The 57,671-nt window shown below is 43.8% G+C and carries 56 protein-coding genes, 1 other RNA gene, 1 riboswitch and 1 other annotated feature; of the genes, 51 read left to right on the forward strand and 6 right to left on the reverse strand.

Going from position 1 to position 57,671, the window contains the following annotated elements; all coding sequences use genetic code 11:
- Nucleotides 1-42: 42 nt before the first annotated feature.
- Entirely contained in the window at nucleotides 43-735 is a 693-nt protein-coding gene (locus PG418_RS12890; RefSeq protein WP_022220218.1) for an RluA family pseudouridine synthase, read from the reverse strand.
- A gap of 118 nt (nucleotides 736-853) precedes the next feature.
- Nucleotides 854-1,055: a binding site (T-box leader), on the forward strand.
- Between the two features lie 155 nt (nucleotides 1,056-1,210).
- On the opposite strand from PG418_RS12890, the gene proS reads away from it, so the two are divergent.
- From proS to PG418_RS12955, 13 genes are all read left to right on the forward strand, one after another.
- A complete protein-coding gene (proS, locus tag PG418_RS12895; protein WP_008370004.1) occupies nucleotides 1,211-2,656 on the forward strand; it encodes a proline--tRNA ligase in 1,446 nt (481 codons plus the stop codon).
- A 12-nt stretch (nucleotides 2,657-2,668) separates the two neighbouring features.
- Nucleotides 2,669-3,997, forward strand: coding sequence for a CCA tRNA nucleotidyltransferase (locus PG418_RS12900; RefSeq protein ID WP_055156192.1), 1,329 nt, complete (start codon nucleotides 2,669-2,671; stop codon nucleotides 3,995-3,997).
- A gap of 77 nt (nucleotides 3,998-4,074) precedes the next feature.
- Entirely contained in the window at nucleotides 4,075-5,070 is a 996-nt protein-coding gene (locus PG418_RS12905) for a CotS family spore coat protein (RefSeq protein WP_022220221.1), read from the forward strand.
- Between the two features lie 172 nt (nucleotides 5,071-5,242).
- Nucleotides 5,243-5,518 carry a non-specific DNA-binding protein Hbs gene (locus PG418_RS12910; protein ID WP_117557536.1) on the forward strand — a complete coding sequence of 92 codons (276 nt, stop codon included), beginning with the start codon at nucleotides 5,243-5,245 and terminating at the stop codon, nucleotides 5,516-5,518.
- Between the two features lie 78 nt (nucleotides 5,519-5,596).
- Nucleotides 5,597-5,836 carry an RNA-binding S4 domain-containing protein gene (locus PG418_RS12915; protein ID WP_022220222.1) on the forward strand — a complete coding sequence of 80 codons (240 nt, stop codon included), beginning with the start codon at nucleotides 5,597-5,599 and terminating at the stop codon, nucleotides 5,834-5,836.
- 121 nt (nucleotides 5,837-5,957) lie between these two features.
- Nucleotides 5,958-6,248 (forward strand): sporulation protein YabP, encoded by a 291-nt coding sequence (yabP, locus tag PG418_RS12920; RefSeq protein ID WP_008370015.1) that lies wholly within the window; start codon nucleotides 5,958-5,960, stop codon nucleotides 6,246-6,248.
- 11 nt (nucleotides 6,249-6,259) lie between these two features.
- Entirely contained in the window at nucleotides 6,260-6,604 is a 345-nt protein-coding gene (yabQ, locus tag PG418_RS12925) for a spore cortex biosynthesis protein YabQ (protein WP_008370017.1), read from the forward strand.
- Between the two features lie 84 nt (nucleotides 6,605-6,688).
- Nucleotides 6,689-7,012 (forward strand): FtsB family cell division protein, encoded by a 324-nt coding sequence (locus tag PG418_RS12930; RefSeq protein ID WP_008370019.1) that lies wholly within the window; start codon nucleotides 6,689-6,691, stop codon nucleotides 7,010-7,012.
- A 72-nt stretch (nucleotides 7,013-7,084) separates the two neighbouring features.
- A complete protein-coding gene (locus PG418_RS12935) occupies nucleotides 7,085-8,503 on the forward strand; it encodes a SpoIIE family protein phosphatase (RefSeq protein WP_195488875.1) in 1,419 nt (472 codons plus the stop codon).
- 19 nt (nucleotides 8,504-8,522) lie between these two features.
- A complete protein-coding gene (tilS, locus tag PG418_RS12940) occupies nucleotides 8,523-9,965 on the forward strand; it encodes a tRNA lysidine(34) synthetase TilS (RefSeq protein ID WP_347005485.1) in 1,443 nt (480 codons plus the stop codon).
- The gene (gene hpt, locus PG418_RS12945) at nucleotides 9,916-10,437 is read left to right on the forward strand and encodes a hypoxanthine phosphoribosyltransferase (RefSeq protein WP_044998745.1); all 522 of its coding nucleotides are present in this window, start codon (nucleotides 9,916-9,918) and stop codon (nucleotides 10,435-10,437) included. The genes tilS and hpt overlap by 50 nt, the downstream gene beginning before the upstream one ends.
- A gap of 19 nt (nucleotides 10,438-10,456) precedes the next feature.
- Nucleotides 10,457-12,274, forward strand: a complete 1,818-nt coding sequence (gene ftsH, locus PG418_RS12950) for an ATP-dependent zinc metalloprotease FtsH (RefSeq protein ID WP_022220226.1) — start codon at nucleotides 10,457-10,459, stop codon at nucleotides 12,272-12,274.
- A gap of 10 nt (nucleotides 12,275-12,284) precedes the next feature.
- Nucleotides 12,285-14,327, forward strand: a complete 2,043-nt coding sequence (locus tag PG418_RS12955; protein ID WP_055249031.1) for a glycoside hydrolase family 13 protein — start codon at nucleotides 12,285-12,287, stop codon at nucleotides 14,325-14,327.
- Between the two features lie 152 nt (nucleotides 14,328-14,479).
- On the opposite strand, the gene PG418_RS12960 is transcribed toward PG418_RS12955, so the two are convergent.
- Nucleotides 14,480-15,730, reverse strand: coding sequence for an ammonium transporter (locus PG418_RS12960; protein WP_498837488.1), 1,251 nt, complete (start codon nucleotides 15,728-15,730; stop codon nucleotides 14,480-14,482).
- A gap of 123 nt (nucleotides 15,731-15,853) precedes the next feature.
- On the reverse strand, nucleotides 15,854-16,192 hold the full coding sequence (locus tag PG418_RS12965; RefSeq protein ID WP_055249032.1) for a P-II family nitrogen regulator: 339 nt from the start codon (nucleotides 16,190-16,192) through the stop codon (nucleotides 15,854-15,856).
- Nucleotides 16,193-16,493: 301 nt separating this feature from the next.
- Here PG418_RS12965 and PG418_RS12970 point away from each other — a divergent pair, with 301 nt between their 5' ends.
- The 3 genes from PG418_RS12970 (at nucleotide 16,494) to tadA (ending at nucleotide 19,263) form a co-directional block, all read left to right on the forward strand.
- Nucleotides 16,494-17,630 carry a hypothetical protein gene (locus PG418_RS12970; protein ID WP_008370037.1) on the forward strand — a complete coding sequence of 379 codons (1,137 nt, stop codon included), beginning with the start codon at nucleotides 16,494-16,496 and terminating at the stop codon, nucleotides 17,628-17,630.
- A 120-nt stretch (nucleotides 17,631-17,750) separates the two neighbouring features.
- The gene (locus PG418_RS12975; protein ID WP_195488757.1) at nucleotides 17,751-18,818 is read left to right on the forward strand and encodes a hypothetical protein; all 1,068 of its coding nucleotides are present in this window, start codon (nucleotides 17,751-17,753) and stop codon (nucleotides 18,816-18,818) included.
- Nucleotides 18,742-19,263, forward strand: a complete 522-nt coding sequence (tadA, locus tag PG418_RS12980) for a tRNA adenosine(34) deaminase TadA (protein ID WP_172676465.1) — start codon at nucleotides 18,742-18,744, stop codon at nucleotides 19,261-19,263. Before PG418_RS12975 ends, tadA begins: the two co-directional genes overlap by 77 nt.
- An 82-nt stretch (nucleotides 19,264-19,345) precedes the next feature.
- On the opposite strand, the gene ffs is transcribed toward tadA, so the two are convergent.
- Nucleotides 19,346-19,609, reverse strand: an RNA gene (gene ffs, locus PG418_RS12985) — signal recognition particle sRNA large type.
- A gap of 136 nt (nucleotides 19,610-19,745) precedes the next feature.
- Here ffs and PG418_RS12990 point away from each other — a divergent pair.
- From PG418_RS12990 to PG418_RS13065, 16 genes are all read left to right on the forward strand, one after another.
- Nucleotides 19,746-21,506, forward strand: a complete 1,761-nt coding sequence (locus tag PG418_RS12990) for a B12-binding domain-containing radical SAM protein (protein WP_055249087.1) — start codon at nucleotides 19,746-19,748, stop codon at nucleotides 21,504-21,506.
- Between the two features lie 203 nt (nucleotides 21,507-21,709).
- The gene (locus tag PG418_RS12995) at nucleotides 21,710-23,218 is read left to right on the forward strand and encodes a VanW family protein (RefSeq protein WP_195488758.1); all 1,509 of its coding nucleotides are present in this window, start codon (nucleotides 21,710-21,712) and stop codon (nucleotides 23,216-23,218) included.
- Between the two features lie 26 nt (nucleotides 23,219-23,244).
- Nucleotides 23,245-24,282 carry an AIR synthase-related protein gene (locus PG418_RS13000; RefSeq protein ID WP_022220231.1) on the forward strand — a complete coding sequence of 346 codons (1,038 nt, stop codon included), beginning with the start codon at nucleotides 23,245-23,247 and terminating at the stop codon, nucleotides 24,280-24,282.
- The gene (locus tag PG418_RS13005) at nucleotides 24,275-24,772 is read left to right on the forward strand and encodes a tRNA (cytidine(34)-2'-O)-methyltransferase (RefSeq protein ID WP_117557510.1); all 498 of its coding nucleotides are present in this window, start codon (nucleotides 24,275-24,277) and stop codon (nucleotides 24,770-24,772) included. The genes PG418_RS13000 and PG418_RS13005 overlap by 8 nt, the downstream gene beginning before the upstream one ends.
- 231 nt (nucleotides 24,773-25,003) lie before the next feature.
- A complete protein-coding gene (locus PG418_RS13010; protein WP_022220232.1) occupies nucleotides 25,004-25,234 on the forward strand; it encodes an AtpZ/AtpI family protein in 231 nt (76 codons plus the stop codon).
- 20 nt (nucleotides 25,235-25,254) lie between these two features.
- Nucleotides 25,255-25,650, forward strand: coding sequence for an ATP synthase subunit I (locus PG418_RS13015; protein ID WP_008370058.1), 396 nt, complete (start codon nucleotides 25,255-25,257; stop codon nucleotides 25,648-25,650).
- 14 nt (nucleotides 25,651-25,664) lie between these two features.
- On the forward strand, nucleotides 25,665-26,384 hold the full coding sequence (gene atpB, locus PG418_RS13020; protein WP_022220233.1) for a F0F1 ATP synthase subunit A: 720 nt from the start codon (nucleotides 25,665-25,667) through the stop codon (nucleotides 26,382-26,384).
- Nucleotides 26,385-26,448: 64 nt separating this feature from the next.
- On the forward strand, nucleotides 26,449-26,715 hold the full coding sequence (atpE, locus tag PG418_RS13025; protein WP_008370061.1) for an ATP synthase F0 subunit C: 267 nt from the start codon (nucleotides 26,449-26,451) through the stop codon (nucleotides 26,713-26,715).
- Between the two features lie 41 nt (nucleotides 26,716-26,756).
- A complete protein-coding gene (gene atpF / locus PG418_RS13030; protein ID WP_008370063.1) occupies nucleotides 26,757-27,272 on the forward strand; it encodes a F0F1 ATP synthase subunit B in 516 nt (171 codons plus the stop codon).
- On the forward strand, nucleotides 27,260-27,805 hold the full coding sequence (gene atpH, locus PG418_RS13035; protein WP_498837489.1) for an ATP synthase F1 subunit delta: 546 nt from the start codon (nucleotides 27,260-27,262) through the stop codon (nucleotides 27,803-27,805). The genes atpF and atpH overlap by 13 nt, the downstream gene beginning before the upstream one ends.
- Before the next feature lie 36 nt (nucleotides 27,806-27,841).
- Nucleotides 27,842-29,353: a F0F1 ATP synthase subunit alpha gene (gene atpA, locus PG418_RS13040; RefSeq protein ID WP_270203713.1), complete on the forward strand. Its 1,512-nt coding sequence runs from the start codon at nucleotides 27,842-27,844 to the stop codon at nucleotides 29,351-29,353.
- A 10-nt stretch (nucleotides 29,354-29,363) separates the two neighbouring features.
- A complete protein-coding gene (gene atpG / locus PG418_RS13045) occupies nucleotides 29,364-30,230 on the forward strand; it encodes an ATP synthase F1 subunit gamma (protein ID WP_173687943.1) in 867 nt (288 codons plus the stop codon).
- Nucleotides 30,231-30,260: 30 nt separating this feature from the next.
- On the forward strand, nucleotides 30,261-31,652 hold the full coding sequence (atpD, locus tag PG418_RS13050; RefSeq protein ID WP_008370073.1) for a F0F1 ATP synthase subunit beta: 1,392 nt from the start codon (nucleotides 30,261-30,263) through the stop codon (nucleotides 31,650-31,652).
- 12 nt (nucleotides 31,653-31,664) lie between these two features.
- Complete coding sequence (atpC, locus tag PG418_RS13055) at nucleotides 31,665-32,066, forward strand: ATP synthase F1 subunit epsilon (protein ID WP_008370075.1); 402 nt, start codon at nucleotides 31,665-31,667, stop codon at nucleotides 32,064-32,066.
- 368 nt (nucleotides 32,067-32,434) lie between these two features.
- On the forward strand, nucleotides 32,435-34,390 hold the full coding sequence (locus tag PG418_RS13060) for a diguanylate cyclase (protein WP_055249044.1): 1,956 nt from the start codon (nucleotides 32,435-32,437) through the stop codon (nucleotides 34,388-34,390).
- A gap of 20 nt (nucleotides 34,391-34,410) precedes the next feature.
- On the forward strand, nucleotides 34,411-36,612 hold the full coding sequence (locus PG418_RS13065) for a DNA topoisomerase III (protein WP_498837490.1): 2,202 nt from the start codon (nucleotides 34,411-34,413) through the stop codon (nucleotides 36,610-36,612).
- Between the two features lie 167 nt (nucleotides 36,613-36,779).
- On the opposite strand, the gene PG418_RS13070 is transcribed toward PG418_RS13065, so the two are convergent.
- Entirely contained in the window at nucleotides 36,780-37,439 is a 660-nt protein-coding gene (locus PG418_RS13070) for a DUF2185 domain-containing protein (RefSeq protein WP_175305416.1), read from the reverse strand.
- A gap of 18 nt (nucleotides 37,440-37,457) precedes the next feature.
- Nucleotides 37,458-37,919, reverse strand: a complete 462-nt coding sequence (locus tag PG418_RS13075; protein ID WP_195255787.1) for a GNAT family N-acetyltransferase — start codon at nucleotides 37,917-37,919, stop codon at nucleotides 37,458-37,460.
- A gap of 556 nt (nucleotides 37,920-38,475) precedes the next feature.
- On the opposite strand from PG418_RS13075, the gene PG418_RS13080 reads away from it, so the two are divergent.
- The 19 genes from PG418_RS13080 to PG418_RS13170 all read left to right on the forward strand — a co-directional run bounded on the left by PG418_RS13080 (nucleotide 38,476) and on the right by PG418_RS13170 (nucleotide 57,491).
- Entirely contained in the window at nucleotides 38,476-38,871 is a 396-nt protein-coding gene (locus PG418_RS13080) for a hypothetical protein (RefSeq protein WP_270203718.1), read from the forward strand.
- Between the two features lie 66 nt (nucleotides 38,872-38,937).
- On the forward strand, nucleotides 38,938-39,438 hold the full coding sequence (locus PG418_RS13085; RefSeq protein WP_008370092.1) for a shikimate kinase: 501 nt from the start codon (nucleotides 38,938-38,940) through the stop codon (nucleotides 39,436-39,438).
- A gap of 267 nt (nucleotides 39,439-39,705) precedes the next feature.
- Nucleotides 39,706-40,998 (forward strand): UDP-N-acetylglucosamine 1-carboxyvinyltransferase, encoded by a 1,293-nt coding sequence (gene murA, locus PG418_RS13090; RefSeq protein WP_008370094.1) that lies wholly within the window; start codon nucleotides 39,706-39,708, stop codon nucleotides 40,996-40,998.
- A gap of 102 nt (nucleotides 40,999-41,100) precedes the next feature.
- A riboswitch (SAM riboswitch) is annotated at nucleotides 41,101-41,200 on the forward strand.
- A 139-nt stretch (nucleotides 41,201-41,339) separates the two neighbouring features.
- Nucleotides 41,340-42,527 carry a methionine adenosyltransferase gene (gene metK / locus PG418_RS13095; RefSeq protein ID WP_008370096.1) on the forward strand — a complete coding sequence of 396 codons (1,188 nt, stop codon included), beginning with the start codon at nucleotides 41,340-41,342 and terminating at the stop codon, nucleotides 42,525-42,527.
- A gap of 169 nt (nucleotides 42,528-42,696) precedes the next feature.
- A complete protein-coding gene (locus PG418_RS13100; RefSeq protein ID WP_055249057.1) occupies nucleotides 42,697-43,854 on the forward strand; it encodes a sensor histidine kinase in 1,158 nt (385 codons plus the stop codon).
- Nucleotides 43,847-44,536, forward strand: coding sequence for a response regulator transcription factor (locus PG418_RS13105; protein WP_008370100.1), 690 nt, complete (start codon nucleotides 43,847-43,849; stop codon nucleotides 44,534-44,536). The genes PG418_RS13100 and PG418_RS13105 overlap by 8 nt, the downstream gene beginning before the upstream one ends.
- A gap of 31 nt (nucleotides 44,537-44,567) precedes the next feature.
- Nucleotides 44,568-45,359, forward strand: coding sequence for a TrmH family RNA methyltransferase (locus PG418_RS13110; protein ID WP_215685718.1), 792 nt, complete (start codon nucleotides 44,568-44,570; stop codon nucleotides 45,357-45,359).
- Nucleotides 45,360-45,398: 39 nt separating this feature from the next.
- Nucleotides 45,399-47,447 carry an ornithine carbamoyltransferase gene (gene argF / locus PG418_RS13115; protein WP_173690241.1) on the forward strand — a complete coding sequence of 683 codons (2,049 nt, stop codon included), beginning with the start codon at nucleotides 45,399-45,401 and terminating at the stop codon, nucleotides 47,445-47,447.
- A gap of 5 nt (nucleotides 47,448-47,452) precedes the next feature.
- Nucleotides 47,453-48,433, forward strand: coding sequence for a biotin--[acetyl-CoA-carboxylase] ligase (locus tag PG418_RS13120; protein ID WP_498837491.1), 981 nt, complete (start codon nucleotides 47,453-47,455; stop codon nucleotides 48,431-48,433).
- An 11-nt stretch (nucleotides 48,434-48,444) separates the two neighbouring features.
- Nucleotides 48,445-48,783, forward strand: a complete 339-nt coding sequence (locus PG418_RS13125) for a DUF6145 family protein (protein ID WP_008370111.1) — start codon at nucleotides 48,445-48,447, stop codon at nucleotides 48,781-48,783.
- Nucleotides 48,780-49,748, forward strand: a complete 969-nt coding sequence (dusB, locus tag PG418_RS13130) for a tRNA dihydrouridine synthase DusB (protein WP_173686186.1) — start codon at nucleotides 48,780-48,782, stop codon at nucleotides 49,746-49,748. The genes PG418_RS13125 and dusB overlap by 4 nt, the downstream gene beginning before the upstream one ends.
- A gap of 186 nt (nucleotides 49,749-49,934) precedes the next feature.
- A complete protein-coding gene (gene greA, locus PG418_RS13135; protein ID WP_008370118.1) occupies nucleotides 49,935-50,417 on the forward strand; it encodes a transcription elongation factor GreA in 483 nt (160 codons plus the stop codon).
- 33 nt (nucleotides 50,418-50,450) lie between these two features.
- Complete coding sequence (gene lysS, locus PG418_RS13140; protein ID WP_271834744.1) at nucleotides 50,451-52,394, forward strand: lysine--tRNA ligase; 1,944 nt, start codon at nucleotides 50,451-50,453, stop codon at nucleotides 52,392-52,394.
- A 263-nt stretch (nucleotides 52,395-52,657) separates the two neighbouring features.
- Nucleotides 52,658-53,542: a MerR family transcriptional regulator gene (locus tag PG418_RS13145; protein WP_117714600.1), complete on the forward strand. Its 885-nt coding sequence runs from the start codon at nucleotides 52,658-52,660 to the stop codon at nucleotides 53,540-53,542.
- Nucleotides 53,543-53,675: 133 nt separating this feature from the next.
- Nucleotides 53,676-55,061 carry a zinc-ribbon domain-containing protein gene (locus PG418_RS13150; protein WP_498837492.1) on the forward strand — a complete coding sequence of 462 codons (1,386 nt, stop codon included), beginning with the start codon at nucleotides 53,676-53,678 and terminating at the stop codon, nucleotides 55,059-55,061.
- Nucleotides 55,058-55,237: a hypothetical protein gene (locus PG418_RS13155; RefSeq protein WP_002594660.1), complete on the forward strand. Its 180-nt coding sequence runs from the start codon at nucleotides 55,058-55,060 to the stop codon at nucleotides 55,235-55,237. The genes PG418_RS13150 and PG418_RS13155 overlap by 4 nt, the downstream gene beginning before the upstream one ends.
- Nucleotides 55,238-55,473: 236 nt before the next feature.
- Complete coding sequence (locus tag PG418_RS13160; protein WP_255601781.1) at nucleotides 55,474-55,602, forward strand: hypothetical protein; 129 nt, start codon at nucleotides 55,474-55,476, stop codon at nucleotides 55,600-55,602.
- 169 nt (nucleotides 55,603-55,771) lie between these two features.
- A complete protein-coding gene (locus PG418_RS13165) occupies nucleotides 55,772-56,596 on the forward strand; it encodes a ParA family protein (protein WP_066517816.1) in 825 nt (274 codons plus the stop codon).
- Nucleotides 56,553-57,491: a ParB/RepB/Spo0J family partition protein gene (locus tag PG418_RS13170; protein ID WP_008789316.1), complete on the forward strand. Its 939-nt coding sequence runs from the start codon at nucleotides 56,553-56,555 to the stop codon at nucleotides 57,489-57,491. Before PG418_RS13165 ends, PG418_RS13170 begins: the two co-directional genes overlap by 44 nt.
- The last annotated feature ends 180 nt before the right edge of the window (nucleotides 57,492-57,671 follow it).

Genomic DNA, 57,671 nt, shown 5'->3' on the forward strand with positions numbered 1-57,671 from the left:
TTTCAATGTTCTTAAATTTAGCCTTGACTTTTTATTTGCAGGCTAATCTGCTTTTGTTTCCAACTGTTCCCAGTTACATGGGACTTCAAATTCCATGCGTTTTCCGGTGGTCGGATGGCAGAAAGAAAGCCGGAAAGCCCGCAGTGCAATCGGGAAATATCCTCTTTTATTTACAAATTCCGGGTTATATTTGTTGTCACCCCAGAGTGGTGCGCCTGCACCTGCCATCTGGACACGGATCTGGTGATGGCGTCCGGTTCCGAGATGGATCTGAACAACGGATAAGCCAGTCACTTCGGAAGTTTCCAGTATTTCATACGAAAGGACAGCTTTTTTGGCACCGGGTGTATTTTTACTGCAGATGCGGGAGGTATTGGTGCGACCGTCCTTTACCAGATAATCGGTCAGAGTGCCGGAGTCCGGAAGGGATCCACATACTACAGCCTGGTAGTATTTTTCAAATTGATCGTTCTGTAACTGCTGGTTCAGATTTTTCGCGGCCGCAGGTGTGCGGGCAAAAACCAGGATGCCGGAAACCGGTTGATCCAGTCTGTGGATCACGGCAAGATAAGGTGGCTTATGTCCGGCATGATGTGAAGAATGGATGAACAGATAATTTTTCAGAATGCTCTCCATGTCCTGTGTGCCGATCTTTTTTGTCTGCACGGGAACACCGGCAGGTTTGTGGCAGACCAGAATCTGGTCGTCTTCATATAGAATTTCAGGTGTTTGCAAAATAATTCCTCCCCATATGCGAAAATTTTGTTTCTTTGATTAAAGCATAACGGAAAGGGCTTGTCAATTGGGTTGACAAATCCGAAAATCTCAATTAAACTCTATAGTAAATCGAAGAGATTTGACGATGAAGAGGACTAGTATATGATGAAAGTGGCACAGAGAGGCTTCTGGCTGGTGGGAGGAAGCTACATGGAAATTATAGAACCGACCTTGGAGTTCCGCATGAAAAGTGTGGCGTATGCCTGGCGTTAACGGGTAATGAAGTGAATCGTAATACGATTAATTAGGGTGGTACCGCCGAATTTTCGGTCCCTTGTCAGGGGCATGAAGATTTGGTGTTTTTTATTTTACGGGCAAAGCATGTCTGATCTGAATCCCCTGCATCCGGCAGAGGCTGCAGAGAGCAGCATCTTCTGGTTTTATGATAACCTTATTTATAAAATCAAAAATGAAGAGAAGGAGAACTTTATCAATGGCTAAGGAAAAGAAATTTGTACAGGCGATTACCTCTCGTGATGAAGATTTCGCACAGTGGTATACCGACGTTGTAAGAGAAGCAAAGCTTTGTGATTATTCAAGTGTAAAAGGATGTCTTAATTATCTTCCAAATGGATATGCAATCTGGGAGAAGATCCAGGCAGACCTTGACAAGAGATTTAAAGAGACAGGTGTTGAAAACGTATATCTGCCAATGCTGATCCCGGAGAACCTTCTCCAGAAGGAAAGTGATCATATCGAAGGATTTGCACCGGAAGTTGCATGGGTAACAAAAGGTGGTCTTGAGACTCTTCAGGAGCCAATGTGCATCCGTCCGACATCGGAGACTCTGTTCTGCGACCTGTGGGCAAGAACCGTACAGTCTTACCGTGACCTTCCGAAAGTATGGAATCAGTGGTGTTCGGTACTTCGCTGGGAGAAGACAACCAGACCGTTCCTTCGTTCCAGAGAATTCTTATGGCAGGAAGGACACACCATTCATGCAACTTATGAAGAAGCAGAACAGAGAACACTGACCATGCTTCGTGTATATCAGGAACTGATCCGTGATTCCCTTGCAATCCCGTTCGTATCAGGTCCGAAGACAGAGAGCGAGAAGTTCGCAGGTGCACAGGACACTTACACCGTAGAAGCTCTGATGCATGACGGAAAAGCACTTCAGTCTGCAACCAGCCATTTCTTCGGAAATGCGTTCCCGGATGCATTTGACATCAAATATCTGGATAAGAACAATGAACTTCACAGCGTATATGAGACTTCATGGGGACTGTCTACACGTATCATCGGAGCCCTGATCATGGTTCACGGTGATGACAGCGGACTTGTTCTTCCACCGAGAATCGCACCGGTTCAAACAAGAGTCATTCCGATCGCACAGCACAAAGAAGGCGTTCTTGAAAAAGCAAATGAACTGACAGAGAGACTGAAAAAAGCTGGCTACAGCGTGAAGATCGACGATTCTGAGAAGAGCCCTGGATGGAAATTCAGTGAGCAGGAAATGCTTGGTATCCCGACACGTATCGAGATCGGACCAAAGGATATCGAACAGAACCAGGTTGTTGTTGTACGTCGTGATACAAGAGAAAAGATCGTTGTTTCTTTAGATGAGATCGAGACAAAACTTGGCGAGATCCTTGAAACAATCCAGAAGGATATGTATGACCGTGCAAAAGCATTCCTTGACAGCCATATTGATTTTGCTGAAACCATGGATGAAATGAATGAAAAATTCAACACCAAACGTGGATTCATCAAAGCAAAATGGTGTGGAAGCGCAGAATGTGAAGATGAGATCAAGGCAGCAACAGGTGGAGCAACCACCCGCTGTATCTGCAAAGAGGATCAGGTAAAAGACGGAGATACCTGTATTTTCTGTGGCAAACAGGCTAAACATGTTGTTTATTTTGGAAAAGCATACTAGGAGCGAATGTATATGAAAATTCAGTTACCTGAAAAGGTGAATCGAATTATAACTACATTACAAAAACATGGCTTTGAGGCATATGCAGTCGGCGGCTGCGTCCGGGATTCTTTTCTCGGACGTGTGCCGGGTGACTGGGATATCACAACATCGGCAGCGCCGGAAGAGACAAAGTCATTATTTGCCAGAACTTTTGACACCGGAATCGAGCATGGAACGATTACGGTGCTTTTAAATGGAGAAGGATTTGAAGTGACGACATACCGGATTGACGGGAAATACGAAGACAACCGGCATCCGAGTAAAGTGCAGTTTACCAGAAGTCTATCAGAGGATCTGCTGCGCAGGGATTTTACGATCAATGCGATGGCGTACAATGAACAGGACGGACTGGTGGATCTGTTTCATGGGATGGAGGATCTGAAAAAAGGTGTGATCCGCTGTGTGGGAAATGCTGAGGCACGTTTTTCGGAGGATGCCCTGCGGATTTTGAGGGCGATCCGTTTTTCGGCACAGCTTGGATTTGAGATTGAGAAAGAGACCAGACAGGCAATCCGAAAACTTGCACCAAATCTTTCCTATATCAGTGCAGAACGTATCCAGACAGAGCTTGTAAAGCTTCTGGTCTCCGATCATCCGGAAAAGATCCAGGATGCATATGAGCTTGGGATCACAAAGGTGATCCTCCCGGAATTCGATGCAATGATGGAAACAACGCAGGAAACTTTGCATCACTGTTATAATGTAGGTGAGCATACGATCCATGCGCTGATGAATATTCCGGCAGATAAAGTGCTGCGTCTTACAATGCTGTTTCACGATACGGGGAAACCGGCACGAAAGACGGTCGATCCGGATGGGACGGCACATTTTAAAGGGCATGCATACGTCAGCGAAGAACTCACAAAGTCGATCATGCATCGCTTGAAATTCGATAATGATACGCTGCGTAAGGTGTCAAAGCTGGTGCTGTATCATGATGACCGGATGCCTGCAACGATGAAGCATGTACGCCGCGCAATGAACCGGATCAGTGCGGAACTGTTCCCGTATTATATGAAGGTACGGATGGCTGATACGTTGGCACAGAGTGATTATCAGCGTGATAAGAAGCTGGAAAATCTGGCTGGTATCGAGAAGTGCTACCAGGAGATTCTGGAGAAAAAGCAATGTGTTTCTTTAAAAGAACTGAAAGTAAACGGTCAGGATCTGATCGCGGCAGGTATTGAAAAAGGACCGAAAATTGGTCAGACACTCCAGACACTTTTACAGGAAGTGATCGAGGAACCGGAGAAAAATACACGGGAATATTTACTTGCCAGAATAAAAGAACTGGAATAATCAAAAATCATGCATGACTTAAGTCTCCCCCTGCATACATTAGAAAGACCGGTAAAACAAAGCGGCAGGGGGAAGCCATGAAAGATTATGGAATCAGTGTATTGACACAATATCAGATGGAAGTATTCGGCACCCATAAAGTAAGGGGTGCTATTTTATGCGATACAGATAAGGGGCTGCTCCTCTTGAAGGAGACGCGCATGGAGGAGAGCCGGATCTGCGCGCTTGCAAAAATATATGAGCAGTTAAATGCGAATGGATTTGAATGGGTAGATACGCCTCTGCTTAATAAAGAGGATGCTTATGTCAGTAAAGCCGAGGATGGAACAGGCTATATCTTAAAGAAATGGTTTCAGGGACGTGAGTGTGATGTCAGACGTGAAAATGAACTGATCGCCGGTGCGGAAAATCTTGCCCGGATCCATCTATGCATGCGTCTGGCTGGGGAAGAAAACGGATTTGCAGGAAGAGAAGAAAATCCGGTGATCAAGGAGTATGCAAGGCATAACAGAGAACTCAGAAAGGTTCGGGAATTTGTCTGCAGAAGAAGTGTGAAAAGCCCGTTTGAGATCGCATTTTTAAAGGGATATGACCAGATGTATTTTTGGGCAGACAGAGTGCTGAAAATACTGGAAAATATGGATCTGGACAGTGTTTTTAAAGAAGCGGAGGCAGAAAATCATATGGTCCACGGAGACTATAATTATCATAATCTTCTGGTCTGTCAGGAGGGCATGGCGGTGACTGGATTTGAACATGCACACCGGGATGTTCAGATGGAAGATCTGTATTATTTCCTGCGCAAATGTATGGAAAAGCATCATTATGATGAACGGCTTGGATATCGGATGATGAGAGCGTATGATTCGGTGAATAATCTTGGGAAAAAAGAACGGGATTACCTTGCAATCCGTCTTGCTTATCCGGAAAAATTCTGGAAGATCACCAATTCGTATTACCACTCAGGAAAGGCATGGATTCCTGCAAAAAATGTCGAAAAACTTTCACTTTCTGTCGCACAGACAGAAGAAAAAAAGCGGTTTTTGCGGAATCTGTTTGCGTTTCAGATATAGCGTTCGGTTTTCTTAGATTTTAAGGGTTTAGACTTGACAAAGAAGGTAAAAACCTATATAACATATGTAGGGTAAGGGGCGTGTCAGAACGCATGGATACGCAGAATAAACCTAGCAAAAAGACAAAATGCCGGGGTGTTCCGGGAGTATATTTTAAAGGAGGACGTAAGTCATGAATAAGACAGAATTAGTAGCTGCAGTTGCAGAACAGGCAGATATTTCAAAGAAAGATGCAGAAAAAGCATTAAAAGCATTTGTTGATGTTGTTACAGAAGAAATGAAAAAAGGTGAAAAAGTTCAGTTAGTAGGATTCGGAACTTTCGAAGTAAGCGAAAGAGCTGCAAGAGAAGGAAGAAATCCACAGACTGGAAAAACTATGAAGATCGAAGCTTGCAAGGCTCCGAAATTCAAAGCAGGAAAAGCTTTAAAAGATGCTGTTAATGCATAATTTGTAGAACATTTTTGAAAAATGGCGCAGTCTGAAAAGGGCTGCGCTTTATTCATATTACGGGAAGGGAAAATCAAAATGAGACTTGATAAATTTTTAAAGGTGTCCCGCCTGATCAAACGGCGTACCGTTGCAAATGAAGCCTGTGATGCAGGAAGAGTCCTGATCAATGGGGCGGTGGCGAAGGCTTCCACGAAAGTAAAAAAAGGTGATATCATTGAGATCCAGTTTGGAACCAAGACTGTAAAGGCAGAGGTTCTGGATCTGCGAGATACGACTAAAAAAGAAGAGGCGGCAGATTTATTCCGTTATCTTTAAAGTTCCGGAACATCTGAAAAGATGTGGTTTGAGATTGTTCCGGCAGCGGATCCGAGGCATATTTACCAGATATTATTCATACAATAACTAGAAAGACAGTATAGGAAAGGTTGGGATTTGTATGGAAGAGAGACAGCTGGTAAAACCTCAGAATCACAGGCTGGTTATCAATAACCGGAAGACAGGTACAGTAACGGGAGTGCTGGACGTTCTTTCTTTTGATTTAAATGAAATCCTGCTTGAGACAGAGCAGGGAATGCTGATGGTAAAAGGTACGGACATGCATGTAAACCGGCTGAATCTTGAAAAAGGGGAGGTCGACCTGGCAGGCAATATTGACAATATTTCTTATTCGGATATCCATTCGGGAGCAAAAGCCGGAGAAAATCTGTTGTCAAAATTGTTTCGGTAGGAGGAGAAAAAATGTCTGGTATCGGAACTGAGATCAGGGTTTTCTGCTATGCAATCCTGACCGGTGTCCTGATTGTGGCAGTCTATCTGTGGATCAGGGTTTTGCGCAGACTGGTTGCTCACAGACTGTGGCTGATCAATCTGGAGGATGCCTGTTACTGGGCAGGAATTTCCGTTTATACTTTTGTGCAGATCTATCATACGAGTGATGGTGTTCTGCGGTGGTATATCGGACTGGGGATTGCGCTCGGATCAATCGGGATGGCGCTGCTTTCAGCTGTCTTTGTAAGAGCTTACAAAAAGATTTCTACACGAATTTGTGAAAAAAGAGTAAAAAGAGTTGATAAATCTGATTAAAAACGGTACACTGTAGAAGACTAAATGGGTTTGGTAGTAAGAAGCTATACAAGATCAACTGATAGCGAAAGGTGAATAGATTAGATGGGAAGCTTAAAGAAGAACCGGAAAAAGCGTCCGGGGAGCGGGCTTCAGAAGCACAAAAGAAGTATTGTTGCGATTACCGCAGTTATTATATTATTATGCGGCATGGTTATTGTACATGGGATGGCGCTCAAAAAGAGCAATGATGCATATAAGGTGCAGGAAGAAGAACTGCAGACACAGATCGATGCGGAAAAAGAACGCTCAGAAGAAATTAATAAACTGAAAAAATATGTAGGAACAGATGAATACATCGAGGAAGTCGCCAGAGAGAAGCTGGGACTTGTAAAGGAGAATGAGATTCTGTTCCGCGCACAGCAGTAACGTAAGAAAAGCTTTGGGAAGAAAATATCCCGAAGCTTTTTTCATTCATAGAAATTTAGAGGGTGGTGGCAAATGGAGGTTAAATACAGAGAGGAGCAAGTGATCACAAGTCCATATGTAACGCAGGCAGATAAAATGGCAGTGTCGCTTCGGCATCTGGCAGACAGGTTTCTGAAAATGGAGCCGAAAAAGCAATGTTTTACACCCGAAGAAATGACAGAAATGTATGATCGGATTACGGAGAAGGTGTGCAGAGGATGCAGCAGGAAATCAGAGTGCCTGGAGAGAAAGAAGGCAGAACACTGGCAGCTTTTTTATGATCTTTTATGTACGATTGAAGGATATGGTGCAGAACTGAATAAAGAGATGAAACAGCATCTTCAGAGGGAGTGTATTCAGGCACCACGGTTTTTACGAGAATCACTGGAAACTTTCCAGGAGGCAAAAAGGATTCTGGTGTGGAATAATAAGATGGTACAGAGCCGTGAGGGATGTGCAGCACAGCTGGATTCTTTTGCGGACATGCTCTGCCATGTGACGAGAGATCTGGATGCGAGTATTTTTACGGATCCGCCGCTTGCAAAAAAGGTTGCGCAGCATTTCAAAAAGGCAGGGATCCGGATGCTGAGTTCCGTTTTTTTTGTGGATGAGCATGGCAGATATGAAATTCATGTAACGGTAAAAAGTGAGAAGGGAAACTGTATCCCAACCAGAAAAGCGGCAGAGCTTTTATCAGTATGTACTAAGAGAAGGATGTGCCCGGCTCAGAACGAGAGGCAGGTTCTGGGACAGGAGTATGAAACTATTGTATGTGTGGAAGGACCGGGATATTATGTGCTGCAGGGTGTGGCAAAAATGGGAAAAAACGGACAAAAGGTATCTGGTGACAGTTTTCTTATGAAGACACTTCCGGGTGGAAAAGAGGCGGCAATTTTGTCAGACGGAATGGGATCTGGTGAGAGAGCGCTACAGGAAAGCGGGATGCTGGTAGAAATGCTGGAAGAGCTTCTTGGAGCAGGATTTCCTGTGGAAACTGCACTTTCCATGATCAATACGGCTCTTGTTATGGGACGGGAAGAGGTTCGCTTTTCTACGGTTGATATGAGCATTTTTGATCTCTATAATGGAAAATGTGAGTTTGTAAAAGCAGGAGCGGCAGTGACATTTCTGCGGACTAAAGACGGGGTGGAGCATATCCGTTCGGAAAGTCTTCCGCTGGGGGTAATCCAGAGACAGCAAAGTGAAAAGGAAACCAGACAGTTGGAATCCGGAGATGTGGTGGTCATGGTATCGGACGGGATCCTGGATGCGCTTCCGGCAGGAGAGCAGGAGCATTTACTGGATCTGATGATTGGGGGAAGTCCGCTGGAGAATCCGGAGGAACTGGCGAATTATATTCTGGATAAGGTGCTGGAGCTGGCGGCCGGAAAAGCAGGAGATGATATGACAGTCCTTGTGGCGGGAATCTGGAAGATGTGTTACAGTAGATAAAAGACGAGAGGAATTTACCATGTTAGAAAAAGTAGAGAACTATATCAGGCAGTGGAAGATGCTTGAAAAAGGAGATAAAGTTGTCGTTGGTCTTTCCGGAGGGGCAGATTCTGTATGCCTTTTTCTGATACTGGAAGAGCTGCGAAAAAAGATCGGATTTGAGATCCTTGCGGTACACGTGAATCACGGGATCCGTGGGGAAGAGGCAAAAGCTGATGAAGAATTTGTAAAGACACTGTGTGAGAAAAAAGAAATCCCATGCAGGAGTGTTTCGGTGGATATTCCGAAAATGGCAGTGGAATGCAGGATGTCAGAAGAAGAGGCGGGAAGGACTGCACGAAGGGAAATATTTGAGCAGGCAGCGGAAGAATGGGGAGGAACAAGGATCGCACTGGCACATCACCAGGATGACAATGCAGAGACATTTTTCCTGCATCTGGCCCGCGGCAGCGGACTTCGGGGACTCGGCGGTATATATCCGGTAAATGGGATGTATATACGGCCGCTTCTTTGCGTGGGGAGAAAAGAGATCGAGGATTATCTGAAAGGACGGGAGATGCCTTACTGCATTGATGCGACAAATATGGAAGATGCATATATGCGAAACCGCATCCGTAACCATGTGATTCCGTATTTTAAAGAAAATATCAATGAAAAAACCGTGGAGCATATGAATCGGTCTATGGATCAGCTTAGGGAGATCTGGGATTATATGGAACGGCAGACAGAAAGTGCATATCAGATCTGTACTGACCAAAATGGAGAAAAAATCTGCATCCATGCAGATGCATATCACCGACAGGAACGGCTGATCCGGAAAATGATTCTCCGGAAAGCATTGGCATTGGTGGCAGAACATGAAAAAGATCTGGAGCAGGTTCATGTAGAAAAGCTGGAGGGACTGTTTGAAAAGCAGGTTGGAAAAAGACTGGATCTTCCTTATGGGGTCTGTGCATGCAGAACCTATGAAGGAATTGAACTGAAGCGGAAAAAGAAGGACACGGAATTGGCAGAAGAAGAGAAAAATCTGGATCTGAAGCAGGTTTCGGGAAAGATATCTTACGGGAAATGGGAAATTTCCTACCGTATTTTTGAAAAAGAAGAATGCAGATGCCAGATCCCGAAAAAAACGTACACGAAATGGTTTGATTATGGTATAATAAAACAGAGTGTCGCTGTACGCACCAGAAGGGCTGGCGATTTTATTGTAATTGATGAAAGCGGAGGAAGGCAGAAGCTGAAATCCTATTTTATCAATAAAAAAATACCAGTGGCAGAACGTGCCGGAATTCCTCTGATCGCAGAGGGAAGCGAGATTTTATGGATTGTGGGCTGCCGGCAGAGCAAGGCATACCAGGTGACAGAGCAGACAACGAAAATATTAGAAATTACGATAAATGGAGGTACTTTAAATGGCCGAGAAAGTGAAAATGTTAATTCCGGAAGAAGAAGTAAATGCTAGAATTGAAGAACTTGGAAAAAAAATCAGTGAAGAATATGCGGGAAAGCAGGTTCATCTGATCTGTGTTTTAAAGGGTGGAGTGTTCTTTATGTGTGAACTGGCAAAAAGGATTACAGTGCCGGTAACAATGGACTTTATGAGTGTCAGCAGCTATGGTGACGGAACCCAGTCCAGTGGAATTGTTAAGATTGCAAAAGATCTGGATGAGTCTCTGGAAGGAAAAGACGTAATTGTTGTTGAGGATATCGTAGATTCAGGACGTACTCTTTATTATCTGCTTGACATCCTTCGGAAGAGAGGACCGAAGAGCATGAAGCTTTGTACACTTCTTGATAAACCGGATCGTCGTGTGCGCGATGTACATGTAGATTATGTCGGATTTAATATCCCGGATGAATTTGTGGTAGGATTCGGTCTGGATTATGCACAAAAATATAGAAACTTACCGTACATCGGAAGTGTAGAGATGTAACAGGTGGAAGGAGCAGGTTTTGAATAATAATAAGACAAGAGGAATCAGTGGTCTTTCGATTCTGCTCTGTGTTCTGGTGCTGGCAGGTGTGTACTGGTTTATGAGCCAGTCGGGTGTGCAGCAGACAGCATACACGTATCAGGATTTTCAGAAAGATCTGAAAAAAGAGAAGGTAGAAAGTGTAGAGGTCAAGCAGAACAAAGTCGCACCGACCGGGACACTGAAGATCCGGCTGAAGAATGATGACATCGAACAGCTTCATGTATCCGATGTCAACAGTGCAGAGGATCTGCTTGAATCTTATGATATTTCCTACAGTGTGGACAATGTCCCGCAGGACAGCTGGATGTCAACAACACTGGTTCCGATCATATTGATGGCAGGTATCATGGTATTTGTTGTGATGATGATGAATCGTCAGGGCGGATCGAATGCAAAAGCGATGAACTTCGGAAAGAGCAGGGCAAAGATGAGCACGCAGGAAGAAAACCATGTGACGTTTGCGCAGGTTGCCGGACTGCAGGAAGAAAAGGAAGAGCTTGCAGAGATCGTGGATTTCCTCAAGAGCCCCGGGAAGTATACGCAGGTAGGAGCCAGAATCCCTAAAGGTGTCCTTCTTGAAGGACCTCCGGGAACAGGTAAGACGCTTCTTGCAAGAGCAATTGCAGGAGAAGCAGGTGTCCCGTTCTTTACCATTTCAGGCTCTGATTTTGTGGAGATGTTTGTCGGTGTCGGAGCATCCCGTGTAAGAGATCTTTTCGAGGATGCTAAGAAAAATGCACCTTGTATTATTTTTATCGATGAGATCGATGCCGTGGCAAGACGTCGTGGAACCGGTATGGGCGGCGGACATGATGAGAGAGAGCAGACGCTGAACCAACTCCTCGTAGAGATGGATGGTTTTGGCGCGAATGAAGGAATCATCGTACTTGCAGCAACCAACCGTGTCGATATTCTTGATCCGGCGATCTTAAGACCGGGACGTTTTGACCGTAAAGTCATGGTCGGCAGACCGGATGTAAAGGGACGCCTGGAAATCCTTCAGGTTCATGCCAAGGGCAAACCGCTCGGGGATGATGTGGATCTGGAACAGGTTGCGAGAACAACGGCAGGATTTACCGGAGCTGATCTGGAAAATCTTCTGAATGAGGCTGCGATCCTTGCAGCAAAGGATGGAAGAGTGTATCTGCAACAGGAGGATATCCGCAGAGCATTTGTAAAAGTCGGAATCGGTGCAGAGAAGAAGAGTCGTGTAATTTCTGATAAAGAGAAGAAGATCACTGCATTCCATGAAGCAGGACATGCCATCTTATTCCATGTACTTCCGGATGTAGGACCGGTGTACAGCGTGTCGATCATTCCTACCGGTGTAGGGGCAGCCGGATATACGATGCCGCTTCCTGAAAAGGATGAGATGTTCAATACCAAAGGAAAGATGTTGCAGGATATTACCGTATCACTAGGTGGACGTGTGGCAGAAGAGCTGATCTTTGATGATATTACAACCGGGGCATCCCAGGATATCAAGCAGGCAACAGCATACGCCAAATCCATGGTAACGAAGTTCGGTATGTCGGAAGCACTTGGTCTTGTAAGCTATGGAGATGATAATGATGAAGTATTTATCGGAAGAGATTTTGGTCATACCTCCAGAGGTTATGGTGAACAGGTTGCCACAACGATCGACAGTGAAGTGAAGCGGATCATTGATGAATGTTATGACCGTGCAAAGACCATTATTAAAGAGCATGAAGCTGTTCTTTATAAATGTGCAGATCTGCTTCTTGAAAAAGAGAAGATTACAAGAGAAGAATTTGAAGCATTATTTGAAGAATAGAGGCTAGATTATGAAAAAAGAAGCATTGTTTTGTGATGGAACAGAGGCGTATGTGAGTCCGCCGGAACCGGAGGCAGGAGATGAACTTCAGTTGTGGTTCCGTACAGCAGCTCACGACGTAGATGAAGTCTATCTGGAAAACCGCGAACTATGCATTCCAATGAACAAAGTAATCTCAAATAAGGCATTTGACTTTTATGAAGTGAAATACAAATTAGAAGATAAACCATTCCGGTATCATTTTAAGATCAGATCAGGAAATGAGATCTGCTACTATAACAAATGGGGAGCAGAGAGCAAACTTGTGGATTATTATGATTTTAAAATCGTGCCGGGCTTTACGGCACCGGATTGGGCAAAAGGAGCGGTCATGTATCAGATTTATACAGACCGCTTCTGTAACGGCGACCCGGATAATGATGTACAGACGGGAGAGTACTTTTATATTGGAGAACAGGTTCAGCATGTAGATGACTGGTACCGGGATCCGCAGCCGATGGATGTACGGGAATTTTACGGAGGAGATATCCAGGGGATCATTGATAAACTGGATTACCTGCATGGACTTGGAGTAGAAGTTGTCTATTGTAATCCACTATTTGTATCACCATCTAATCATAAATATGACACACAGGATTACGATTATATTGATCCGCATGTCGGTAAAATTGAAGTCGATGAAGGAAGGCTTCTGGATCCGGGAGAAAATAACAATATCCATGCGGACCGTTACCGGACAAGAACTACCAGAAAAGAGAATCTGGAAGCAAGTAACCGGCTGTTCATCAAGCTGGTAGAAGAACTCCATAAGAGGGGAATGCGAATCATCATTGACGGCGTCTTCAACCATTGTGGTTCTTTCAATAAATGGCTGGACAGAGAGCTGATCTACGAGAGCGCCGATGGTTACGAAGTAGGTGCTTTTGTGTCACCGAAGAGTCCGTACCGGAATTATTTTCTATTCCACCGTACCGGGGAGAATGAATGGCCGGGCAATGGAAGCTATGACGGCTGGTGGGGACACGATACGCTGCCAAAGCTGAATTATGAAGATTCAAAAGAGCTGGAAGAGTATGTTCTTGGTATCGCAAAGAAATGGGTTTCACCGCCGTATAATGTAGACGGCTGGAGACTGGATGTTGCGGCAGACCTTGGAAGAAGCAATGAGTACAATCATGAATTTTGGAAGAAATTTCGTAAGGCAGTAAAAGAAGCAAATCCACATGCACTGATCCTTGCCGAGCACTATGGAGATCCGAGTGACTGGCTGCAGGGCGATGAATGGGACAGCGTTATGAATTACGATGCATTTATGGAGCCGGTCACCTGGTTTCTGACCGGGATGGAGAAACACAGTGATGAATATCGCGACGATCTTCTCGGAAATGCAGACCATTTTATGAATGCGATGAAGCATCATATGGCAAATATGATGACACCGTCACTTCAGACGGCGATGAACCAGTTGTCAAACCATGACCATTCCCGTTTCCTGACGCGTACCAACCACAAGGTTGGCCGTGTGGGACAGCTTGGGTCGCGTGCGGCAGAAGAAGGGGTAAGCCTTGCAGTTATGCGGGAAGCGATCATCATGCAGATGACCTGGCCGGGAGCACCGACCCTTTATTATGGAGACGAAGCAGGACTTTGTGGTTTCACGGATCCGGATAACCGGAGAACTTATCCGTGGGGAAGAGAAAACCGGGATCTGATCAATTTCTACCGTGAGATGATCCAAATCCACAGAAAGTCTCTGGCTCTCAGAAAGGGATCAATCAAGATGCTGAAAGCAGAACCGGATCTTCTGGCCTATGGAAGATTCTGGGGGAATGAGCAGATCGTGGTTATTATCAATAATTCCGATCATCTGAAGGAAGTAAGGGTTCCGGTATGGCAGGCAGAAGTTGCCGAAGGACATAATATGGCGCGAGTGATGTATTCTTATGAAGATGGGTATATTGGAGAATTCGAAGAGTATATCGTGAAAGAGGGAAATATTTCACTGATGATGGGTAAGAAATCGGCGATCGTGCTGAAGAATAAGAAGTGGTAGAATGATAAAGGTAGTACAAGACGTCCGCCGGGCGAACCTCGGAAAGTCTGATGACTTTCCTCAGTCGCGTAGCCGCTCATTAAAATAAAAAGATACAGCCTCTGAAATGCAAGCATCCCAGAGGCTGTATCTTTTTATTTTACTTCGCCCGGCTATAAACGGAAGTTAAAGTCTGCATATGCTGAGCAGCCGTGTTCGTGGATATCGAGACCGTCGAGTTCTTCTCCTTTGGTGACGCGGAGGCCTACGGTTTTATCGATGATGGTGAATACGATGATTGCCATTACGAGGACGTAGGCTACGGTTGAAAGGACACCGATCACCTGGGTTTTGAGGGTGTATTCCTGGGAGAAGACTCCGACGAGGATACTGCCTGTGAAACCGCATATGCCGTGGACACTGATCGCACCTACCGGGTCATCGATCTTGGCTACTTTGTCGAAGAATTCTACGGAGAATACGACGAGGATACCAGCGATCAGTCCGATGATGATTGCAGAGTAGTTGCTGACGGTGTCGCATCCGGCGGTGATTGCTACGAGTCCGGCGAGGGAACCGTTGAATGTCATGGATACATCTGGTTTTCCATAGCGGATCCAGGTTACAACAAGGGTTGCAAGTGTTGCGGCAGCAGCGGCAAGATTGGTTGTCATTGCGATATCACCGAGGTTTGTGGAAGCTGCTGTGGTAGAGCCGCAGTTGAAACCGAACCAGCAGAACCAGAGAATAAATACGCCAAGAGCTGCAATGGAAAGGTTGTGTCCGGGAATCGCACGGGCATTTCCTTCTTTATCATATTTTCCAATACGAGGTCCGAGGATTTTGGCACCAACAAGTGCACAGATACCGCCGACCATATGGACTGCTGTGGAACCTGCAAAATCGTGGAATCCCATCTGAGCGAGCCATCCACCGCCCCAGATCCAGTGGCCGGTTACCGGGTAAATAAAAATACTGATTGCTGCACTATACAATAAGTAAGCAAGGAATTTTGTACGTTCTGCCATAGAACCGGATACGATAGTAGCGGATGTGGCGCAGAATACTGTATGGAAAATAAGGAAGACTCCGATTGGCAGTCCGTTGAAAAGTCCGTCGGCATCGGCAAGTGTTGTAGGATTGAAGAACCCTTTTATACCGATGATACCATTCCAGTCGGTTCCGTGCATGATCGCAAATCCGAAGATGAAAAAGAACAAACTTCCAAGTACAAAGTCCATCATATTTTTCATCAGTATATTTCCAGTATTTTTTGCTCTGGTAAATCCGGCTTCACACATTGCAAATCCAGCCTGCATAAAGTAAACAAGAGTTGCACCGACAATTGTCCAGATAACATTAAGCAGTAGTTCAGTGGCGGCGGTTGCATCCATTCCGCCCGCAATTAAATCAGATAATCCCATATTTAACATCCTCCATTTCAAATAAAAAGGATAGCTACAATGAATGATCTACAGGCAGTTCATTTGTAGTTATCCTCTTTGATAACGATATTCAACACTATTCTAATTCACATATATTTTTAGCTAAAGAGCAGCAGAGCCACGTTCACCGGTACGGATTCTTACAGCATCCTGTACTTCGTAAACAAAAATTTTACCATCGCCGTACGCACCGGTTTTGATCTCTTCGACAATTTTCCGAATCAGAGGTTCTGCAACTTCCGGTTCAACAACAGTTTCTACTTTGATCTTAGGAAGAAGATTTACGCTGTATTCAGCACCGCGATAAAATTGTTTGTGTCCTTTCTGATTACCATATCCCATAATGTTACTGATCATAATACCGCTGACATTGGAAGCATCCAGGATTGTTTTCAGGGCTTCCAGTTTTTCCGGCTGGATAATGATTTCTAGTTTTTTCATAACTGAGTCCCTCCTTCTCGATTAAAAAAAAGAACAAAAAAGGCGTTCCCCGGATAATAGGGAACGCCGTCGTTCTTGATACGCTTTATTATAGCGACTGATTTTGATTTGTCAAATTATTTTTAAAAAAAATACAAAAAATTCGTGCATTTATTAGGTGTTGACGGATAAAATGTCATTTGCTAGAATAAAAGATAAGTGAAAAAGATTCCTTTATCAAGAAAGTTTTAAGTTAACAAAGCAATAAGTCTGTATTTAAAAAGAAGATATATTTATACGGGGAGAAAAGGAGGAAAAATAAATGATTAGTCTCACATTCGGAGAGCAGGTAAAAATTGTTTTAAGCAGAAAAGATATGACGATTAAAGAGCTTGCAGAAGAAATCGAAGCAAGAACCGGGAAAAAGATGTCCCGTCAGAATCTGACACAGCGGCTTGGCAGAGATAATTTTCAGGAGCAGGATATGCGTATGATCGCAGATATTCTTGGATGCCCGTTCCAGCTCAGCATTCTGGGTAATGCGGATTCGGAAAAGGAGGCTTTGGATGAAGAAGAGATGCCGACGGGAAGAGAACTTGAGAAGCTTACCGCGAAAAAAGAAAGAAAGGCAGCAAGAGAAGAAGCAAAAAAGAATGTAGAACGTGATATTACAGTTGGAGAGATTGTAGATATACTTGAAGAGACAACAGCAGAACCGGAGAAAGAAGCTGTACAGATGGAACTGGATCTTGATGCAGAAGAACATGCTGCCAAGGAGACGGAAAGCATTGCGGATTCAGATACTTTGGAAGAAGATATTCTGACTGAAGAAGAAACAGAGCCGTACACAGAACCGGCAGAAGATGATGTGGAAGTATCTGCAGAAGACGCAGAACAGATTGAAGAAGAATTACAGGAGCCCGAACAGGAAATAGAAGCGGAAGTGGTTGAAGAAGCCGGGGCTGAGGAGATTCCGGAGGAAACTTCTGAAGCTGCTTACCAGGAAGAGGCAGAACCGCAGGAAGAAGCGTACCAGGAACAGCCGGCTTATGAAGAGAATCAGCCGGAAACCTGTCAGAAAGAGGAAAATCCTGTAGTAGAAGAGGCGGAAACTGAAGATGTTCATGAGGAGAAAAATTCACCATTTTCAAAACTTACAAAGCTGATTACTCCGAAAAAGGAAAAGAAATCTTCCGGATGGCCGCAGGATTTCCAGCCGATCAAGCGTCGGGAGGATATTGATGAAGATCTGGTAAATGGAGATGTGAACCCATATACCGGACATGAGTATCGGACAAACAGTGTGCGTATGCATCCACACAGAATCGGTTATGTACAGGTATATGACCGAAAAGATCACAAGTGGACAGACATGACAGAGTGGGCGTTCCTTGGGGTGGAAGAGCGAAAGAAAGCTACGATGGGAAAAGACTACGAGCCACCGATTTATCTGGATTAATCAATGAGTTATTTGTCAGAGCGGAAGATTCCGCTCTGATTTTTTAAAAATGGTAATTTTTACCGGAAAGTCAGAATAGTTTAGAACAGGCAGTTAGAAGGAAGGTGCAGGTGCTAGATTATGAAAAGCTTTATCCGGTATTTATATGAATATCAGAATGGAAAAAGGACAAGAAATACAGGATTTGTGAAGGTTCTTGAACAGACAGATACAGCGGAAATCCAGATTTATGGGAGAGGATTTCCGGTGGCAGGAGGACGTACACTGGAAATATATCTCTTTTATGAAGAGGATGGCAAGTGTATTGGAATCCGGATGGGAGAGATCAGAGGGGCGCAGGCAGCATTTGGTTATAAGCTGAGTTATACGACAGACGATGTGGGAGGAGATGGACAGTTTGGCAGGATTGGTGGAATGATCCTTCGGGCTGGAAACGGAGCGGATGCAGGATATTATGGAGCAGTCTGGGATGAGGCGAGACCGGTAGATGTTAGCAGGATGATTACGGAAGAAGAATGGAAGCTAAACAAATCGGGGAAAAATAAAAAAATTGCAAATGGCGGAGACGTGCTAAGCAATGAAAAATACGAGAAGCCAGGAAATGAGAAAATACTTGAGGAGAAAACAAGCCAGAGAAAATATGAGAATATAGAAGAACAGGAGACCTCAGAACAATCTAAAAACACAGATGCAGTTAGGAAATCGAAAAGCAACCCAAATGTGCCGGAAGAAAGAAACTCTCAGAACGCAAATTCAGATTTACCACCAAAAACCACAAAGGATATCATCTATAAGATCACCCGTCAGGAGCTTGCCGGACTTCCGCGAAAGGAATGGAAGCTTGCGAATAATCATTTTCTGCTCCATGGATATTATAATTACCATCATCTGGTATCATTTGAAAAAGAAGGGAAATGCTGGATTGGGGTTCCGGGACTTTATTTTTCGGGCGAGCAGCGGGCGGCAGGAGCATTTGGATTCAGTCAGTTCATGAAGCCATCTGATGGCGAACTGGATCTGGAAGAATATGAGATTGAAGATGAGGAACATTTCGGTTACTGGTGCAGACCGGTAGGGGCAGTGATTCGAAAAGAAGTAAAGGAGAAGGAAGATGCGGCAGATATTGACCGAAGACGAAAAATACATGAAGGAAGCGATCCGTCAGGCGAAAAAAGCATGGAAGATTGAGGAAGTACCGATTGGTTGTGTGATCGTATATCAGGGGAAAATTATCGGACGAGGATACAACAGGCGGACAACGGATAAGAATCCCCTTGCACATGCAGAAATTTCTGCAATCAAAAAGGCAAGTAAGGTAATGGGTGACTGGCGGCTGGAAGAATGCACCTTATATGTAACGCTGGAACCATGTCAGATGTGTTCCGGAGCCATTGTACAGGCAAGGATTCCACGAGTGGTTGTTGGATGTATGAATCCGAAAGCCGGATGCGCCGGTTCCATCCTGAATCTTCTACAGGTGGAAGCGTTTAATCATCAGGCAGAGCTTACGACAGGAGTTCTGGAAGAAGAATGCTCACAGATGATGAAGAGCTTTTTCAAGGAACTGCGCAAGAAGCAGAAGATGAAAAAGAAAGAACAGGAATCAGCAAATATGCCGGAAGAAAATCCTTAATCGAAGAACCTGTCAAAGGCAGGCTTTTTTGCATGAAAAAAGCTACGGAAGCAAAATCCGTAGCTTTTGTAATTTCTTTTTTCTGTGCGCTGTGCGTCGAACTAAAGCCTACCAAACGTTACTCTGGCTGTAAACTCAATCCAGGCTACCTTACGGCACCCGAGAGGTTCTGCTTAGTGCTGCTTCGTTCCCGACCTGACACGGTTCACAGAGTCCCGCCGCGTAAGACCCAAATCTCAACGCCACAAACCAGAGGCAGCTTTGACAAGTAAAGCCCTCGGCACAGCATCACCCCCACTATAGCGGATTGTAGGTACAGGGTACCGCTAGCACCCCGGCTGCACAGAACATTATTTTACCGTGTTTTTGTAAAAATGTCAATGTATCTGAGGAGATTTTATTTTATCATTTTGGTTTACGTCAATCTGAAAATGGAGTATGATACTAAAGATAAAACTTTTTGGAAACGGAAAGGAAACGATATGAAAGTACTTTTAGGTGCAGTCAATGCGAAATATATACATTCCAATCTGGCAGTCTACTGTCTGAAAGCATATGCGGAAAAGTATGGTGATACATCAGATGAGATCAGTATTGGAGAATATACGATCAATCAGCAGCTCGATGAGATTCTGCGGGATATCTACAAAAGGAAGCCGGACATGCTCTGTCTGTCCTGCTATATCTGGAATCTTACTTATGTTGAAGAGATCTGCAGGGAGATCAAGAAAGTGATGCCGCAGATCATCATCTGGATAGGCGGACCAGAGGTATCTTATGATGGAGTAAAGGTGCTGGAGCGTCTGCCAGAAGTGGATGGCGTCATGAAAGGAGAAGGGGAGCAGACTTTCTGCGATCTTTTACACTTTTATCAGGACAAGACAGTGGACGGACTTCAGAATATGAAAGGAATCGTATACCGGGAACAGACCGGGCAGATTGTGGAAAATGAATGGCGCAAGACCATGGATCTGAGTAAGGTTCCGTTTGTATATGAGAACATGGAGCTTTTTGAACATAAGATTATTTATTATGAGACAAGCCGTGGATGTCCATTTTCATGCAGTTATTGTCTTTCTTCTATAGATAAGTGTCTGCGGTTCCGTGATCTGGAACTGGTAAAAAAAGAACTGCAATTTTTTATCGATCATAAAGTACCTCAGGTTAAATTTGTAGACCGTACATTTAACTGCAAACATGATCACGCCATGACAGTCTGGCGTTATATCAAAGAGCATGATAACGGCATTACCAATTTCCATTTTGAGGTTGCGGCAGACCTTTTGAATGAAGAAGAAATGGAATTGATAAAAACCATGCGGCCAGGGCTGATCCAGCTGGAAATCGGTGTGCAGTCTACCAACCTGGATACGATACGTGAGATTCACCGGACAATGAAATTTGAACAGGTTGCAGAAGTGGTAAGGAGAATCAATTCTTATGGTAATGTACATCAGCACCTGGATCTGATCGCAGGATTGCCGTATGAAGATTATGAAAGCTTTGGAAAATCCTTTGATGATGTTTATGCACTGGAACCGGAGCAGCTGCAGCTTGGTTTTCTGAAAGTACTGAAGGGTTCTTATATGGAAGAGAAGAGAGACGATTACGGATTGGTTTATAAAGGAATGCCACCGTATGAAGTTTTGTATACAAAGTGGCTTCCATATGAGGATACCCTGCGCTTGAAAGGGATCGAGGAAATGGTGGAGACCTACTATAACAGCAGGCAGTTCTGTTACACGCTTCCTTATCTGATCCGACACTTTAAAAGACCATTTACGCTTTTTGAAAAGCTGGCAGAGTATTATGAAGAAAATGGGCTGGATACTTTAAGTCATGCACGCACGGCAAGATATGAGATCCTGTATGATTTTGCAAGATTTTATGATGCAGAAAGATGTGAGGCGTATAAGCAGCTTCTGACACTGGACTTTTATCTGAGGGAGAATGCAAAGAGCCGTCCGTTATTTGCAGGCGATGAGCGGATTTCCAAAGAAGAGTTCCGCCTGTTCTATGACCGTGAGGATGAAGAGAGGCGTTATCTGGAAAATTATGAAAATATGGAGAAGCGGCAGCTTAGAAAAATGACGCACATCGAGAGGTTTTCTTATGATGTTCTGGGGGATATGAAAGAGGAAGAATGTGTGCTTCTGTTTGACTACCAGAACCGGAACCCACTGGATCATCAGGCAAAGGTATTTTGTGTTACAGAAGAAATCCGGGAATTATGCAAACAGTAACATCTGACAGTAGTAATGGATATCTTGAAAAAAGAAATGAAAGAGTATAGAATGAAAACAAATGTGTGATTTGAGGTGAAAAAAAGTGTTTAATCCAAAACAGACACGGAAGATAGCGGCAGTGATTATTCTTGTTGTTATTGTTGCAATGGTAGCAACATCAATTATTCCATATATCATATAAAATCAGGAGGATTTTTTTGATGGCGGCACGAAAGAAAAAGAGAGAGTTAAGTGAAAAGGCACAAAAGCGTATCCGACAGAGAAATCTGCATGTGGGGATTACGGTTATTGCAGCCATCGTGATTATTTTCTCCGTGATTCAGTTCACATTATGGCGGTATGTGAGCAAGGTGGATGAGGAGCATATTTGCAAAAATGTTTTTATAGGGAAGACAGATGTATCCGGAATGACCAAGGAAGAAGCAGTGAAAGCGGTAAACAATACACTTGGAGATTATCGGAACAAGCAACTTGTACTGAAGGTAAAAGATCAGGGCGCAGATGTGTCAATCGAGGAAATGGGAGCGGAAGTAGAAAATATTGATAAGCTTGCAGAAAAGGCGGTCGGATACGGAAAAAATGGAAGCATCTGGAGCCGCTATCAGAAGATACATAATTTAGATAAGAAGAAATATGTCATAGATGAAAGCTTTAAAGTTGATGAAGCAAAACTCAGAGAGCTGATCCAGGAACGTGCGGTTCCGCTGGAACAGAAAGCGGTCAATGCATCGGCATCCTATAACGGAAGCGGATTCGATCTGACAGATGAAGCAGAAGGTTATACGGTTGATGTAGATAAATCTGTGAAGAAGATTAAGAATTTCATGAACAAAAAATGGAATTACGAGGACGCAGAAGTAGAGTTAAAGCTGGATACGGAAGAGCCGACGATCAAAAAGGCAGATCTGGAATCCCTGCAGGATGAGCTTGGCTCTTATACGACAAACGCCGGATGGGGGGACCGCGTGCAGAACATCAGGCGTGCAACGGAGCTGATCAACGGAACTGTTGTTATGCCGGGAGAAGAATTTTCAGTGGAACAGGCCACACTTCCTTACACAGAAGAGAATGGCTATGTGGCAGGAAGTGCCTATGAGAACGGACAGATTGTAGAGAGTATCGGAGGTGGCCTGTGTCAGGTATCTACGACGCTTTATAATGCGGTTCTTTATGCGGAACTGGAGGTCACCCGGCGTGCACCGCATTCCATGAGTGTCAGCTATGTAGAACCATCAAGGGATGCAATGATAGCGGAAGGAATCAGTGATTTTAAATTTGTCAATAATTACGATACACCGATCCTGATCGAAGGATATATTGATGGCAATAACCAGCTTGGTTTTTATATTTATGGAAAAGATACCAGAGCTGCAGGACATTCCGTGGAATTTGAAAGTGAGACTCTGGAGACAACGGAGTATACGAAAAAGTATGTAGAAGATACGGAAAGTGCGGTCGGCTCACAGGAAACAGAGGGAGCCGGAATGGATGGAAGCACGGCACGGCTCTGGAAAGTTACCTATGAAAACGGAGAAGAGGTCAGCCGGGAAGTAATCAATAACAGCACCTATCAGACTTCTGATGTTACCGTGAAAGTCGGGACAAAATCAGATAATGCAGAGGCAACTAAGCTGGTGGAGGAAGCAATTGCAACCCAGGATCAGGAGAAGATTAATGCGGCAATCAGCAAGGCATCTGCACTTAAGTAATAAAAAGCAGGCGGCTGTTGGGAAGAATGGCAGAACAGAAAGAGGATAAAAGTATGAAAGCAGGAAGAGTGTCACAGACCGTCTATCGGCGTTCGGTTTTAAAACAGATACAGAATAATATAGAAGGTATAGATTTTTTAAGACCGTCACAGGAGGAAACCTGTTATATAGCAGATGAAAGTGAAGAGCGGATCACAATCGCAACGGATGTTTCATTAGCCGGAAATGAAAAAGATCTTGGAGTATTTGCCATAGCGCAGGCAGTGGATCAGCTGGCTTCCAGAGGAGCGCGGGCATATGGAATCAGTGTCCGGATTATGCTCCCGACGTTTGCCTATGAGTCCAGATTGAAAGCGATGATGGTGGAGATTTCGGAGATATGTAAAGAAAAAGGTCTCAGGGTTTTCTTTGCAGATGCGCAAAGTGTAAATGGGATCCAGACGAGTATTGTTCATGTAACAGCACACGGTGAGGCAAAAAAAGAACAGCTGCTTGCAAGCAGATCGGCAAAAGCAGGTGAAGAGATTGTCCTGGTTAAATGGATTGGTATGGAAGGAACCTTACGGATCATACGGGAAGAAGGGGCGGCTCTGGCAGAGCGGTTTGCGCCGGGATTCTTAAATAAGTTGGAAGATATGAGAGATGAAATTTTCAGTGACAGGGCAATGGAGATTGCCGGCCGGAACGGGGTGTCAGCAATGCATCCGATCGGAGAAGGAGGAATTCTTGCAGCACTTTGGGATATGGCAGAAGGTGCAGGAATTGGTCTTTCGGTAGAGATGAAGAAAATGACGGTACGTCAGGAAACGATTGAAGTCTGTGAAGTATTTCATCTGAATCCTTACCAGCTTACCAGTACAGGAGCGGTTCTTATGGTGACACCGAAGGGTGAAGAACTAAAGGAAAGACTGAAAAGGGAAGGTATTCCGGCAGAGATCATCGGACACACAACAGAAGGAAACGAGAGGATCATCTGGGGTGGGGGAGAAAAAAGATTTCTCGACAGACCGGCACCGGACGAACTGGCACGAATTTACGAAATGAAGGAGAATGTAAATGCTTAATATTGTACTTTTTGAACCGGAAATCCCGGCAAATACCGGAAATATCGGAAGGACCTGTGTGGCGACGAATACCAGACTTCATCTGATCGAGCCACTTGGTTTCCGGTTAAATGAAAAGAACCTGAAACGGGCAGGGATGGATTACTGGGAACATCTGGATGTGACGACTTATATTGATTACCGGGATTTTATGGAAAAAAATCCGGGAGCGAAGATTTATATGGCAACTACAAAATCACCGAATCTTTATACGGATGTTAAATATGAACCGGACTGTTATATCATGTTCGGAAAAGAAAGCGCAGGGATTCCGGAAGAAATCCTCTGTCACCACAAGGAAGACAGCATCCGGATTCCGATGATCGGAGATATCCGTTCACTGAATCTTGGAAATTCGGTTGCGATCGTGTTATATGAAGCGCTCCGGCAGAATGGGTTTGCCGGAATGAATACAGAAGGACATCTTCACAGATTGGAATGGGATGAATAAAAAAGTGCTGCAAGGCTAAAAACGCTTTGCAGCACTTTTACTATTGTGAAAAAAATGACTATATAAAATATTTTAAATAATCAACGCATTTAATGGCATTTATTGGTAAAAGTGATGACAATATTTGGAAATTGTATAAGAAAAAATACAATCGTGTGTAAATCAGTGGACATATTTCATAAAAAAGGATATAATAAACGGAGAGTGATATAGAGAATGGAGATAAGTATTATGAAATATAAACAAAGCGTATATAAAACCTTTGCACTCATCAGTCAGTTAGGCATCAGTATACTGGTTCCCATTTTGCTATGCACTTTTTTTGGTACATGGCTGGAAAAGAAGGTTTCTTTTCCAGTTTTTATCCCTTTGGTGATAGTGGGTGTATTGGCAGGTCTGCGCAATGCATGGGTACTTGCGAGACATGCGAATGAAGATCCGGAAGACAAAAACAAAAATTGAGCAGGGAGGAATGAAACAACATGAGTAAGACAGACAATACCGTACTGAAGGATATGATCATCACTATGCTTCTGTATGGAATAATCGCACAGATTGTATGTCTGATTATCCCAGGGGATCATCTGAGAATGACAGCAGGGCTTTGGATCGGGGTGGCTGCAGGTGTTTTCATGGTAATCCATATGAAAAACTCGTTGGATGAGGCGGTACTTTATGGAGAACAGGAAGCACAGAGATACATGCAGAAATCTTACGCGATAAGATATCTGGTTGTAGTTGTAGTATTTATAGCCGTCAGCTGGCTTCGGATTGTGAATGTACTTACATTGTTTGCAGGAATTATGAGTTTAAAGCTTGCGGCATATTTGCAGCCAATTATGCATAAGCTTTTCGCTAAATTCAAAAAATCTAAGTAAAGGAGGTAGAGCGCGTGGGGAACAGCTTAGGAATGCTGGCAGCTAAGGAGCCGGATTTTCAAATTCACGGTCTCGTTAAATTCCAGTTATTTGGGCAGGAGTTATGGCTCACCACTACACATGTCAGCATATTGATCGTAGCGTTATTACTGCTGATTTTTGCGTTGGTTGTCCGAGCTAAGCTGAGCGATGCCGAAGGCAAACCCGGAACCCTGCAGAATATTGCCGAGCTTATCGTTGAGATGCTTGACAATATGGTAAAAGGAAGCATGGGGAAAAACGGACTGGCGTTCCGGAATTATATCGGGTCTTTGTTTTTGTTTTTGATTGTGGCAAACCTTTCGGGACTTTTGGGGCTTCGGCCACCAACTGCAGATTATGGTGTAACACTTCCACTTGGACTTATCACATTTGTGCTGATTCAGTTCAATAACATCAAATACAACAAAATTGAGGCATTTACAGGCCTGTTCAAACCATTGCCGTTCTTGTTCCCAATCAATCTGATCGGGGAGATCGCAGCACCATTTTCCATCTCACTTCGTCTGTTTGGAAATGTGCTGTCCGGTACTGTAATCATGGGACTTATCTATGGTCTTCTGTATAAGATCGCATGGGCATGGCCGGGATTTCTACACATCTATTTCGATGTGTTCTCGGGAGCAATTCAGGCATATGTATTTTGCATGCTGACGATGGTATATATCAATGACAAGATGCCGTCAGCGGAGTAAAAAGCAAACTGGGATCTAAGTTCAGACAGTATCAGGTTTGCAGTGATTAAGGAGGAAAATTATTATGGGTAATATTTCAAATGAAGCTTTAATTTTAGCGTGTTCAGCAATCGGCGCAGGACTTGCGATGATCGCAGGTATTGGTCCTGGTGTAGGACAGGGTATTGCAGCAGGTCATGGTGCATCTGCAGTAGGACGTAACCCGGGAGCAAGATCAGACATCACGTCTACAATGCTTTTAGGACAGGCAGTAGCAGAGACAACAGGTCTGTACAGTTTGGTTATTGCACTTATTCTCTTGTTCGCAAACCCGCTTCTTGGAAAGCTGTAAAAAAGGTTTTGCCTGTAAAATAAGAGAAAGGAGGCAACGCCTTGGAACGTTTGTTTAATCTGGATGCGCAGCTTCTTTTTGATGCCTGTGTCATGGCACTCAGTATGCTTGTCATGTTCACGTTTCTGTCATATCTGCTTTTCAAACCGGTAAGAAAACTTCTGGAGGACAGAAAGCAGAGAGTTGCTGATGAACAGGAGTCAGCAAAGAATGACCGGAAAGAGGCAGCCGTTTACAAAGAAGAATACGAACAGAAATTAAAAGAAATCGATAAAGAGGCGCAGGCTATTCTCAGTGAAGCACGGAAAAAAGCGATGAAGACCGAAAATGAAATTGTTGCAGAGGCAAAAGAAGAAGCAGCAAGGATCATCACACGTGCCAATAATGAGATCGAACTGGAACGGAAGCGTGCGCTTGATGATATGAAGCAGGAGATGATCTCCATTGCATCAGCAATGGCAGGTAAAGTAGTAGCAGCTTCGATCGATACCAGTGTACAGGATGAACTGATCGAAGAGACATTAAAAGAAATGGGAGAACAGACATGGCTAAGCTAGTATCAAAGGTATATGGTGACGCCCTGTTTGAAGCTGCCCGTGACTGCGGAAAAATGGATGAGATATTCGAGGAAGTACAGAGTATCGGAGTGATCCTCGAAGAAAATGCAGAGCTTCAGAAGATTCTCGGAAATCCGAGAGTTATGCGTGAAGACAAAGAGCAGATGATCGAGACGATTTTCCGCGGACGTGTTTCAAATGAGATTGTAGAGCTGATGAAGCTGATGATCGAAAAAGGGCGCTACAGCAAGATAGATTCTGTATTTGAATATTTTATCGGACTTGTAAAAGAAGAAAAGAAAATCGGGATTGCATATATCGCTACAGCAGTAGAAATGAGCGAGGCACAGAAAGAAGCAGTCATGCAGCGGCTTCTTCAGACGACAAAATATGAATCCTTTGAGATGAATTATCAGGTAGATGCTTCTCTGATCGGTGGAATGGTGATCCGTATCGGTGACAGAGTTGTGGATACAAGTATTAAGACAAAGCTGTATGAACTGTCAAAGAGCCTGAAGAAAATTCAGGTATAGCAGTTAGAATTAGTAGAAAGAAGGTGGATTCGCTCCATGAATTTAAGACCAGAAGAAATAAGTTCTGTGATCAAAGAACAGATTGAAAGATATTCCTCTGAGCTGAACGTATCGGATGTCGGAACGGTTATTCAGGTGGCAGATGGTATTGCGCGTGTCCACGGCCTTGAAAATGCAATGCAGGGTGAACTTTTGGAGTTCCCTTCAGAAGTATACGGAATGGTTCTGAACCTGGAAGAGGACAACGTAGGTGCTGTTCTTCTGGGAGATCATAAGAATATCAATGAAGGTGATACTGTAAAGACAACCGGACGAGTTGTAGAGGTTCCGGTAGGCGACTGTATGCTTGGCCGTGTAGTTAATGCACTTGGACAGCCAATCGATGGAAAAGGACCAATCCAGGCAATCAGGCATCGTCAGATCGAGCGTGTGGCACCGGGGGTTATTTCCCGTAAGTCAGTAGATACACCGCTTCAGACAGGTATTAAAGCGATCGACTCCATGGTTCCGATCGGTCGTGGACAGAGAGAGCTGATCATCGGTGACAGACAGACCGGTAAGACAGCGATCGCAATCGATACGATCATCAACCAGAAAGGGCAGGGCGTAAAGTGTATTTATGTAGCAATCGGTCAGAAAGCTTCGACCGTAGCTTCCCTTGTTAAGACTCTGGAGACCTTTGGGGCAATGGATTATACAACTGTAGTTGTGTCAACAGCCAGTGAGCTTGCACCACTGCAGTACATCGCACCGTATTCAGGATGTGCGATGGGAGAAGAATGGATGGAGAACGGAGATGATGTACTGATCGTTTATGATGACCTGTCCAAACATGCAACTGCATACCGTACCCTTTCCTTACTTCTGAAACGTCCACCTGGACGTGAGGCTTATCCGGGAGATGTATTCTATCTGCATTCAAGACTTCTTGAAAGAGCAGCCCGTCTTTCAGATGAACTTGGCGGAGGTTCACTTACTGCACTTCCGATTATCGAGACACAGGCAGGTGACGTATCAGCATACATTCCTACCAACGTTATTTCCATCACAGACGGACAGATTTATCTGGAAACAGAGATGTTCAACTCTGGTTTCAGACCGGCCGTTAATGCCGGACTTTCTGTATCCCGTGTAGGTGGATCGGCACAGATCAAGGCGATGAAGAAGATCGCTGGTACAATCCGTATTGATCTTGCACAGTACCGTGAGCTGGCATCCTTTGCACAGTTCGGATCGGAACTGGATGCAGAGACTTCCGAACGTCTGGCACAGGGAGTCCGGATCAAAGAGATCCTGAAACAGCCGCAGTACCAGCCGATGCCGGTAGAATACCAGATTATTATCATTTATGCAGCAGTTAAGAAGCTTCTTCTTGATATTGCGGTAGAAGATATTCTGGCTTTTGAAAGCGGACTTTTTGATTATATTAAGACAAAATATCCGGAAATTCCGGAATCTATCAAGAATGACAAAGTGCTGAAAGAAGAAGTAGAAGAAGCTCTCAGAAAAGCAATCGGAGAATATAAAGAACAATTTCAGGCAAGGTAGGTGATACAAAGTGGCATCTATGAGAGATATCAAGCGTCGCCGTACCAGTGTACAGAGCACGCAGCAGATTACAAAAGCCATGAAACTTGTCTCTACCGTAAAGCTGCAGAAAGCAAGAACCCGGGCAGAAGAATCAAAGCCGTATTTTGACTGTATGTATGCAACAATGACCTCTCTGCTTGCAAAGGCAGGGAATATCAATCATCCATATCTGAAAGCAGATGATTCGAAGAAGAAAGCAGTCATTGTTGTAACATCCAATCGTGGACTGGCAGGTGGATATAACTCCAATGTAGTGAAGATGGTGACTGAAAATGAAGCCTTTACGAAGGAGAATATCCGGATCTATGCAGTTGGAGGAAAAGGACTGGAACTTCTGAAACACAAAGGATATGATATTGTCGCTGATTATTCAGAGATGATCGAAGAACCGTCCTATGATGATGCGAAGAGTATTACAAAAAGACTTCTGACAGATTTTGAAAATGGTGAGATTGGTGAGATCTATCTGATCTACACATTTTTCAAAAATACGGTAAGTCACATTCCGACGATGATCAAAGTCCTTCCGGCAGAGGTGCAGGAAGAAGCGGGAGAAGAGGATGCAAAGGCGCAGCTTACACCGATGAACTTTGAACCGGAAGCGGAAGAGGCAATCAGCCTTCTTGTTCCGAAATATATCAGCAGCATTCTGTATGGCGCGTTTGTGGAAGCAGTTGCCAGTGAGAACGGTGCACGTATGCAGGCGATGGATTCGGCAACCAGCAATGCGGAAGAGATGATAGATGATTTGGAATTGAAATATAACAGAGCACGTCAGGGTGCGATCACACAGGAACTTACCGAGATCATTGCCGGAGCAGAGGCGATCGGATAAATACAGGTTTCTGTATGTAAGGAGGAGAAAATGGCAGATAAAAATATAGGGAAGATTACCCAGGTTATCGGTGCCGTTCTTGACCTTAAGTTTTCGGAAGGATACTTGCCGGAGATCAACGATGCGGTTGAGATTACGCGCAAGGATGGAGGAAAACTTGTGGTAGAAGTTGCACAGCATCTGGGTGATGATATCGTAAGATGTATCGCCATGGGACCGACAGACGGACTGGTGCGAGGCATGGACGCCGTAGCAACCGGGGGACCGATTTCAGTTCCGGTTGGCGAAGCAACACTCGGACGTATCTTCAACGTACTGGGTGAGCCGATTGATGAAAAAGAGGCTCCGAAGGATGTTGAATACGCACCGATTCACAGAAAAGCTCCAAGCTTTGAAGAGCAGGCAACACAGACAGAGATGCTGGAGACAGGTATCAAGGTTGTTGACCTTCTGTGCCCATATCAGAAAGGTGGAAAAATCGGTCTGTTCGGTGGAGCCGGTGTAGGAAAGACCGTTCTTATCCAGGAACTGATTACCAATATTGCAACGGAGCATGGCGGCTATTCTGTATTCACTGGCGTAGGAGAACGTACCCGTGAAGGAAATGACCTTTACTATGAGATGACAGAATCCGGAGTTATCAAAAAGACAGCGATGGTATTCGGTCAGATGAATGAACCACCTGGAGCACGTATGAGAGTCGGACTTACAGGACTGACTCTTGCAGAATATTTCCGTGATAAAGGTGGAAAGGATGTACTTCTTTTCATTGATAACATTTTCCGTTTTACACAGGCAGGTTCCGAAGTATCAGCGCTTCTTGGACGTATGCCTTCAGCGGTAGGTTATCAGCCGACACTGCAGACAGAAATGGGTGCGCTGCAGGAGCGTATCACATCCACGAAGAACGGATCCATCACATCCGTGCAGGCAGTATATGTGCCAGCCGATGACCTTACTGACCCGGCTCCGGCAACAACATTTGCCCATCTGGATGCAACGACCGTACTTTCCCGTGCGATCACAGAGCTTGGTATTTACCCGGCTGTAGATCCACTGGAATCTACTTCACGTATTCTGGATCCACACATTGTCGGAGAAGAACACTATAAAGTAGCCCGTGGAGTACAGGAAATTCTTCAGAAATACAAAGAACTGCAGGATATCATTGCAATTCTTGGTATGGATGAACTTTCCGAGGAAGATAAGCTGGTCGTATCCAGAGCAAGAAAGATCCAGAGATTCCTTTCCCAGCCATTCCACGTTGCGACACAGTTTACAGGTCTGGAAGGACGTTATGTTCCAATTGGCGAGACAATTCAGGGATTTAAAGAGATCCTCGAAGGAAAGCATGATGATATTCCGGAGGGATATTTCCTGAATGCAGGTAATATCGATGACGTGCTTGCCCGTGTGAAATAGGAGGGACGTCCTATGGCAGATAAATTTAAACTTAACATTATTTCGCCGGAAAAGAAGTTTCTGGAGGGTGACTGCGAATTCCTTGAATTTGTAAGTACTGAAGGAGAACTTGGTATCTATGCAAAGCATATTCCGCTGACGACGATTCTTGAACCATGCGTGATGCGAATCCACAATGACGGGGAGATTAAGAAAGCGGCAATTCTCGGAGGATTTGTAGAAATCCTGCAGGAGAGGGTAACGGTGCTTGCAGAAGATGCACAGTGGCCGGATGAAATTGATGTGGCACGTGCCGAAGCGGCGAAGAAGCGCGCTGAGGACAGAATTGCTGCGAAGCAGGAAGGCACAGATATGCGTCGTGCAGAGGCAGCACTGAAAAGAGCAGTTGCCCGAATTGGAGCAGCTCAGTCATAAAGCATTAAAAACCGAGAATCCTTTGTTGGATTTTCGGTTTTTTTAATGAAGGAAAACTGGACAATAAGGAGGAATTTGCCTATAATAATTTTATTATATGATGATACCAGGGTCAAAAGGTCAGAAAGCCGATGCAAGCTTGCTTGCAAGAGGATTTTTGACCTCTTGATCCGCCAAAAACATGAGTAAGTAGCCATTTTTCAAAGAAAAATGAGCGGATTACGAGTGTTTTTGAGGATTGCGAGAGTGCCAAAGCACGTAGCAATCTGGTATCAAAGGGGTCAAAATACTTTTTGACCCCAACATCATATCATTATATAGCGTAAAAAAGAGTATGAATGGCAGGATAAAATTGAGAGGATAAAGGGATGAACAAACAGGACCAAATGACAATGCAGGAAGCGGAAAGAAAGATGGAATCTTTGAGGGAAGTGTTTCAGGTTGTCAGACTGGTAGACGGGAAAATGCTGATGGATCGGGAAAAACGGATAAATGCAGGAGATTTATCTGAAACGTGTCAGTGTTACAGTTTCTGGAAAAAAGACAAGGAATGCGAGAACTGTAGCTCTCTTCTGGCACTGAAAGAACAGACGCAGAAGATAAAATTTGAATTTCTGGATTTGCAGGTATTTCAGGTGATCTCGCGTTATGTTGAGATTGATGGCAGACCTTATGTTATGGAAATGATTCAGAATCTTGATGAGAGTATTCAGATTGATCAGGAGGGGTATGATAAGCTGATCAGTAAACTGTCAGGATATAATGAAAAGCTATATACGGATGTACTGACTGGGATATATAATCGGCGTTTTTTTGAAGAAAAGATCAAAAACATGGAGGATGAAGCTGGAATTGCAGTGATCGATCTGGATGATTTTAAGCTTCATAACGATACTTATGGACATAGTGCGGGAGATGCGGCACTTATAACGACTGCGAACATTATCAAAAAATATATCCGGAAGACGGATATTCTGATCCGGTATGGTGGAGATGAATTTTTACTGATCCTTCCTTCGATTAAGAAACATATTTTTGAAGATAAGCTAAAACTGATCCGGGAAAAAATCCACGATACGGTTGTGCCGAAGTATGAGAAAATGCAGCTTTCGGTCAGCATCGGCGGAGCTATATTCCGCGAAGGCAATATTGAAGATGCTATTGCCAGTGCTGACAGACAGATGTATATAGCTAAAAATTATAAAAATATGGTTGTCACAGAATGGGATGAAAATGGAAAGAAAAAGGAAGAAAATTCTGCATCAGAAAAACTGAAACAGCAGATCCTTATCGTGGATGATTCGGAAATAAACCGCGAGATTCTGAAAGAGATTCTGAAAGAGGACTACCGGATTTTGGAGGCGGCTAATGGAGAAGAATGTCTGGAACAACTGGAACGGTCTGGAACAGGGATCTCACTGGTGCTGCTCGATATTGTGATGCCGGAAATGGATGGATTTGAAGTCCTTGCTGCGATGAACCAGAATCATTGGATTGAAGATATTCCGGTAATCATGATTTCCAGTGAAGATTCAGATAGCTATATCAGACGGGCATATGAGATGGGTGTTTCAGATTACATCAGCCGCCCGTTTGATGCGAAAATCGTATATCAACGCGTCCTGAACATGATCAAGCTATATGCAAAACAGAGGAGACTGATCCATCTGGTGACCAGGCAGATTTACGAAAAAGAGAGAAATAACCGGATGATGATCGGTATCCTGAGCCAGATTGTTGAGTTCAGAAACGGAGAAAGTGGTCTGCATGTGATCCATATCAATCTGATCACACAGCTTTTGCTGGAACAACTGGTGAAAAAGACAGGAAAATATCAGCTCTCATGGGAAGATAGATTATTGATTGCAACAGCATCGGCTTTGCATGATATCGGAAAGATTGGAATTGACGAGAAAATTCTGAACAAACCGGGAAAGCTTACCAAAGAGGAATTTGAGATTATGAAGACACATACCTTAATCGGTGCACAAATGCTGGATAATCTGGATATGTACCGGAATGAAAAGCTGCTCAAGCTTGCACATGAGATTTGCCGCTGGCATCATGAAAGATATGATGGAAAGGGATATCCGGACGGACTTGTCGGAGAAGAAATTCCGATTTCGGCACAAGTAGTATCGCTGGCGGATGTGTATGACGCCCTGGTGAGTGAACGGGTTTACAAGAAGGCATTTTCTCATGAAAAAGCACTGGAAATGATCCAAAATGGTGAATGCGGTACATTTAACCCACTGTTACTCCAGTGTATGACCGAAGCACAGGATAAATTAAAGACAATGATGGAAGTAGCAGAAAAAGAATAAAAAGGAGTAGAAAAGACAGAATGAAGGCACTTGTAATTGCAGAAAAACCTTCTGTTGCGCGTGATATTGCGCGTGTACTTAAATGTGGGAAAAAGATAAATGGAGCAATTGAAGGAGAGCGTTATATTGTAACCTGGGGACTTGGTCATCTGGTTACCCTGGCAGATCCGGAAGATTACGATAAAAAATATAAAGAGTGGAAAATTGATGTGCTTCCGATGAAGCCGGCTCCATTTAAGCTTGAAGTAATAAAGCAGACCGGAAAACAGTTCGCAGCGGTGAAAACACAGATTCACCGCAAGGATGTGAATGAAATTATCATTGCTACGGATGCAGGACGAGAAGGAGAGCTGGTAGCAAGGCTGATTCTGGAAAAAGCAGGAAGCAAAAAGCCGATCAAGAGGCTGTGGATCTCATCTGTAACAGATAAAGCAATCAGAGAAGGTTTTGCAAAGTTGAAGAACGGGCATGAGTATGATGCGCTTTATGATGCTGCAATGTGCCGTGCCGAGGCAGACTGGCTGGTTGGAATCAATGCAACAAGGGCACTGACCTGTAAATATAATGCGCAGCTTTCCTGTGGACGTGTGCAGACACCAACGCTTGCAATGATTGCAAAGAGAGAAGAAAAGATCCGTAGTTTTATTCCGGAAGGTTATTATGGAATGACTGCAAAAGGACAAAATATTATGCTGACCTGGCAGGATCAGAAGTCAAAGAGTTATCGCTCATTCGATAAAGAGAAAATGACCGGACTGATGAAAAAGCTGGATGGACAGAAAGCGGTAGTGGAAGAGATTAAAAAAACACCGAAAAAAACGTATGCACCGCTTTTGTATGATCTGACAGAGCTGCAGAGAGAAGCCAATCAGCGGTTTGGATATTCGGCGAAAGAGACGCTGAATATCATGCAGAGACTGTATGAGAATCATAAGGTGCTGACCTATCCGAGAACGGATTCCAGATATCTGAGCAAAGACATTGTTTCGACGATCAAGGACCGTCTGGAGGCGTGTGGTACAGGACCGTACCGTAAGCTTGCAATGACAGCGAAGAAAAAGGATCTGAGCGGAAAGCTCGCTTTTGTAAATGATGCGAAGGTATCGGATCATCATGCGATCATCCCAACGGAGCAGTTTGTGGATCTGAGTCATATGACAAATGAAGAGCGGAAGATTTATGATCTGGTTGTGCGGCGTTTTCTTGCTGTGCTTTATCCGCCATTTGAGTATGAGCAGACACAGGTTACGGTGAAGGTTGGCGGTGAAACTTTTCTTGCGTCTGGAAAGATTGTGAAAGCGCAGGGATGGCGGGCTGCTTATGAAGAGGAAGTCTATTCGGATGAGGATGAAGAAGAGGAAGAAGCATATGAGTCTGGAAAGAGTTTGAAAGGACAGACACTGCCGGAACTGGAAAAAGGACAGGAGATTAAAGGACTTGTGTTGTCATTGACAGAAGGTAAAACGAAGCCACCGGCACATTTTAATGAAGCAACACTTCTGTCAGCAATGGAGAACCCGACGGCTTATATGGAAAGCCATGACAAAGCGATGGCGAAAACGCTTGGTGAGACAGGGGGATTGGGAACGGTTGCGACAAGAGCGGATATTATTGAAAAACTTTTTAAAAGCTTTTTGCTGGAAAAGCGTGGAAAAGATATCTATCTTACATCGAAAGCGAAGCAGCTTCTGGAACTTGTGCCGGAAGAGTTAAAACAGCCGGAACTTACAGCAGACTGGGAAATGCGTTTGTCGCAGATTGCGAAGGGAAAGCTTTCGCGGAAGGATTTTATGAAGGATATTGATAAATATACGGATCAGGTGGTTTCTGAGATTAAGGCGGGAGCTGGAACGTTCCGGCATGATAATCTGACAAATAGTAAATGTCCACGATGTGGTAAGAGAATGCTTGCAGTGAAAGGAAAGAACAGTGAGATGCTGGTTTGTCAGGACAGAGAGTGCGGATACCGCGAAACAGTATCACGGACAACGAATGCGAGATGTCCTGTGTGTCACAAGAAGATGCAGCTGAAAGGAAGAGGGGATGGACAGATTTTTGTGTGTGTCTGCGGACATAAGGAGAAGCTGACATCGTTTCAGGAGAGACGGAAGAAAGAAGGTGCGGGAGTCAGCAAGAAGGATGTGCAGAAATATTTAAGACAGCAGAAGGATGAGCCGGTGAATAATCCATTTGCGGATGCGCTGGCTAAGATTAAGTTGTAGGTGGCGAATGGGATGGCGTGTGGAAGGTTTGGCTTTCTGGTACGTCTCATTGACTTGATGGCTGTAGTACAAAACGGAACCGGAAAGTCAAACCTTCCACACGCCTGTGCATTGGCAGACGGGGATGTTGTGGTGAAGTGGAAAAAACAGAGTTTATTTTTACTTATTTATTGCTTTTGGATGAACATAGGCTTAAATTCATGATATTTTTCAAAATGGGACTCATCTACACGTATGAAAGCAGATCCGATTTTGGCATGAAGATAAGGAATAATATCGCTGTCGTAATTGCAGATGGTGTTGAGTGCAAAGACATGATGATTATCCGGATTGTCCATATATTCGTCATCTTCATTACCAGCCATGAATCTCCAGCCACTGTCCGGATTCCCTTCTGTTGGCTCTTCGCGGAGCATGTAGCCGACTTTGTAGCCTTCTTTTGTGATCTTATCGGAAACGATACAACCTTCCCCATTCGGCTCGTCCCATTCGATTAGATTTTCAATCGGAATTTCGATAAATCCCTGCTCTTTTTCTGCCATTTTTTTCCAGTATTCTTTTAAAATATGAAGCAATGCTTTTGCATTTTCTGTTTCTGTGGCAGAATTGTATTCCTTCATCTCACTGAAGGTTCCGGATTCACTGACGATTCCAAGAAGCCATTTTCCAAAGAAAGATTTCTTGAATTTAAAGATCATACATTTGATCCCATCCTCATCCTCAAAAGAAGCCGTATACTCAATCTTCGCCGGTTTCCGCCCCAGCTCAGCCGGATCAGCCAACCAGTTTTCAAGTTCCTCCATAGCATTCACAATTTCATTATTCATAACTTTGCACCTCACTACTTATAATAATTCCATGTTGATTGATTTTTCTGTAAAGCCATATTTTTTGTACATTTCATATGCAGCCACATTTTTAGCGTTTACCTGTAATTCAATGCCATCAAAATGTTTCTCTTTTTTTAAGTTCTTTAGCATTTCAAAAAAATGATGTCCGATACCCATACCTCTGTAATTTTCATCAACCGCCATTGTATCGATATAAATTACATCACGGGTAAGCATCGAAGGAAATTCAATATGCCGGTATGTAAGCTCCAGAATTCCAATAATCCTGTGCTCTGATTCGGCAACATAAAAAGCTTCTTTATCCAAAGCATCCTGAAAAGCATCCAAAGAGAAAAAATCCTTACTTTCTTTGTAAATATCAGGCCGCCAGTTCACATGCAAAGCCTGAACCTGATTCAGGATATGTACTACACTGTCAAAATCACTGGTTTCCGCAGGTCTGATAATTATATCCATATATAGCCTCCTTCGTAAAACATGAAAAAATATATACCTATAATTCAGTATACCATAAACCCAATTATTTCAATATAGAATATGTCCTTTTTACAACCAAAATCCAGTAAAATAAATCCCCACACAATATCCCAAGCCACAGGACAAATGTCCGCCTGGCGTCCGTCCTGAACAACACTCAACTTCGCGAGTAGAGTTCCGGGGCGCCCCTCCCGTCTTGAAGCACGCAGATTTTCGGGCAATCCTGTTTCCAGGGCATATGCAGGAACGTTACAGGGAGTTAGGGGAAGGAAGTGGCAAGAGGTGGACACCAGCCGTGCCTCCCGCACGACTGGTGAGGACAGCCTGAGCCGCGAAATCATCAGATTTCGGGGCGAATCTGTCCGGTGCCGCCACTTGCCGCTTCCTTCCCCGTTACCTCCCTGTTACATTCCGAATCCGCCCCGGAAACAGGATTGCCCGAAAATCGTCCCCCTTCCACACCCACCTCCCAGGAACCCCACTCCCCCATACCGCATACACTAAAGCATAGAAAAAAGAAATGGAAGTGCCAGACATGGACCTGAGATTGCCTTATTATATGATGTATCCGATTCCACACGCATTTGACGAAGACAAAATCCAGAAGCGCGACCGGGAATACCTGCAAAGTATGTATCCGGCAACAGCAAAAAAGATTTTTCCATATATACAGGAAGAATGCGACCGCCAGGAATATGAAGGAAGCATGATCTATGATGAGTACCCGGATAAGCTCCAGCTGTGCCTGATGTGTCGCAGGGCGTATGAACAGGTCATGAAACAGGAAAAATGGGAAAAAGAGACCTATACTCCGGAACAGATCCGGGAGATCGTAGAAATCCTGATGTACCAGGAATTGATGGAAAGAAGAGGAAAAGGCAGGCGGCAACAGGAAAAAACAGTTGCTTCATGCACAGGACTTGTGCTATAATATCGTCCGATATAAAAATGACAGCATCTGAAACACAGTTTCGGTAAGGAGTGGGCCAGGGTACATATGAAGAATATTATATTTATCGGAATGCCGGCAGTTGGAAAAAGTACCGTCGGAGTGGTAGTCGCAAAGCGGCTTGGATACGAGTTTATTGATACAGATCTGCTGATTCAGAAGCAGGAGAACAGACTTTTGCGGGAGATTATCGCAGAAGAAGGTCTGGACGGATTCTTAAGTATTGAGAATCAGGTCAATCGTGATGTGGAAGCGGAACATGCGGTGATTTCCCCGGGAGGAAGCGTAGTTTACTGTGAAGAAGCAATGAAGCATTACAAAGAGATCGGAACCATTGTTTATCTGCATGCGTCATTTGAGGTTATCAATTCCAGACTGAAGAATGCAAAGAAAAGGGGAGTTGCACTTCGGGACGGGCAGACGCTGAAGGATCTATATGACGAAAGAGTAGTATTATTTGAAAAATATGCAGATATTACTGTTTCAGAGGATGGACTGGAGCTGGAAGAAACCATTGAAAATGTAATGGAAGTTTTGGAAAATCAATAAATTTTTTAAAGAAATTATTACAAAAGTTTTACGAAAATGAAGAAAGCAAGATAAATAATTTTGCAATGAATATAGAAATATGCTATACTGATATGTGATATAGAGGATTATACAAAAAGCTTCATACAAATCCTGAGAGATCTGGAAAGAATAAAAAGTATGAGGTTTTTTATTCATGAAATAATAAAGAGTATGAATAGAGTGTTTGACAGAAGTATAGAACAGGATATATTTCAGAGGGAAAGAAATCGTTAATTGAGGTGCGAAATGGAACAGTATATTATTAAGGGTGGCAATCCGCTGGTCGGCGAAGTCGAGATCGGTGGAGCAAAGAATGCAGCACTGGCAATTCTGGCAGCTGCGATTATGACAGATGAGACAGTTACTATCGATAATCTTCCGGATGTCAACGATATCAACGTTCTGCTGGAAGCAATCAGTGGAATTGGTGCCGAGGTTGACCGTATTGACCGGCACACAGTCAGAATCAACGGAAGCAACATTGAAAATTTTGATATAGAATATGATTACATCAAGAAGATCCGTGCATCTTATTACTTGCTCGGAGCACTTCTTGGTAAGTATAAAAGAGCAGAAGTCGCTCTTCCGGGAGGATGCAATATCGGAAGCCGTCCGATCGACCAGCATCTGAAAGGTTTTCGTGCGCTTGGTGCTTATGTGGATATCGAGCATGGCAAGATTATCGCAGAAGCAGAGCGTCTGATCGGAAAGCACATTTATTTTGATGTGGTAAGCGTAGGAGCTACGATCAACGTTATGATGGCAGCATCGATGGCAGAAGGACTTACGATCCTTGAGAATGTGGCAAAAGAGCCTCATGTTGTCGATGTGGCAAACTTCCTGAACAGTATGGGAGCGAACATTCGTGGAGCAGGTACGGACGTGATCAAGATCCGCGGTGTATCCCGTCTTCATAAGACAGATTATTCTATCATTCCGGATCAGATCGAAGCCGGCACATTTATGTTTGCGGCAGCAGCAACCAGAGGTGATGTGACTGTTATGAATGTCATTCCGAAGCATCTGGAAGCTACGATTGCAAAGCTTGTTGAGATCGGATGTGAAGTAGAAGAATTTGATGATGCAGTGCGTGTTGTGTCCAAAGGAGATCTTCATAATACACAGGTGAAGACTCTTCCATATCCGGGATTCCCGACAGATATGCAGCCGCAGATCGGTGTTACACTTGCTCTTTGTAAAGGGACAAGCACGATTACAGAAAGTATTTTCGAGAATCGTTTCAAATATCTTTCAGAACTTGCAAGAATGGGTGCAAATGTCAAGGTTGAAGGCAATGCAGCGACTATCGAAGGCGTAGATAAATTCTCGGGAGCAAGGGTCAGTGCACCGGATCTTCGTGCAGGAGCAGCACTTGTGATTGCAGGAATGGCCGCAGATGGCATTACGATCGTAGATGACATCGTATATATCCAGAGGGGATACGAACGTTTTGAAGAGAAGCTCAGAAGTCTCGGTGCAGTGATTGAGAGAGTTTCTACAGAACGTGAGATCCAGAAATTCAAGTTAAAAGTAGGTTAAGACAGGAATTCCTGTTTTGATAGAACATATTTCCCAAAATGTATATTGACGGAAGCTATGGACAGTGTTATGATGTGTAGCGGTAACAATTAAATACGCTTTCTCTTATTCAGAGTGGTGGAGGTACAAAGGACCTGCGAAGCCACGGCAACCCCGGTAAGCCGGAAGGTGCCAACCTGAGCGAGCAATCGAACAATAAGAGGATTGATGATGAGATATCAGGTCAGTCCTTTGGGACTGACCTTTAAATTTGCATAGACAGAAGAGAAATTCTGTTTGTCGATTTTCATTATTCCAGAGATAAGAGAGGCAGATACAAAGAAGAAAAGAAAGGAAAAAAGATGGAGAGATTATTATTTACTTCTGAATCAGTAACTGAAGGACATCCGGATAAGATGTGCGACCAGATTTCCGATGCAATCCTGGATGCACTTATGGAGCAGGATCCAATGAGCCGTGTAGCTTGCGAGACATGCGCGACTACAGGAATTGTTATGGTAATGGGAGAAATTACTACAAATGCATATGTAGATATTCAGAAAATCGTTCGTGATACTGTTCGCGAAATTGGTTATACAAGAGGAAAGTACGGATTTGATGCTGACACATGTGGCGTTCTGACAGCAATTGACGAACAGTCAAGCGATATTGCTATGGGTGTTGATAAAGCTCTTGAAGCAAAGGAACACAAGATGTCAGATGAAGAATTGGAAGCAATCGGTGCAGGAGACCAGGGAATGATGTTCGGATATGCATCTGATGAGACAGAAGAATATATGCCTTATCCGATCGCTCTTGCACACAAACTTGCAAGACGTCTTACAGAAGTAAGAAAGAACGGAACACTTCCATATCTTCGTCCGGATGGAAAAACACAGGTAACAGTAGAATATGATGAAAATGGAGTTCCGGCCCGCCTTGATGCAGTAGTACTTTCTACACAGCATGATCCGGATGTTTCACAGGAACAGATCCATGAAGACGTGAAAAAATACATTTTTGATGAAATCCTTCCGGCAGATATGGTAGATGAGAATACAAAATTCTTCATCAATCCGACCGGACGTTTTGTGATCGGTGGACCACATGGGGACAGCGGCCTTACCGGACGTAAGATCATCGTAGATACTTATGGTGGAATGGCGCGTCACGGCGGTGGAGCTTTCTCCGGAAAAGACTGTACAAAGGTAGACCGTTCAGCAGCTTATGCAGCACGTTATGTTGCTAAGAATATCGTAGCAGCAGGAATTGCCAAAAAATGCGAGATCCAGCTTTCTTATGCAATCGGTGTTGCACAGCCGACATCTGTTATGGTAGATACTTTCGGAACAGGAAAGATTGCAGATGATAAGCTTGTGGAAATCGTTCGAGAGAACTTTGACCTTCGTCCGGCTGGAATTATCAAGATGCTTGATCTGAGACGTCCGATCTACAAACAGACAGCAGCTTACGGACACTTTGGACGTAACGACCTGGATCTTCCATGGGAGAAGTTGGATAAAGTGGATACTTTAAAGAAATATCTTTAATAACAGGTTCTGAATTTGATCGTTTTAGAAAAAATTTAGAAAATTTTACGGGTGCTTTGATGTGAAGCACCCGTTTTTATGATATGCTATTAGTTATCAGGCAGACTTGCGTGAGCGCCATACGGACCTCATAACCGGGCGTGCATGATGAATGGAGGATGAATATAGCATGAAACTAAGGACGAAACTGGTGATTTCTTTTGTGACGATGATCATGATACCGACTATCCTGACAACGGCATTTATATTTGGAATTGCGCGTTATCAGATCGGAGTCATTGAGCATACTTATGGAATTACCGGTGAGGAATATAAAGATTTTGCAAAATCCATCAGAGTGCTGGGAGATATGCCGGAGATCCAGCAGTTTATTATAAGCGCATGTATCGCAGTAGTCCTGATTCTGGCATTTACAGCGATGATCATGATGGTGTGGATTTATGGAAGTATCATCAGTCCGATTCACAAGTTGCAGGAAGCAGCGCAGAACGTAGAAGAAGGCAATCTGAATTTTGAGATCAAGCCGGAAAAAGATGATGAGATGGGACGGCTGATGCAGGCATTTGAAAAGATGCGGATTCGTCTGAGAGATAATGCAGAGGAGAAGCTGAAGAGTGACCGGGAAAGCAAAGAACTGATCAGCAATATTTCCCATGACTTAAAGACGCCGATCACAGCAATCAAGGGTTATGTGGAAGGAATCCGTGACGGGGTTGCAGATACGCCGGAGAAGATGGAAAAATATATCGGAACCATTTATAATAAGGCGAATGAGATGGATACGCTGATCAACGAACTGACCTTATATGCGAAGATCGATACAAACCGGATCCCGTACAACTTTGCACCGCTTTCAGTCAACGATTATTTCAATGACTGTGCCGAAGATATTGAGATGGAGCTGGATTCAAAGAATGTAGAGTTTGGTTATTTCAATTATGTAGAGGGTGATCAGAAGATCATTGCAGATCCGGAACAGTTAAAGAGAGTGATCAACAACATTGTCAGCAATTCTTTGAAATACATGGAACGAGAGCACGGACTGATCAATCTGCGGGTAAAGGACGTAGGTGATTTTATTCAGGTAGAGCTTGAGGATAACGGAAAAGGAATCGCAGCGAAAGATCTGCCGAATATATTTGACCGGTTCTACCGGACGGATGCTTCAAGGAATTCATCCAAGGGCGGAAGCGGAATCGGTCTTTCGATCGTGAAGAAGATCATTGAAGATCACGGTGGCAAAATCTGGGCGACCAGCCGGGAAGGTGTTGGCACAGTGATGTATTTTGTAATCAGAAAATATCAGGAGGTACCGATAAATGAGTAAGATTTTAATTGTAGAAGACGAAGAGAGTATTGCAGATCTGGAGAAAGATTATCTGGAGCTGAGTGGATTTGAAGTAGAGGTTGCAAATGATGGACAGACAGGGCTTGATAAGGCGCTTTTCGGTGATTTTGATCTGGTGATCCTGGATCTGATGCTTCCGGGCGTGGATGGCTTTGAGATTTGTCGTAAGGTTCGTGCGGAAAAGAATACACCGATCATCATGGTATCTGCGAAAAAAGATGATATCGACAAAATCAGAGGACTCGGACTTGGGGCTGATGACTATATGACCAAGCCGTTTAGTCCAAGCGAGCTGGTGGCAAGGGTAAAAGCACATCTGGCACGTTATGAGCGGCTGATCGGAAGTGCCGTGGAAGAAAATAAGGTGATTGAGATCCGTGGACTTAAGATTGATACCACTGCACGCCGAGTGTGGGTAAACGGAGTGGAGAAGAATTTTACAACAAAAGAGTTTGATCTTCTGACCTTCCTTGCCAGTCATCCGAACCATGTATATACCAAGGATGAACTTTTCAGCGAGATCTGGGATATGGAATCCATCGGAGATATCGCAACGGTAACTGTGCACATCAAGAAAATCCGTGAGAAAATTGAATATGATACCTCAAACCCACAGTATATTGAGACAATCTGGGGTGTGGGATATCGTTTCAAGATGTAATGAAAAAGAATAAAAGGAAAGAGATTACAGTATGATAACCAGTACAGGAAATGCCAGGGTAAAACAGCTTGTTACATGGCAGAAAAAGAGAAAGGCACGTGATGAAGAAGGCATCTATATCGTAGAAGGGATCCGGATGTACCGGGAAGCTCCGCGTGCGCAGGTGAGAGAGGTTTATGTATCGGAGCAGTTTTACAGCCGATATGGAGAAGAGCTGGGACTTTCGGCATGGGGAAGACAGATGGAAATCCTGTCAGATCATGTATTTTCCCACGTGTCAGATACAAAGACACCACAGGGGATCCTGCTTGTGATGGAGCAGAGGAGCTGTGAGATATGTGAGATGCTGGATCTGGACGCGCAGGGAAGGAAACCGCTTCTGATGGTGCTGGATAATCTGCAGGATCCGGGAAACCTGGGAACCATTCTCCGTGCGGGGGAAGCGGCAGGCGTAACCGGCGTGATCATGAGTCACGACTGTGTGGATATTTACAATCCTAAGGTGATCCGTTCAACGATGGGATCGGTTTACCGAATGCCGTTTGTGTATGTAGAGCATTTGCCAGAAACCCTGGAAGTACTTGCAGAAGCCGGGATTCATTCCTATGCGGCACATCTGAAAGGAAAGAACAGCTACGATCAGGAGGATTACACAAGAGGGACAGCATTTTTAATTGGAAATGAGGGTAACGGACTTCGGGATGAAGTGGCAGATGTAGCAGAGTGTTATATCAAGATTCCGATGTGTGGAGAGGTAGAATCACTGAATGCGGCGGTTGCATCTTCGGTTCTGATGTTCGAGGCGGCAAGACAGCGACGGTAGTGATGAGGGGAAATCAAGCGCAAAGGAGAGTGTGATTTGATGAAACCGATAATCGATTTAAATAAAGAATATGGATTGGTATTCGATGGAGGAGGAGCCAGAGGTGCGTATCAGATCGGTGCGTGGCGGGCTCTTTCGGAAGCTGGTGTGAAGATCAGTGCAGTAGCGGGTACTTCTGTGGGCGCCCTGAATGGCGCCCTTGTTTGTATGGGAGATCTGGAGAAAGCAGGACATATCTGGAAAGAGATGGCATTTTCCCGTGTTATGGATGTGGATGATGAGTTGATGGAACAGTTCTTTGATGGAGAGGCATCCATAAGAGAGATTTTGAAAGGTCTCTGGAAGAAGCTTGCAGATGGTGGAATTGATATTACACCGCTTAAGGAATTGATCCATGAGGTTGTAGACGAAGAAAAGATCAGGAAATGCGGAAAAGAATTCTGCCTTTTGACATTTTCTGTATCGGATATGAAGGAACTGGATCTGAGTATTGAAGATATACCGGAAGGTCTTCTGGAGGATTTTCTTCTTGCCAGCGCATATCTGCTTGGATTTAAAAATGAACCGCTGCACGGCAAGACATATATTGATGGTGGTGCGGTCAATAATGTGCCGACCGCGTCTCTTCTAAAAAGGGGATATAAGGATCTGATCCAGGTAAGGATCTTTGGCCCGGGAAGAGTGCCGAAGACGACGATTCCGGAAGACGGCTCTCTGCTGGAGATCGAACCGAGAGTAGGACTTGGCAGTATTCTCGAATTTTCGGCAAAGCGGAGCAGACAGAATTTGAAAATTGGCTATTATGATGCAAAAAGAGCGCTTTACGGGCTCACTGGATCGATTTACTATATTGAAGAAACACGAGAAGAGTGTTATTATGTAGAAATAATGAAGCTTTTGAGCGAACTTGAAAAGACGGAATATCGTTTCAAACTCAAGTTGCCGATCGGCTGTTCAGACAGAGAGTTGTTCTATGGAATGCTGGAGGCAAGTGCGAAGCTCATGAGAATTCCAAAATATAATATTTATACAGCAGATGAACTGTGGAATGAGACGAGCAGAAAGTACGGGACTCTTACAGATGAGGGAAAAGAAAAACTGCCGAAATTCGTCCATGCGATTGCAAAGCTGAGAAAGGACTACAAGATGAATTTAAAAGGAAGAAGTTTTTTGAAACTGGAAGATTATACACCGGCAGAGATTGAATATCTCGTTGACCTGGCAGGTGAATTAAAGGCAAAGAAGAAAGCAGGAATTAAAGGACACAGCCTGGAAGGAAAGAACATTGCCCTTATTTTTGAAAAGCCATCTACAAGAACCAGATGTGCATTTACCGTAGGAGCACAGGATGAAGGTGGAATCCCGACATACCTTGCAGGTAATGAGATCCAGTTAGGCGATAAAGAGAGTATCGAAGATACAGCACGTGTACTTGGAAGAATGTTCGATGGAATCGAATTCCGTGGATTTGAACAGAGATACGCAGATGTACTTGCAGAGTATAGTGGAGTTCCGGTATGGAATGGTCTGACAGATACTACACATCCGACACAATGTCTGGCTATGCTCCTTACCATGAAAGAAGAATTCGGACACCTGAAAGGTCTGAAGGTTGCATACCTTGGAGATGGACGTAACAACGTTGCGAACAGCCTTCTGGTAGGATGCGCCAAAATCGGAGTAGATGTAGCAATCGTTGCACCGAAGCCACTCTGGACTTCGGAATCTCTGTGGAAGAGATGTGACGAATATGCAAAAGAATCCGGAGCAACTATCGAGATCACCGATGACCTTGATGGTGTAAAGGGAGCAGATGTCATTTACACAGACGTATGGATTTCCATGGGTGAAGAAAAGAAAGAGCAGGAAAGAGAGCGTCTCGGAAAGCCATATCAGGTAAATGCAGCTCTGATGGAACGTACAGGAAAAGATACTACAATCTTCTCACACTGCCTGCCGGCGATCAAAGAAAAAGAAGTTACCGAAGAAGTATTTGAAGGGCCACAGTCAAGAGTATTTGATGAAGCTGAGAACCGTCTGCATACAATTAAGGCAGTTATGGTTGCAACTTTAGGAGAGAACGAATAATAAGCATGAAAGCGGAGATATTAAAGATGCTCCGGCAGAGCGATGGGTATCTGTCGGGGCAGCAGCTCTGTGACCACTTTCAGGTGTCCAGGACTGCTGTGTGGAAAGCAATCAATCAGTTAAAAGAAGAAGGCTATGAGATTGAAGCCGTGAGAAACAAAGGTTATCGCATTGTGGATATTCCGGATCGGATTACCGCGGATGCGATAAAAAGCTGTCTGGAGACAAAATGGATGGCGAAAAATCTGGAGTATTATGACGAGATCGATTCGACTAATAACCGGGCCAAAGCACTTGGCGAGGCCGGAGGTGCAGATGGAACTCTTTTTGTTGCGGAGACGCAGACGGCGGGAAAAGGAAGACGCGGCAGATGCTGGCAATCACCGGCGGGCAGCAGTATTTCCATGTCGATTCTGTTAAGACCTGTGATGAATCCGTCAGATGCACCGATGCTGACACTTGTCATGGCGTATGCGGCAACGAAAGCTTTGCGTGAAAAGACCGAGTTGGATATAGGAATCAAATGGCCGAATGATCTGGTCGTGAGTGGAAAGAAGATCAGTGGGATACTGACGGAGATGAGCGCAGAGATCGATTACATCAATCATGTAGTGATCGGAATCGGAATCAATGTCAATATGGAGTCCTTTCCAGAAGATATCGCAAAGACAGCGACTTCGCTGCGGATCGAAGCGGGCAAAGAATTTCGCAGGTTTGAGCTGATCGCTGCGATCATGGAGCATTTCGAAAAAGCCTACGAAGCGGTCTGCGAGGCGGGAAGTCTGGAGCCGATCATGGAAGATTATAACCGTCTGCTGGTAAACTGTGGGCGTCGGGTGCGTGTACTGGAACCGGGACATGAATATGATGCACTGGCACTGGGGATTGACAAGACCGGGGAATTGCAGGTAGAATGTGAAGACGGCAGCCGAAAGTCTGTCTTTGCCGGAGAAGTTTCGGTACGTGGAATTTATGGGTATGTATAGAAGGAGAATTTATGTATCAGGATAAGATCGTATTATGCGGAGCCAACTCTTACGAAGAAAAATTTTATATGAATCCGGATTTTGATAATCTGCCACAGCACATCAAAGATGAATTGAAGATCATGTGTGTGCTGTATGTACATGATGTTGGGGGAATCCTTACACTTGTATTTGAGGAGAATGGGGAGCTGGAATTTGAAGTGACTTCTGCAGAGGGAGATCCGATGTTTGACGAGATCGGAAGCCGTCTGAAGATCAAGGAGATTCAGACAGACGAGAAGAAGCAGGAGCTTCTGACACAGCTTCAGCTTTACTACAAAGTATTTTTTCTGGGGGAAGAGATTGAATGATAAAGACACTGACGATAGGAAATGTAGAGCTTCCGAACCGTTATGTGCTGGCACCGATGGCAGGGGTAACAGACCTGCCATTTCGTCTGTTATGCAAGGAACAGGGAGCAGGGCTTCTGTGCATGGAAATGATCAGTGCAAAGGCGCTCCAGTACAAGAATAAGAATACCAAGGCGCTGCTTGCGATCGATCCAAGAGAATACCCGGTATCACTTCAGCTTTTCGGGGAAGATCCGGACATCATTTCCGAGCAGGCAAAGCGGATCGAAGAACTTCCATTTCAGATCCTGGATATCAATATGGGCTGTCCGGTTCCAAAGGTCGTGCGCAATGGAGAAGGTTCGGCGTTGATGAAGGATCCGAAGCGAATCTATGATATTGTATATAAGACAGCGAGAGCGATCAAGAAACCGGTGACGATAAAGATCCGCAAAGGATTTGATGATACCTGTATCAATGCACCGGAGATTGCGAAGGTTGCAGAAGAAGCAGGTGCAGCGGCAATCGCAGTACATGGAAGGACCAGAGAACAGTATTACTCCGGAAATGCAGACTGGGAGATTATCCGTAAGGTGAAAGAAGCAGTGAAGATTCCTGTAATCGGAAATGGGGATGTGACAAGCGGACAGAAGGCACTGGATATGTTTGAGCAGACCGGCTGTGATGGTGTGATGATCGGAAGAGGCTGCCAGGGAAATCCATGGATCTTCAGGGAATTACTGGCATATGAAGAGACCGGATCCATTCCGGAAAGACCGGGCACAGACCAGATCCGGGAAACAATGCTGCGTCATGCAAGACTGCAGATCGAGTTCAAGGGAGATTATATCGGAATCCGTGAAATGCGCAAGCATGTGGCATGGTATACCAAGGGAATGCAGGGTTCTGCGAAGCTCAGAGATGAGATCAATCAGGTGGAAAGTTATGAAGAACTGGAGAACCTTTTAATGGAAAAAATCGGATAGACATAAAACGTGTTCTTTCGCATGAGAGAATGCGTTTTTGCATATATTAAACCAGCAAAGAATTGTTGACACAGCCGCTGGAAATATGTATAATAATGAAATTGTGAAAGTAGCTTTAAATGCGGATAAAATCAGTATCTGCGGCTTGAATAGAAAATGATTTGTCGGTAAGTAAGGAGAATTATAATGGAAGCAAAGAAAACATTACTCACCTATACAGGACTTAAGAAACTGGAAGATGAGCTTGAAAATTTAAAAGTTGTGAAAAGAAAAGAAGTAGCAGGAAAGATCAAAGAAGCCAGAGAACAGGGAGACCTTTCAGAGAACGCTGAGTACGATGCAGCAAAGGACGAGCAGCGTGATATCGAGGCACGTATCGAAGAACTTGAGAAAATCCTCAAGAATGCAGAAGTTGTAGTAGAAGATGACGTAGATCTTGATACCATCAACATCGGATGTACAGTAGATGTATATGATAAAGAATTTGAAGAGGAAATCGTATTTCAGCTGGTAGGTTCTACAGAAGCAAACAGCCTGGAAGGTAAGATTTCCAATGAATCTCCGGTAGGAAAAGCCCTGATCGGTAAGAAAGTCGGAGACGTAGTAGCAGTTGAGACACAGGCAGGAGTTATTGAGTACGAAGTACTGAAGATCAATCGTTCAGTATAAGATGGTATACAGCAGAGAGAAGGAGTGAAAAAAGTGGCAACACAGCAGAACAATGGACAGGAACAGGATTTGAATCATTTAAGAAAGGTGCGCCGTGAGAAACTTGCAGAACTGCAGGCAAACGGACAGAATCCTTTTGAGATCACAAAATATGACGTAACACATCACAGCCAGGAAGTGAAAGACAACTTTGATGAACTGGAAGGAAAACACGTTGTACTCGCAGGACGTATGATGTCCAAACGTGTGATGGGAAAAGCATCTTTCTGTAATGTGCAGGATTTACAGGGGAATATCCAGTCTTATGTAGCAAGAGACAGTATCGGAGAAGAAGAATATAAAGCATTCAAGAAGATGGATATCGGTGATATCGTAGGTCTTGAAGGAGAAGTATTCAAAACAAAGACAGGGGAGATTTCCATTCATGCATCTGCTGTAAAGCTTCTCTCAAAGAGTCTGCAGATCCTTCCGGAGAAGTTCCACGGACTGACAAATACAGATACCCGTTATCGTCAGAGATATGTGGATCTGATCATGAACCCGGAAGTAAAGGATACTTTTATTAAACGTTCCAAGATCCTTACCGCAATCCGTAAATATCTTGGAAATGAAGGCTTTATGGAAGTAGAGACTCCGATGCTTGTACAGAATGCCGGAGGAGCAGCTGCAAGACCGTTCGAGACACATTTCAATGCCCTGAACGAAGACCTGAAGCTCCGTATCTCTCTGGAACTTTATCTGAAGAGACTGATCGTTGGTGGTCTGGAAAGAGTATATGAGATTGGACGTGTATTCCGTAACGAAGGTCTTGATACAAGACATAACCCGGAATTCACTCTGATGGAACTTTACCAGGCATACACAGACTATCATGGCATGATGGATCTGACAGAGAACCTGTACCGTTTTGTTGCACAGGAAGTTCTTGGAACTACTCAGATTGTATATAAAGGAATCGAGATGGATCTCGGAAAGCCGTTTGAGCGTATCACAATGGTTGATGCTGTTAAGAAATATGCAGGTGTTGACTGGAACGAAGTAGAAACTCTTGAACAGGCAAGAGAACTTGCGAAAGCACACAATCTTGAATTTGAAGAAAGACATAAAAAAGGTGATATTCTGAATCTGTTCTTCGAAGAATATGTAGAAGAACACCTTCTTCAGCCGACATTCGTTATGGATCATCCGGTTGAGATTTCACCACTTACAAAGAAGAAACCGGAAAATCCGGACTATGTAGAACGTTTCGAGTTCTTCATGAACGGATGGGAAATGGCAAATGCATACTCAGAGCTGAATGACCCGATTGATCAGAGAGAACGTTTCAAAGCACAGGAAGAACTGCTTGCACAGGGTGATGATGAAGCCAACACAACAGATGAAGACTTCATGAACGCACTGGAAATTGGTATGCCGCCTACAGGTGGTATCGGATTCGGTATCGACCGTATGTGTATGCTGTTGACAGGGGCTGAGGCGATCAGAGATGTGCTGCTGTTCCCAACAATGAAGTCCTTAGATGGTGTAAATAAGAAAAATGATGTAAATAATACAGCTTCTGAAGCACCTGAAAAAAATGTAAAAACTGAGTCTGAAAAGATTGATTTTTCTAAGGTAAAGGTAGAGCCTTTATTTGAGGAATTTGTTGATTTTGATACATTCAGTAAGTCAGATTTCCGTGCAGTAAAGGTTAAAGAGTGTGTTGCAGTACCGAAGTCAAAGAAACTGTTACAGTTTACGCTTGATGACGGAACAGGCACAGACAGAACCATTTTAAGCGGTATTCACGCTTATTATGAGCCTGAAGAACTGGTTGGAAAGACGCTTATCGCTATCACAAATCTTCCACCGAGAGCGATGATGGGCATTGACTCTTGCGGTATGCTCCTCAGTGCTATCCACGAAGAAGAAGGCGAAGAAAAGCTCCATCTTCTGATGGTTGATGACCATATTCCAGCAGGTGCAAAGCTCTATTAAGATGATGTAAAGATGTACCGTTTTACCGAATAGACGGGACGTACTTCATTTGATAAAAAACTAAAAAAACAGCGATTTACATCAAACTTACATCAATTGATGCAGAAATCGGTGCAAGCAAGAAAAAATCGCATAATTGGCAGAATGAATGGGCAGTCCTGAAATCGGGATTGCCCATTTTTAGAAGAAAGACGAAAAACTCTTGACCTGCACGCAGCGTATACGCTTATACTATCAACATAAATCATAAGGAGGTGCATCGGATGTTATTAAATGAAATTATAAATGAGGTTGGAATGACAAAGCGTGCAGTTAAGTATTATGAAGAAAAAGGATTGCTGTCAGTGGATAAAGATAACAATGGTTATCGTAACTATACTGCACAAGATGTTGAAACTTTAAAAAAGATTTCAGTATATAGAAAACTCGGTATTAGTATTAAAGACATACAGAGCCTTTTGGAAACTGGCGACAAAAGTATTCTTCTTCGTATTTATCAAGAAAAAGTGCAGGAAAAAGTTTTAAAAGACTCAGAACTTGAAGCTTTGAAGCAATTTATAGATGATGGTGACGCAGACAAAGCAAATGAGGCACTTGATTATCAAACCGTTGAAAATGCAATTGAGTCTTTGCTACCGGGAAAAGAATGGGGAGATTATTTTAAAAGTCATTTCAAACCATTTCTTAATGTAAGGTTGAAGACTCTGGAACAGAAGCAGGCACTACATAATATATTAGAATATTGCGATGAAACGACATTGAAAGTTCCTTTTATTATGGGAATAGGTGCGAAGATGATAGGTGGGATTGCACAAGAAACCAGAACCGCAGATGAGATGATAGCCTATTATCGTGATATGAGTGAAAGTGAATATGAAAGACTAAAAGAAAAAGTATGGAAAGGTGCTAAAATGAAAAACGGTATAATGAAATACCATCCAGCATTTATTGCACAGAGAAAAATGCAGAAAGAGTTACAAAATAAAGGATATAACGATATATTCATTCCTAATTTAATGGTTCTGTCTCCAACGTATGCAGAATATAAGAAAGCGTTAGATAATGTGAACGATAGAATGTGTAGAGAACTTGGACTGTATTATGATAGCAATTATAACTTAGTTATTAAAAAAGATAATTCTAAGTAAAAGTTAAACTACCCTTTGGGAGAGGAGAAATCCTTTTCTCAAAGGGCTTTTTCTATTTATACGGATATTCGCAAACTACAAGATAAAGCCAAAACTTCATATACTCTAAGCACAAGGAGGTTGAGGTTTGGCTATGAACAACAGTTTAGCAGAAGTACACCCAGAGCTTATTACGGAATGGTCGGAGAAGAATTTACCGCTTACACCTGATGATATTACCTTTGGTTCAAATAAAAAAGTATGGTGGAAAGGTACTTGCGGACACGAATGGCAAACAAGCGTTAAGGCTCGTTCTAATGGAGAAAAATGTCCGATATGTTCCGGTGCGAGAGTGATTGCAGGTATTAACGATTTGGCGACATTAGAGCCGTTACTGGCAAAGCAGTGGTCAAAAAAGAATAAGATAAAACCGACAGAGGTTTCTATTGGTTCTCATAAGAAAGTGATATGGAGATGTAAAAAAGGTCACGAGTGGGAAGCTGTCGTTAAAAGCAGGACAATAAATAAAACGGGTTGCCCGTATTGCTCTCATAATAAAGTGTTGGCAGGATTTGATGACCTTGCAACGCTTCTGCCGGATATAGCTGCCGAGTGGTCGGACAGAAATTATCCGTTACTTCCAACTCAGGTTACGGTCTTTGCCAATCGTAAGGCGTGGTGGAAGTGTAAGGATTGCGGCAGAGAGTGGAACACCCTTATTTCTACCCGTTCCGGTGGGAGTAAATGCCCGTATTGCAGTGGGTACATATTCTCGAAAGGGTTTAACGATTTGCAGACAACACACCCTGAAATTGCTTCGGAGTGGTCGGAGAAGAACTTGCCTTTGAAACCTGATGAAGTAAATGCAAAGTCGAGGAAAAACGTCTGGTGGAAGTGCAGAAAATGCGGTAATGAGTGGAAATCCGTTGTCAATGCCCGTGTGAAAGGTACGGTATGCCCCGTTTGTGCAGAGAGAGAAGTCCTTGCCGGATATAATGATTTGGCGACAACGGACAGTCAGCTTCTCAGTGAATGGGATTATGAACAGAATAAATTGAAGCCGACAGAGGTATCACGAACTTCAGCAAAGAGAGCGTGGTGGAAATGCAGGCACGGTCATTCATGGAGTATGAAGATAAATGAAAGGACGATATTGAATAAAGGCTGCCGAATTTGTGAGCAAGAATATTTATCTCTATTTCCTGCTTTGGCTGTTAGCTATTATTCTAATAAGAAAGGTTTGAAAGCAGAACTTGGTTCTGACCGATTGCTTGGAGTTCCGCTTGAAACATACATACCTTCAGAAAAGTTGGCTATTGAGTCAGGAAGTGCTGACGAGAATATAGAAATAATGAAAGCATATATGTGTGAGCAACGAGGAATAAGACTGATTAAACTGCCGATGAAAGGCACTGAACTGGATTATGCCGACAGCCTAAAAAGAGCTTTTCAGAACGTACATATATTTATTTCTTCTGATACAGAGGAAGATGTAGAGATAATCAAAAATACATTTGAAAGATGGAGGGACAGCCAATGAGAGAGAAAACCTATCATCTATACTTAAATGAAGAAGAACGAAGCCGAGTGATACAATCGCTCATTGAACTGAAGAACAATTTAGCAGCTCAGGGACGATACACCGATGCAGTAGATGATGTCCTCTGCAAAGTGCTTGAAGCAAAGAAAAAGAAATTGAAAATTGAATACATTTAGAACGTGTTTTGCCGTCTGTTTCCTAACCGGAGCAGGCGGCTTTTTTTATTTCAAAAAATTTTTCAAAAAAATTTTCGGAAAAGCGGCGATTTTGGGTGTGCATTTCATACCCCTTTGTCCAAATGAGTGAAGGGGTTCATTCCAGATAGCAAAAACGGAAGCCTTTTCGCTTGAAAATTGAATAAGTCATTCACTAAGACTTTATTTCTGATGATAGCCACTTTAGCAGGTACGCCGTGATTTCTGTATTTCAGAATAGCGAGAATTCCGGCTATGAGTATCAGGTTGCTCCTGATATGGCGATGACAGTCAGAATGATAATGATACTTCTCTATGGAGCTGGCGGAGTACCCGGCAGAGGTTAGAATCCTATGATACAGATAAGCAGTCTGTTCCTTAGTGACTTCCCATAAGCATTTTGCTTGGCAAGGGGTGTTGAGAACAAATATTGCTATGACCGATTAGGAAATGAGTCGGTCAGGTACATAGCCATAATGCGGTGGCTATGAATTTCAGAAAGGAGGGCAAAAAGAAGTGTCAAACTGCAAAACGATTTCCGTATGTAACCAGAAAGGCGGAGTCGGAAAGACCACCACAACAGTTAATCTCGGAGTCGGGCTTGCAATGCAGGGCAAGAAAGTATTGCTCATAGACGCAGACCCGCAGGGCGATTTAACGACTTGTCTTGGTTGGCAGGATACAGACGGTTTGGGTATCACGCTTGCAACAAAACTCACAGATGTAATCAATGAAACGATGACAGACCCTATGGTTGGTATCCTGCATCACGAAGAAGGTGTTGACCTTGTTCCGGCAAACCTTGAGCTTTCAGCAATGGAATTTAACCTTGTAAACGCAATGAGCAGAGAAACTACACTCAAGAATTATTTGTGTCAAGTGAAAAACAGATATGATTATGTAATTATAGACTGTATGCCTTCACTTGGTATGGTTACTCTCAATGCTTTATCGGCGGCAGACAGTGTTATCATTCCGGTTCAGGCTCAGTATTTGCCGGCAAAGGGTATGACACAGCTTGTGCAGACCATTTCAAAAGTAAAGAAGTATATCAATCCGGATATTAAGATAGACGGTATGCTGCTTACTTTGGTGGATAGCCGAACAAACCTTGCAAAGAGTACGGTGGAAGCACTCAGGGCGAATTTCGGTAATCAGATAAGAATGTATCGAACACAAATCCCGATTGCCGTAAAAGCCGCTGAAACTTCTTCCAAAGGCAAAAGCATTTATGCTTATGAGCCAAACAGCACAGTGTCTAAGGCATACGCTGAATTTACAAAGGAGGTGTTAGCCGATGGCAGGAAGAAAGAGCGACTTCACTCTCACGAAGCTCGATGATTTATTTACCACGCAGGCACAGAGAGATGAAGAACAGCTTTCAAAAATCCGAGATATTCCGTTAGAGCTGATTGATGATTTCCCAGACCATCCGTTTAAGGTCAGGGACGATGAAGATATGATGCAGCTTGTGGAGAGTGTCAAGGAAAGAGGGGTTATTACTCCGGCAACGGTAAGGCAGAAAGAGGACGGCAGATACGAACTTGTTTCAGGACACAGACGAAAGCGAGCTTGTGAACTGGCAGGATTTGAAACCTTGAGAAGTGAGATTGTAGACCTGAACAGAGATGAAGCGACCATTTTAATGGTTGAGAGTAATTTTCAGAGGTCAGAGATATTGCCGAGTGAAAAAGCCTTTGCGTATAAAATGCGTTTGGAAGCAATGAAAAGACAAGCAGGCAGACCAAGAAAAGAAAATGTGTCCCCAGTGGGGACGAATTTACGAACCGATGAACAAATTGCACAGGAAACAGGGGACAGCAGAAATCAGATACACCGATATGTGCGTCTGACAAACCTTGTTCCTGAACTGCTTGAATTTGTTGACGAGGGGCGTATTAAAATGCGTCCTGCCGTAGAACTTTCCTATCTTGATGAAGATTGCCAGCGTGATGTGGTTGACGAAATCGACCTGAATGACGCAACCCCGTCACACGACCAGACAATCCGTATGCGAAAGTTATTCAACGAGGGCAACCTTACAACTGAAGCAATCCACGCTGTTATGTCTGAGGAAAAGCCGAACCAAAAGGAAAAAATCGTGTTGAGGGGCGACAGAGTAAGACAGCTTATCCCGAAAAATATTCCCGTCAGTCAGACGGAGGATTTTGTCTGCAAAGCATTGGAGCATTACAACAAGTTTTTGCGTAACCGTGCAGAGCGTGACAGCAGATAGCCTGATTTACAGTTCCCCTTTCTCACACTCTAACCCCTTAGTTATACTTCTACCTACCGAAAATGATATATACTATCTCACTTGAATATAACTATCTCAAAGTATATGTCTATCTCTAAAGGGGGAATCGCACAATATGAACGGACTGGAGGTGTATGGTAAAATGAAAAATTAACGAAA

Source organism: Bariatricus sp. TF06-38A, assembly GCF_027690675.1.
Lineage (GTDB): Bacteria > Bacillota > Clostridia > Lachnospirales > Lachnospiraceae > Allocoprococcus > Allocoprococcus comes.

Excerpts from the sequence above, each read along its gene's own strand:
- atpD (WP_008370073.1), top strand. The coding sequence starts at position 30,261 with ATGGCAGATAAAAATATAGGGAAGATTACCCAGGTTATCGGTGCCGTT.
- PG418_RS13105 (WP_008370100.1), top strand. The coding sequence starts at position 43,847 with ATGAGTAAGATTTTAATTGTAGAAGACGAAGAGAGTATTGCAGATCTG.
- yabP (WP_008370015.1), top strand. The coding sequence starts at position 5,958 with ATGGAAGAGAGACAGCTGGTAAAACCTCAGAATCACAGGCTGGTTATC.
- PG418_RS13150 (WP_498837492.1), top strand. The coding sequence starts at position 53,676 with ATGAACAACAGTTTAGCAGAAGTACACCCAGAGCTTATTACGGAATGG.
- PG418_RS13125 (WP_008370111.1), top strand. The coding sequence starts at position 48,445 with ATGTATCAGGATAAGATCGTATTATGCGGAGCCAACTCTTACGAAGAA.
- PG418_RS12915 (WP_022220222.1), top strand. The coding sequence starts at position 5,597 with ATGAGACTTGATAAATTTTTAAAGGTGTCCCGCCTGATCAAACGGCGT.
- PG418_RS12975 (WP_195488757.1), top strand. The coding sequence starts at position 17,751 with ATGAAAAGCTTTATCCGGTATTTATATGAATATCAGAATGGAAAAAGG.
- PG418_RS13155 (WP_002594660.1), top strand. The coding sequence starts at position 55,058 with ATGAGAGAGAAAACCTATCATCTATACTTAAATGAAGAAGAACGAAGC.
- PG418_RS13010 (WP_022220232.1), top strand. The coding sequence starts at position 25,004 with ATGAAATATAAACAAAGCGTATATAAAACCTTTGCACTCATCAGTCAG.
- hpt (WP_044998745.1), top strand. The coding sequence starts at position 9,916 with ATGGCCGAGAAAGTGAAAATGTTAATTCCGGAAGAAGAAGTAAATGCT.
- dusB (WP_173686186.1), top strand. The coding sequence starts at position 48,780 with ATGATAAAGACACTGACGATAGGAAATGTAGAGCTTCCGAACCGTTAT.
- tilS (WP_347005485.1), top strand. The coding sequence starts at position 8,523 with ATGTTAGAAAAAGTAGAGAACTATATCAGGCAGTGGAAGATGCTTGAA.
- PG418_RS13005 (WP_117557510.1), top strand. The coding sequence starts at position 24,275 with ATGCTTAATATTGTACTTTTTGAACCGGAAATCCCGGCAAATACCGGA.
- PG418_RS12905 (WP_022220221.1), top strand. The coding sequence starts at position 4,075 with ATGAAAGATTATGGAATCAGTGTATTGACACAATATCAGATGGAAGTA.
- atpE (WP_008370061.1), top strand. The coding sequence starts at position 26,449 with ATGGGTAATATTTCAAATGAAGCTTTAATTTTAGCGTGTTCAGCAATC.
- murA (WP_008370094.1), top strand. The coding sequence starts at position 39,706 with ATGGAACAGTATATTATTAAGGGTGGCAATCCGCTGGTCGGCGAAGTC.
- PG418_RS12930 (WP_008370019.1), top strand. The coding sequence starts at position 6,689 with ATGGGAAGCTTAAAGAAGAACCGGAAAAAGCGTCCGGGGAGCGGGCTT.
- PG418_RS12990 (WP_055249087.1), top strand. The coding sequence starts at position 19,746 with ATGAAAGTACTTTTAGGTGCAGTCAATGCGAAATATATACATTCCAAT.
- PG418_RS13110 (WP_215685718.1), top strand. The coding sequence starts at position 44,568 with ATGATAACCAGTACAGGAAATGCCAGGGTAAAACAGCTTGTTACATGG.
- atpH (WP_498837489.1), top strand. The coding sequence starts at position 27,260 with ATGGCTAAGCTAGTATCAAAGGTATATGGTGACGCCCTGTTTGAAGCT.
- proS (WP_008370004.1), top strand. The coding sequence starts at position 1,211 with ATGGCTAAGGAAAAGAAATTTGTACAGGCGATTACCTCTCGTGATGAA.
- PG418_RS12955 (WP_055249031.1), top strand. The coding sequence starts at position 12,285 with ATGAAAAAAGAAGCATTGTTTTGTGATGGAACAGAGGCGTATGTGAGT.
- PG418_RS13060 (WP_055249044.1), top strand. The coding sequence starts at position 32,435 with ATGAACAAACAGGACCAAATGACAATGCAGGAAGCGGAAAGAAAGATG.
- PG418_RS13170 (WP_008789316.1), top strand. The coding sequence starts at position 56,553 with ATGGCAGGAAGAAAGAGCGACTTCACTCTCACGAAGCTCGATGATTTA.
- argF (WP_173690241.1), top strand. The coding sequence starts at position 45,399 with ATGAAACCGATAATCGATTTAAATAAAGAATATGGATTGGTATTCGAT.
- PG418_RS13145 (WP_117714600.1), top strand. The coding sequence starts at position 52,658 with ATGTTATTAAATGAAATTATAAATGAGGTTGGAATGACAAAGCGTGCA.
- PG418_RS12995 (WP_195488758.1), top strand. The coding sequence starts at position 21,710 with ATGGCGGCACGAAAGAAAAAGAGAGAGTTAAGTGAAAAGGCACAAAAG.
- PG418_RS13100 (WP_055249057.1), top strand. The coding sequence starts at position 42,697 with ATGAAACTAAGGACGAAACTGGTGATTTCTTTTGTGACGATGATCATG.
- yabQ (WP_008370017.1), top strand. The coding sequence starts at position 6,260 with ATGTCTGGTATCGGAACTGAGATCAGGGTTTTCTGCTATGCAATCCTG.
- PG418_RS13075 (WP_195255787.1), bottom strand. The coding sequence starts at position 37,919 with ATGGATATAATTATCAGACCTGCGGAAACCAGTGATTTTGACAGTGTA.
- metK (WP_008370096.1), top strand. The coding sequence starts at position 41,340 with ATGGAGAGATTATTATTTACTTCTGAATCAGTAACTGAAGGACATCCG.
- PG418_RS12910 (WP_117557536.1), top strand. The coding sequence starts at position 5,243 with ATGAATAAGACAGAATTAGTAGCTGCAGTTGCAGAACAGGCAGATATT.
- PG418_RS13080 (WP_270203718.1), top strand. The coding sequence starts at position 38,476 with ATGGACCTGAGATTGCCTTATTATATGATGTATCCGATTCCACACGCA.
- greA (WP_008370118.1), top strand. The coding sequence starts at position 49,935 with ATGGAAGCAAAGAAAACATTACTCACCTATACAGGACTTAAGAAACTG.
- atpC (WP_008370075.1), top strand. The coding sequence starts at position 31,665 with ATGGCAGATAAATTTAAACTTAACATTATTTCGCCGGAAAAGAAGTTT.
- PG418_RS13065 (WP_498837490.1), top strand. The coding sequence starts at position 34,411 with ATGAAGGCACTTGTAATTGCAGAAAAACCTTCTGTTGCGCGTGATATT.
- PG418_RS12935 (WP_195488875.1), top strand. The coding sequence starts at position 7,085 with ATGGAGGTTAAATACAGAGAGGAGCAAGTGATCACAAGTCCATATGTA.
- PG418_RS13070 (WP_175305416.1), bottom strand. The coding sequence starts at position 37,439 with ATGAATAATGAAATTGTGAATGCTATGGAGGAACTTGAAAACTGGTTG.
- atpA (WP_270203713.1), top strand. The coding sequence starts at position 27,842 with ATGAATTTAAGACCAGAAGAAATAAGTTCTGTGATCAAAGAACAGATT.
- PG418_RS13000 (WP_022220231.1), top strand. The coding sequence starts at position 23,245 with ATGGCAGAACAGAAAGAGGATAAAAGTATGAAAGCAGGAAGAGTGTCA.
- PG418_RS13085 (WP_008370092.1), top strand. The coding sequence starts at position 38,938 with ATGAAGAATATTATATTTATCGGAATGCCGGCAGTTGGAAAAAGTACC.
- PG418_RS12900 (WP_055156192.1), top strand. The coding sequence starts at position 2,669 with ATGAAAATTCAGTTACCTGAAAAGGTGAATCGAATTATAACTACATTA.
- PG418_RS13120 (WP_498837491.1), top strand. The coding sequence starts at position 47,453 with ATGAAAGCGGAGATATTAAAGATGCTCCGGCAGAGCGATGGGTATCTG.
- tadA (WP_172676465.1), top strand. The coding sequence starts at position 18,742 with ATGCGGCAGATATTGACCGAAGACGAAAAATACATGAAGGAAGCGATC.
- PG418_RS12960 (WP_498837488.1), bottom strand. The coding sequence starts at position 15,730 with ATGGGATTATCTGATTTAATTGCGGGCGGAATGGATGCAACCGCCGCC.
- PG418_RS12970 (WP_008370037.1), top strand. The coding sequence starts at position 16,494 with ATGATTAGTCTCACATTCGGAGAGCAGGTAAAAATTGTTTTAAGCAGA.
- PG418_RS13015 (WP_008370058.1), top strand. The coding sequence starts at position 25,255 with ATGAGTAAGACAGACAATACCGTACTGAAGGATATGATCATCACTATG.
- PG418_RS12965 (WP_055249032.1), bottom strand. The coding sequence starts at position 16,192 with ATGAAAAAACTAGAAATCATTATCCAGCCGGAAAAACTGGAAGCCCTG.